At 71.9% G+C, this 49,095-nt stretch carries 46 protein-coding genes; 18 read left to right on the top strand and 28 right to left on the bottom strand.

Features of this window, described 5'->3' with window-relative positions; genetic code table 11:
• Window positions 1–150: 150 nt before the first annotated feature.
• Together ABZ714_RS08075 and hemL are read right to left on the bottom strand one after the other, a co-directional pair.
• Complete coding sequence (locus ABZ714_RS08075) at window positions 151–855, bottom strand: histidine phosphatase family protein (protein ID WP_358824440.1); 705 nt, start codon at window positions 853–855, stop codon at window positions 151–153.
• Window positions 856–914: 59 nt separating this feature from the next.
• Window positions 915–2,231: a glutamate-1-semialdehyde 2,1-aminomutase gene (hemL, locus tag ABZ714_RS08070; protein WP_358824312.1), complete on the bottom strand. Its 1,317-nt coding sequence runs from the start codon at window positions 2,229–2,231 to the stop codon at window positions 915–917.
• A 284-nt stretch (window positions 2,232–2,515) separates the two neighbouring features.
• Here hemL and ABZ714_RS08065 point away from each other — a divergent pair, with 284 nt between their 5' ends.
• Together ABZ714_RS08065 and ABZ714_RS08060 are read left to right on the top strand one after the other, a co-directional pair.
• Window positions 2,516–3,136, top strand: a complete 621-nt coding sequence (locus tag ABZ714_RS08065; RefSeq protein ID WP_358824439.1) for a hypothetical protein — start codon at window positions 2,516–2,518, stop codon at window positions 3,134–3,136.
• A gap of 317 nt (window positions 3,137–3,453) precedes the next feature.
• The gene (locus tag ABZ714_RS08060; protein ID WP_358824311.1) at window positions 3,454–5,403 is read left to right on the top strand and encodes a protein kinase; all 1,950 of its coding nucleotides are present in this window, start codon (window positions 3,454–3,456) and stop codon (window positions 5,401–5,403) included.
• 559 nt (window positions 5,404–5,962) lie between these two features.
• On the opposite strand, the gene ABZ714_RS08055 is transcribed toward ABZ714_RS08060, so the two are convergent.
• The gene (locus ABZ714_RS08055; protein ID WP_358824310.1) at window positions 5,963–7,012 is read right to left on the bottom strand and encodes a helix-turn-helix domain-containing protein; all 1,050 of its coding nucleotides are present in this window, start codon (window positions 7,010–7,012) and stop codon (window positions 5,963–5,965) included.
• Window positions 7,013–7,173: 161 nt separating this feature from the next.
• Here ABZ714_RS08055 and ABZ714_RS08050 point away from each other — a divergent pair, with 161 nt between their 5' ends.
• From ABZ714_RS08050 to ABZ714_RS08030, 5 genes are all read left to right on the top strand, one after another.
• Window positions 7,174–8,091, top strand: a complete 918-nt coding sequence (locus ABZ714_RS08050; RefSeq protein ID WP_358824309.1) for an NAD(P)-binding domain-containing protein — start codon at window positions 7,174–7,176, stop codon at window positions 8,089–8,091.
• Between the two features lie 79 nt (window positions 8,092–8,170).
• On the top strand, window positions 8,171–8,743 hold the full coding sequence (locus ABZ714_RS08045) for a GNAT family N-acetyltransferase (RefSeq protein WP_358824308.1): 573 nt from the start codon (window positions 8,171–8,173) through the stop codon (window positions 8,741–8,743).
• Between the two features lie 91 nt (window positions 8,744–8,834).
• Window positions 8,835–9,581, top strand: coding sequence for a Mut7-C RNAse domain-containing protein (locus tag ABZ714_RS08040; protein ID WP_358824307.1), 747 nt, complete (start codon window positions 8,835–8,837; stop codon window positions 9,579–9,581).
• Between the two features lie 111 nt (window positions 9,582–9,692).
• Window positions 9,693–10,031, top strand: a complete 339-nt coding sequence (locus ABZ714_RS08035; RefSeq protein WP_358824306.1) for a YnfA family protein — start codon at window positions 9,693–9,695, stop codon at window positions 10,029–10,031.
• An 85-nt stretch (window positions 10,032–10,116) separates the two neighbouring features.
• Entirely contained in the window at window positions 10,117–10,914 is a 798-nt protein-coding gene (locus ABZ714_RS08030) for an SDR family oxidoreductase (RefSeq protein ID WP_358824305.1), read from the top strand.
• 23 nt (window positions 10,915–10,937) lie between these two features.
• On the opposite strand, the gene ABZ714_RS08025 is transcribed toward ABZ714_RS08030, so the two are convergent.
• Window positions 10,938–11,144 carry a hypothetical protein gene (locus tag ABZ714_RS08025; RefSeq protein ID WP_358824304.1) on the bottom strand — a complete coding sequence of 69 codons (207 nt, stop codon included), beginning with the start codon at window positions 11,142–11,144 and terminating at the stop codon, window positions 10,938–10,940.
• Window positions 11,145–11,255: 111 nt separating this feature from the next.
• Complete coding sequence (locus tag ABZ714_RS08020; protein WP_358824303.1) at window positions 11,256–12,461, bottom strand: RtcB family protein; 1,206 nt, start codon at window positions 12,459–12,461, stop codon at window positions 11,256–11,258.
• A gap of 278 nt (window positions 12,462–12,739) precedes the next feature.
• On the opposite strand from ABZ714_RS08020, the gene ABZ714_RS08015 reads away from it, so the two are divergent.
• The 3 genes from ABZ714_RS08015 (at window position 12,740) to ABZ714_RS08005 (ending at window position 16,465) form a co-directional block, all read left to right on the top strand.
• Window positions 12,740–13,684, top strand: a complete 945-nt coding sequence (locus ABZ714_RS08015) for a DUF3558 domain-containing protein (RefSeq protein WP_358824302.1) — start codon at window positions 12,740–12,742, stop codon at window positions 13,682–13,684.
• Window positions 13,685–13,830: 146 nt separating this feature from the next.
• Window positions 13,831–14,673 (top strand): DUF3558 domain-containing protein, encoded by an 843-nt coding sequence (locus tag ABZ714_RS08010; RefSeq protein ID WP_358824301.1) that lies wholly within the window; start codon window positions 13,831–13,833, stop codon window positions 14,671–14,673.
• Between the two features lie 208 nt (window positions 14,674–14,881).
• Window positions 14,882–16,465 carry a DUF2637 domain-containing protein gene (locus ABZ714_RS08005; RefSeq protein WP_358824438.1) on the top strand — a complete coding sequence of 528 codons (1,584 nt, stop codon included), beginning with the start codon at window positions 14,882–14,884 and terminating at the stop codon, window positions 16,463–16,465.
• A gap of 218 nt (window positions 16,466–16,683) precedes the next feature.
• On the opposite strand, the gene ABZ714_RS08000 is transcribed toward ABZ714_RS08005, so the two are convergent.
• From ABZ714_RS08000 to lysS, 3 genes are all read right to left on the bottom strand, one after another.
• A complete protein-coding gene (locus tag ABZ714_RS08000; RefSeq protein ID WP_358824300.1) occupies window positions 16,684–16,890 on the bottom strand; it encodes a hypothetical protein in 207 nt (68 codons plus the stop codon).
• A gap of 120 nt (window positions 16,891–17,010) precedes the next feature.
• On the bottom strand, window positions 17,011–17,277 hold the full coding sequence (locus tag ABZ714_RS07995) for a DUF2087 domain-containing protein (protein ID WP_358824299.1): 267 nt from the start codon (window positions 17,275–17,277) through the stop codon (window positions 17,011–17,013).
• Window positions 17,278–17,415: 138 nt separating this feature from the next.
• Window positions 17,416–19,155, bottom strand: a complete 1,740-nt coding sequence (lysS, locus tag ABZ714_RS07990) for a lysine--tRNA ligase (RefSeq protein ID WP_358824298.1) — start codon at window positions 19,153–19,155, stop codon at window positions 17,416–17,418.
• A 441-nt stretch (window positions 19,156–19,596) separates the two neighbouring features.
• On the opposite strand from lysS, the gene argS reads away from it, so the two are divergent.
• A complete protein-coding gene (gene argS / locus ABZ714_RS07985) occupies window positions 19,597–21,372 on the top strand; it encodes an arginine--tRNA ligase (RefSeq protein WP_358824297.1) in 1,776 nt (591 codons plus the stop codon).
• A 73-nt stretch (window positions 21,373–21,445) separates the two neighbouring features.
• Here argS and ABZ714_RS07980 read toward each other — a convergent pair whose 3' ends face one another.
• On the bottom strand, window positions 21,446–21,721 hold the full coding sequence (locus ABZ714_RS07980) for a DUF1876 domain-containing protein (protein WP_358824296.1): 276 nt from the start codon (window positions 21,719–21,721) through the stop codon (window positions 21,446–21,448).
• An 81-nt stretch (window positions 21,722–21,802) separates the two neighbouring features.
• Window positions 21,803–24,676 (bottom strand): TIR domain-containing protein, encoded by a 2,874-nt coding sequence (locus ABZ714_RS07975; RefSeq protein ID WP_358824295.1) that lies wholly within the window; start codon window positions 24,674–24,676, stop codon window positions 21,803–21,805.
• 92 nt (window positions 24,677–24,768) lie between these two features.
• Between ABZ714_RS07975 and ABZ714_RS07970 the strand changes: the two genes are divergently transcribed.
• The 3 genes from ABZ714_RS07970 to ABZ714_RS07960 all read left to right on the top strand — a co-directional run bounded on the left by ABZ714_RS07970 (window position 24,769) and on the right by ABZ714_RS07960 (window position 27,583).
• On the top strand, window positions 24,769–25,368 hold the full coding sequence (locus ABZ714_RS07970) for a hypothetical protein (RefSeq protein WP_358824294.1): 600 nt from the start codon (window positions 24,769–24,771) through the stop codon (window positions 25,366–25,368).
• 188 nt (window positions 25,369–25,556) lie between these two features.
• Window positions 25,557–26,441, top strand: a complete 885-nt coding sequence (locus ABZ714_RS07965) for an NAD(P)-binding domain-containing protein (RefSeq protein WP_358824293.1) — start codon at window positions 25,557–25,559, stop codon at window positions 26,439–26,441.
• A 188-nt stretch (window positions 26,442–26,629) separates the two neighbouring features.
• Window positions 26,630–27,583, top strand: a complete 954-nt coding sequence (locus ABZ714_RS07960; RefSeq protein ID WP_358824292.1) for a chitinase — start codon at window positions 26,630–26,632, stop codon at window positions 27,581–27,583.
• Window positions 27,584–27,872: 289 nt separating this feature from the next.
• On the opposite strand, the gene ABZ714_RS07955 is transcribed toward ABZ714_RS07960, so the two are convergent.
• From ABZ714_RS07955 to ABZ714_RS07930, 6 genes are all read right to left on the bottom strand, one after another.
• Window positions 27,873–28,613 carry a hypothetical protein gene (locus tag ABZ714_RS07955; RefSeq protein ID WP_358824291.1) on the bottom strand — a complete coding sequence of 247 codons (741 nt, stop codon included), beginning with the start codon at window positions 28,611–28,613 and terminating at the stop codon, window positions 27,873–27,875.
• A 93-nt stretch (window positions 28,614–28,706) separates the two neighbouring features.
• Complete coding sequence (locus ABZ714_RS07950; RefSeq protein WP_358824437.1) at window positions 28,707–28,916, bottom strand: hypothetical protein; 210 nt, start codon at window positions 28,914–28,916, stop codon at window positions 28,707–28,709.
• A 41-nt stretch (window positions 28,917–28,957) separates the two neighbouring features.
• Entirely contained in the window at window positions 28,958–29,257 is a 300-nt protein-coding gene (locus ABZ714_RS07945) for a WXG100 family type VII secretion target (RefSeq protein ID WP_358824448.1), read from the bottom strand.
• Window positions 29,258–29,406: 149 nt separating this feature from the next.
• Window positions 29,407–30,306 carry an NAD(P)H-binding protein gene (locus tag ABZ714_RS07940; RefSeq protein WP_358824290.1) on the bottom strand — a complete coding sequence of 300 codons (900 nt, stop codon included), beginning with the start codon at window positions 30,304–30,306 and terminating at the stop codon, window positions 29,407–29,409.
• Between the two features lie 219 nt (window positions 30,307–30,525).
• On the bottom strand, window positions 30,526–31,515 hold the full coding sequence (gene hemB, locus ABZ714_RS07935) for a porphobilinogen synthase (protein WP_358824289.1): 990 nt from the start codon (window positions 31,513–31,515) through the stop codon (window positions 30,526–30,528).
• Window positions 31,516–31,625: 110 nt separating this feature from the next.
• On the bottom strand, window positions 31,626–32,171 hold the full coding sequence (locus ABZ714_RS07930) for a DinB family protein (protein ID WP_358824288.1): 546 nt from the start codon (window positions 32,169–32,171) through the stop codon (window positions 31,626–31,628).
• A gap of 161 nt (window positions 32,172–32,332) precedes the next feature.
• On the opposite strand from ABZ714_RS07930, the gene ABZ714_RS07925 reads away from it, so the two are divergent.
• Complete coding sequence (locus ABZ714_RS07925) at window positions 32,333–32,566, top strand: hypothetical protein (protein WP_358824287.1); 234 nt, start codon at window positions 32,333–32,335, stop codon at window positions 32,564–32,566.
• A gap of 90 nt (window positions 32,567–32,656) precedes the next feature.
• Here ABZ714_RS07925 and ABZ714_RS07920 read toward each other — a convergent pair whose 3' ends face one another.
• The 5 genes from ABZ714_RS07920 to ABZ714_RS07900 form a co-directional block, all read right to left on the bottom strand.
• Window positions 32,657–34,321 (bottom strand): bifunctional uroporphyrinogen-III C-methyltransferase/uroporphyrinogen-III synthase, encoded by a 1,665-nt coding sequence (locus tag ABZ714_RS07920; protein ID WP_358824286.1) that lies wholly within the window; start codon window positions 34,319–34,321, stop codon window positions 32,657–32,659.
• Window positions 34,318–35,277 (bottom strand): hydroxymethylbilane synthase, encoded by a 960-nt coding sequence (hemC, locus tag ABZ714_RS07915; protein WP_358824285.1) that lies wholly within the window; start codon window positions 35,275–35,277, stop codon window positions 34,318–34,320. The genes ABZ714_RS07920 and hemC overlap by 4 nt, the downstream gene beginning before the upstream one ends.
• Entirely contained in the window at window positions 35,274–36,941 is a 1,668-nt protein-coding gene (locus ABZ714_RS07910) for a glutamyl-tRNA reductase (protein WP_358824284.1), read from the bottom strand. The genes hemC and ABZ714_RS07910 overlap by 4 nt, the downstream gene beginning before the upstream one ends.
• Complete coding sequence (locus ABZ714_RS07905; RefSeq protein WP_358824283.1) at window positions 36,938–37,732, bottom strand: redox-sensing transcriptional repressor Rex; 795 nt, start codon at window positions 37,730–37,732, stop codon at window positions 36,938–36,940. The genes ABZ714_RS07910 and ABZ714_RS07905 overlap by 4 nt, the downstream gene beginning before the upstream one ends.
• 611 nt (window positions 37,733–38,343) lie before the next feature.
• A complete protein-coding gene (locus tag ABZ714_RS07900; protein WP_358824282.1) occupies window positions 38,344–38,622 on the bottom strand; it encodes a glutaredoxin family protein in 279 nt (92 codons plus the stop codon).
• A 130-nt stretch (window positions 38,623–38,752) separates the two neighbouring features.
• On the opposite strand from ABZ714_RS07900, the gene ABZ714_RS07895 reads away from it, so the two are divergent.
• From ABZ714_RS07895 to ABZ714_RS07885, 3 genes are all read left to right on the top strand, one after another.
• Entirely contained in the window at window positions 38,753–39,718 is a 966-nt protein-coding gene (locus tag ABZ714_RS07895; RefSeq protein WP_358824281.1) for an HAD-IB family hydrolase, read from the top strand.
• A gap of 317 nt (window positions 39,719–40,035) precedes the next feature.
• Window positions 40,036–40,965, top strand: a complete 930-nt coding sequence (locus tag ABZ714_RS07890; RefSeq protein WP_358824280.1) for an ECF subfamily RNA polymerase sigma factor, BldN family — start codon at window positions 40,036–40,038, stop codon at window positions 40,963–40,965.
• Between the two features lie 400 nt (window positions 40,966–41,365).
• A complete protein-coding gene (locus ABZ714_RS07885; RefSeq protein WP_358824279.1) occupies window positions 41,366–42,658 on the top strand; it encodes a DUF5667 domain-containing protein in 1,293 nt (430 codons plus the stop codon).
• A 70-nt stretch (window positions 42,659–42,728) separates the two neighbouring features.
• On the opposite strand, the gene ABZ714_RS07880 is transcribed toward ABZ714_RS07885, so the two are convergent.
• The 7 genes from ABZ714_RS07880 to ABZ714_RS07850 all read right to left on the bottom strand — a co-directional run bounded on the left by ABZ714_RS07880 (window position 42,729) and on the right by ABZ714_RS07850 (window position 48,770).
• The gene (locus ABZ714_RS07880; protein WP_358824278.1) at window positions 42,729–43,901 is read right to left on the bottom strand and encodes a lysophospholipid acyltransferase family protein; all 1,173 of its coding nucleotides are present in this window, start codon (window positions 43,899–43,901) and stop codon (window positions 42,729–42,731) included.
• Window positions 43,902–43,935: 34 nt separating this feature from the next.
• Complete coding sequence (locus ABZ714_RS07875) at window positions 43,936–45,030, bottom strand: NAD-dependent epimerase/dehydratase family protein (RefSeq protein WP_358824277.1); 1,095 nt, start codon at window positions 45,028–45,030, stop codon at window positions 43,936–43,938.
• A gap of 244 nt (window positions 45,031–45,274) precedes the next feature.
• Window positions 45,275–45,373 (bottom strand): AURKAIP1/COX24 domain-containing protein, encoded by a 99-nt coding sequence (locus ABZ714_RS07870; protein ID WP_003948845.1) that lies wholly within the window; start codon window positions 45,371–45,373, stop codon window positions 45,275–45,277.
• 143 nt (window positions 45,374–45,516) lie between these two features.
• On the bottom strand, window positions 45,517–45,729 hold the full coding sequence (locus ABZ714_RS07865; protein ID WP_014046653.1) for a helix-turn-helix domain-containing protein: 213 nt from the start codon (window positions 45,727–45,729) through the stop codon (window positions 45,517–45,519).
• Window positions 45,730–45,857: 128 nt separating this feature from the next.
• Window positions 45,858–46,679, bottom strand: a complete 822-nt coding sequence (locus tag ABZ714_RS07860; protein ID WP_358824276.1) for a phosphatase — start codon at window positions 46,677–46,679, stop codon at window positions 45,858–45,860.
• Between the two features lie 213 nt (window positions 46,680–46,892).
• The gene (locus ABZ714_RS07855; protein ID WP_358824275.1) at window positions 46,893–48,068 is read right to left on the bottom strand and encodes an acetoin utilization protein AcuC; all 1,176 of its coding nucleotides are present in this window, start codon (window positions 48,066–48,068) and stop codon (window positions 46,893–46,895) included.
• 51 nt (window positions 48,069–48,119) lie between these two features.
• A complete protein-coding gene (locus tag ABZ714_RS07850) occupies window positions 48,120–48,770 on the bottom strand; it encodes an HAD family hydrolase (RefSeq protein WP_358824274.1) in 651 nt (216 codons plus the stop codon).
• Window positions 48,771–49,095: the final 325 nt, after the last annotated feature.

Genomic DNA, 49,095 nt, shown 5'->3' with positions numbered 1-49,095 from the left:
GGTACGGCGGTACGGCGGTACGGCGGCGGTACGGCGGTACGCGCCCCGGCCTCCCGTACGGGCCCGGGGCGCGTACCGCCCGGCCATCGGCACCAAGCCGCACCCGCCCACACGCCCACCCGCGCGTCGGCGCGTCGGCGCCCGCGGCGGCTACGCGCCGAACGCCTTCGACTTCCCCTTCACCGGCTTGGCCCCGGCCCGCAGATGCTCCGGGACCAGATCGAGCGCCGGTTCCGTGTAGGCGACCGAGACGATCCGGTCGCCCTCGTAGGTGAACGAGGTCAGCGACGCGAGGGTGCACTGGCGGCGGCGCGGGTCGTGCCAGAGCCGCCGGTGCTCCACATAGCTGCGGAGGATCCAGATCGGCAGCTGATGGCTGACGCAGACCGCCTCGTGGCCCCGGGCCGCGTCCCGGGCGGTGTCCAGGGCGCCCATCATGCGGATGACCTGGTCGACATAGGGCTCGCCCCAGGACGGCCGGAAGGGGTTCGTCAGATGACGCCAGTTGCCGGGCTTGCGCAGGGCGCCGTCGCCGACGCCGAAGGTCTTGCCCTCGAAGACGTTCCCGGCCTCGATCAGCCGGTCGTCGATGGCCACGGCCAGACCGTGGCTCGCGGCGACCGGCGCGGCGGTCTCCCGGGCGCGCTCCAGCGGGGAGGAGACGACACAGGTGATGTCGCGCCCGGCGAGGGAGTCGGCGACCTTGTCGGCCATTTGGCGGCCCAGCTCGGAGAGGTGGTAGCCGGGACGGCGGCCGTAGAGGATGCCGTCGGGGTTGTGGACCTCGCCGTGCCGCAGCACGTGGACGACGGTCCGCTCCGTACCGCCGCGTCCCGCGCCCCCGCCCCGCTCCATTCCAGGGTCCGGCACGCTCGTCTCCCGGTCCCGGGCGCCCGTGCCGTCGTCGTGCGCGCTCATGCCGTCGCCTCTGCGGCGGCGCGGGCGGCGGCGGGCAGCGCGGCGGCGATCCGCTCGACGGCCCGCTCGTCGTGGGCGGTGGAGACGAACCAGGACTCGAAGGCGGACGGCGGGAGGTAGACCCCGGCCGCGAGCATCGCGTGGAAGAAGGCATTGAAGCGGAAGGCTTCCTGCCGCTTGGCGTCCTCGTAGTTCCGCACCTCGTCCGGGGTGAAGAAGACGGAGAACATATTGCTCGCGGTCTGGAGCCGGTGGGCCACGCCCTCCTTGGTGAGGGCGTCGGCGACCAGGCCCCGGATCTCGGCGGAGACCGCGTCGACCTTCTCGTACGCGGCGTCGTCCAGCAGCCGGAGCTGGGCCAGCCCGGCGGCGGTGGCGACGGGGTTACCGGAAAGGGTGCCCGCCTGGTAGACGGGCCCGGCGGGGGCGAGGTGGCCCATCACATCGGCCCGTCCGCCGAACGCGGCGGCCGGGAAGCCACCGCCCATGACCTTGCCGAAGGTCATCAGATCGGGGGTGACGCCCTCGACCCCGTACCAGCCCGCCCGGCTGGTCCGGAAGCCGGTCATGACCTCGTCCGAGACGAACAGCGCGCCGTGCTCGCGGCAGAGGTCCTTCAGTCCCTGGTTGAAGCCGGGCAGCGGCGGGACGACGCCCATGTTGCCCGGGGACGCCTCGGTGATCACACAGGCGATCTCGCCGGGGTGGGCGGCGAAGGCGGCCCGGACGGCTTCGAGGTCGTTGTACGGCAGCACCACCGTCTCCCCGGCCTGGGCGCCGGTGACCCCCGGGGTGTCCGGCAGCCCGAAGGTGGCCACCCCGGACCCGGCTGCGGCCAGCAGCGCGTCGACGTGCCCGTGGTAGCAGCCCGCGAACTTGATCACCTTGGCCCGGCCGGTGAAGCCCCGGGCCAGCCGGATCGCGGACATGGTCGCCTCGGTCCCGGAGGAGACCAGCCGGACCTGCTCGACGGGGGCGATCCGGGCCACGATCTCCTCGGCGAGCGCGACCTCGCCCTCCCCCGGCGTGCCGAAGGACGTACCCCGGGCCACGGCGGCCTGGACGGCCGCCAGCACCTCGGGGTGCGAGTGGCCGAGAATCATCGGTCCCCAGGAGCAGACCAGGTCGACGTACTCCCGGCCGTCGGCGTCGGTCAGATACGGGCCGGACCCGGACACCATGAACCGGGGCGTACCGCCCACGGCCCGGAAGGCGCGCACCGGGGAGTTGACACCGCCGGGCGTGACGGCGGAGGCGCGGTCGAACAGCGCCTGGGAGACTGGGGCTTCGTATGGATACGACACTTTGGCCACTCTGTCCTGATCTGCGATTCGAGGGTGGGGGCGGCCGGGGGCCCGTCGGACGGTTGATCTCGGCCACGGATGAGCGCGGAGGGTGTACTCCTCGTATTACGAAACGGCGTCAGCCGCCCCGCATCTGCGAAACTGGGGCCACACAGGGAAGACTCATGGAATCCATGGTGTCAGAGGCCCCTGCCGTTCCTCGCGGACAGGTGTTTCACCGTTCGCCCGCGGGGGAGGCAACTGTCACGATGATCGGGTTGCACGGCGGGGCCGGCGAGTGGTCGGGTGGAGATATGTATCGCGGTGGCGGACTGGGCGAGGGGACCGGCGACCTGGGTCCCGAGCCCGCCGGACGGGGCAGGCACCGACGCGGTGGCGCGGGCGACGCGCGGCACCCCGACCCGGCCGCGCATGCCGATACGAACGCACGTGCGAACGCCTTCGACGCGGGCGCCATGTCAGGCAGGAGCGCCCGCGTGGGGGTCACGTACAAGTACTTCGGTGCCCCCGACGGCGCGACGGCGGCCCGCGTCCCGATCTCGATGCGCCCCGAGGAGCTGGGCGGGGACGAACTGGGCATGGGCGGCCTCTTCACCAAGATCAAGCCCGAGACGATAGCCGCGATGGTGCTCACGGGTATAGAAGGCATGCCCCTCCACAAGGTCCCCCCGCTGGAGCTGGTCGTCCTCCACCCCGACTACGCCGTCGTCAAGCTGCCGATGACCGTCGTCGACCCGCTGCGGGGCGTCGGCGAGGAGTCCGTGGGCGCGGCGGCCTTCATCTGGTCCACGGTCCCGGACCGGGGCGGCCCGCGCGACGCGTTCAACGTCTATCAACTGCTGCACGAGTGGCAGGACTTCAGCCACCGGCTGCACGAGGCGGGACACCAGCCGTACTGTCTGGTCTGGCCCTGACCCCTCCCCGGCCCCCCTGTCCCACTTCCGCCGTCTTCGGCTCGTACGGCCCCCCTTCGGCCTGTGCGCCCCTCTTCCGATCATATGACCCCTTTGACTTCTTCGACCTTCTGATCCGGTGATGACCCGTGGCGGGCGGCGCGTACGGCGCTCGTTCGGGTGAGTGGTGGCGCGTACGGAAACCGGCGGCGCGTACCGGGCCGACGGCGCGCGGAACCGGCGCGTACGGAACCGGCGGCGTACGGCATCGAACCCGCGCCCCCCGGCCCTCCCCCGGATCCCTCCGGCCCGGCCGTACCGTGCAGTACCGTGCACGCGTGAACCACGACGGTGCACAGCCACTGATCGCCGACCGGTATCTGCTGGTCGCCCGCCTCGGCAGCGGCGGCATGGGAACCGTATGGCGCGCGACCGACCGGGTACTGAAACGCACGGTGGCCGTCAAGGAAGTGCCCCTCCACATGGCGGGGGAACGGCTCGACACCCGGCTGCGAAGAGTCACGCGCGAGGCGCGCGCGATCGCCCAGATCTCCCACCCCCATGTCATCGACATCTACGACCTCGTCCACCACGACGACCGGTTGTGGCTGGTGATGGAGTTGGTCGACGGGCCGTCGCTGGCGGAACACTCCCTCGACACGGGCCCCTTGCCGCCGTCCCGGGTCGCCTCGATCGGCCTCCAGCTCGTCGCCGGGCTCGACGCCGGACACGCCGCCGGGGTGCTGCACCGGGACGTCAAACCCGCCAATGTGCTGCTCCGCGCCGACGGCGGGGTCGTCCTCTGCGATTTCGGCATCGCGGAGCTGGCCGACACCGAGCCGCTCACCGCGTCGGGCGCGCTGATGGGCACCCTGCCGTTTCTCGCGCCGGAGCGGCTGACCGGCGGGCAGGCGGGGCCGCCGAGCGATCTGTTCGCCCTCGGCTGCACGCTCTGCGCGCTCTTCACCGGCCATTCGCCGTTCGCCAGGCCCGAGGCCGCGGCCGTACTGCACGCGGTGGCGCACGAGCGGCCCCATATCCCGGAACGGGCGGGTCCGCTGAAGCCGCTGCTGGCGGCCCTGCTGGAGAAGGACCCGGCCGACCGGCCGACGGCCCCGGAAACGACCGACGCGCTGAGGGCGTTGGCCGGGGCGCTTCCCACCGCCGTCTCGAAGCTGCCGGACCGGACCGGGCCGCCCGATCCGCCGGGCCGCCCCTCGGACCCGGACCCGGCCGCCCGCCGGGGCCCGGTCGCGGCAGCGGTACGGGCGGTCGCGCGGGCGCGGGCAGCGGCAGGCGGGCCGCGCCGGGAGCGGTCGGGCCAAGAACGGTTGGGCCGGGAACGGTCGGGCCGGGAACGGTTGGGCCGGGCCGCCCTCCCGCTCACGGTGATCGCCGTACTGGCCGTACTCGGCGTCACGGGCACGGTCGCGGGCTTCCTGCTGGGCCAAAACGGCAGCAGCCCCTCGGCGGCCGGGCCGCCGGGGTCCGGCACGCACCAGCCTCCACCACCGCCCCCACCGGGCGGAGGTCCGCCGCCCCCACCACCGCCCCGGGACGGCGGCTCGGCCCCGGTCCAGGCCGTGATGCCGGTCCCGGCCGGTACCGGTCCGCACGATCCGACCAGCCACTGGCTGTTCTCCGGCAACCAGTACCTCCGGGTCCGGACCGACGCCTCCGGCCCGGTCGCGTGGGAGCCGCTGACCGGGGTGTCGTCGTCCCTCGCGAGTTGGGAGAACACCCTCGGAAAACTGCCGGGCTTCCGGAACGGCATCGACGCCTCGTTCCGCGTCCCCGGCTCCCGCGACCAGCACTGGGTCTTCTCGGACCGGCAGTACATCCGGATCCGGATCTCCGACGACGGGCGGTACTCGGACCAACTGGTCACGGGCCCGAAGCCGATCACGGACTGGGCCGGCGCCTTCGGGAACGAGCCGGGCTTCCTCGACGGAATCGACGCGGTGATGCCCACCCCGGACGAGCCCGCCGAGTTCTGGGTCTTCGCGGGCGACCGCTATCTCCGGACCGAACTGACCGGCGACGGCCCCCGCGGAAAGGTCCTCAAGGGCCCGACCCCGCTGGCCGACTGGACCGAGACGATCGGCGCGTTCGACGCGTTCCGCTCCGGTATCGACGCCGCGTTGAGCGTTCCCGGCCGCAAGGGCGAGTACTGGGTCTTCTCGGACCGGGAGGTCCTGCGGCTGTCGCTGACCGACGGCACCTACACGGACAAGCTCCTCCAGAAGCCGTCACCGCTGCCCGACTGGACCGGCGGATCGGCGGACTGACCGCGCATACGGGGTTCCACGCCGGGAAACGGAATCCGGATGTACGGGGCTGGGCCGCTCCGGTCACGAGTGCCGGGCGGTCAGCCACTGGTCGAAGGTCGTCGTCCCGCGCAGAGGCGCGTCGTTCGAGGTCAGGACGCCGGTACTGAGGGCGCGGGAGGTCCGGCCGAACAGCGGCAGCGGGGCGATCGCGGTCCGGCGGCGGGTCAGGGCGCGCCATCGGGCGGCCAGGAAGCGGAGGTCGTCGGTGCGCGGGCCCGCGATCCCGGTCCGGGCCCGGTACGGGCCGTGGGCGACCGCGTCCGCGACGGCCAGGGTCTTTCTTTCGGATCAGGCCGGGATGGTGAGCGGGGTCTGGTGCCGTGGATCGCAGGGCGGAGGATCGAGCCACCTCGGCGGGGGCACCGCCCGCGCACTTCTCCCCCGGATGAATCCGGGGGCTTCTCGCTATGCCGGTTTGGCATTGCGACGGACCAGCCCGGCCCATGGGACACCCCGGCGGGCGTACGGCACGAGCCGGGGCGCCCGTTCGCGCGTCACACCGGCCACGCGGGTGCCGTCAGCCGCCCGCCGGTACCGGGGCGAACGCGGGGCGGGTCGCCCGGGGAAACGCCCGCCGGTAGTCCCCCGGGGTCACCCCGACATGGCGCAGGAAGTGATGGCGGAGATTGTTCGCCGTCCCCAGTCCGCTGAGTTCGCCGACCTTCTCCACCGGCAGATCGGTGGATTCCAGCAGGACCCGGGCCCGGCCCAGCCGCTGGGCCAGCAGCCACTGGAGGGGAGTGCTGCCGGTGGCCGCCTGGAGCCGCCGGTAGAAGGTCCGTTGGCTCATCGACGCCCGGCGCGCCATCTCGGCGACGGTCAGCGGGCGGTCCAGATTCTCCCGCACCCAGTCGAGGACCGGGGCGAGACCCTCGTCGTCCTCCGGCGGCAGGGGAAGGTCGATGAACTGGGCCTGGCCGCCGGGGCGGTGGGCCGGGACCACCATCCGGCGGGCGAGCTGGTTGGCGATCCGGGCGCCCAGGTCGCGGCGGACGAGATGGAGGCAGAGGTCCAGTCCGGCCGCGAGCCCGGCGCTGGTCAGGACGTCGCCGTCGTCCACGTAGAGCACCGAGTCGTCGACCTCCACCCGGGGGTGGAGCTCGGCCAGCCGGGCGGTGTGCATCCAGTGGCAGGTCGCCCGGCGGCCGTCCAGCAGTCCGGCGGCGGCGAGCGCGAAGGCGCCGTTGCAGAGGGAGACCACCCGCGCCCCGGCCTCGTGCGCCGCGCGCAGGGCCTCGATCAGGGCCGGGGAGACGGGCTGGTCGCCGTCGACACAGGCGTCGGGGACGGAGGGGACGATGACCGTCTCGGCGCCGGTCAGTCCGTCGAGCCCGTAGGCGGTACGGATCTGGAAACCGGCGTCGGCGCCCGCCTCCCCGAGGGCCGGGGCGGCTGGACCGGACGCGGCGGACTCACCGGTTCCGCAGAGTCTCAGCTCGTACCAGGGGTCGGCGAGATCGGGCTGCGGCTTACCGAAGACGGTGCACGGGATGCTCAGTTCGTAAAGATCCCAGGACGGTACGCCGAAGACCTCGGGGACCACGACGGCGACGGAACCAGCGCTCATGCGTTCGAGGCTATGCGAGTTCCGGCGGCGGCTGGCAGGAATTTGGCGACGGCCGTCACCCCGGTCACTGTCGGCGGGCGCGACGGCCCGCGAAAGTGGGACACGGCTGCTCGACGGGCTGCGAAACCGCAGCTCATAGGCCGTATGAAAGGGGAATCGAGATGTCCGCCAGTAGTGGGGAGAACCCGGACGCGCGACCCGCCGTGACCGTACTCGGCCTCGGCCAGATGGGGTCGGCGATCGCCGGGGCCCTGCTCGCGGCGGGCCATCCGACGACGGTGTGGAACCGCACCCCGGAGAAGGCCGCGCCGCTCGTCGAGCGGGGCGCCGTGCTCGCCGGTTCGGTCGAGGAGGCGGTGGCCGCCGGCGAGCTGGTGATCGCGGTCGTCCTGGACCATCCGGCGCTCTTCGAGGCGCTCGGCCCGGCGGGCGGCCCGGCGCTCGACGCGCTGAAGGGGCGCGCGCTGGTCAATCTGACGACGGCGACGCCCGAGCAGGCGAACGAGGCCGTGGCATGGGCGGGGCAGCACGGGGTCGACTACCTGGGCGGGGCGATCATGACGACGCCGCCCGGGGTGGGGACCCCGGAAGTGATGTTCCTGTACAGCGGCGACCGGGCGGTGTTCGACGCCCACGAGCCCGTACTGAAGGCGCTCGGCGACCCGCTGTACCTCGGTACGGAGCCCGGACTCGCCGCCCTCTACGACATCAGCCTGCTCGGGCTGATGTGGTCCACCATGACCGGCTGGCTGCACGGCGCGGCGACCGTCGGCGCCGAGGGCACCCCGGCCGTGGACTTCACCGAGGTCGCGATCCGCTGGCTGGGCACGGTCAACAACTTCGTCCGGCGGTACGCGGGCCAGGTGGACGCGGGCGCCTATCCGGGCGACGACGCCACCGTCGACGTACAACTCGCGGTGGTGGACCACTGGCTGCACGCGTCGGCGGCCCGGGGCGTGGACGACCGGCTGCCGAAGCTGCTGCGGACGGTGATGGCGGAGACCGCGGCGGCCGGGCACGGGCAGGACAGTTACGGCAGCGTGATCGAGGTCCTGCGGAAGGGTGACCGGGAGGGGTGACGGCCCCGGCCGGCCCGACGGACCCGGCCGGCCCGACGGATCGGGGGCGGATGTCAGACCCTCGTTCTAGCCTGCCTTCATGGAGACGGAACAGGGGACCGGGGAGATCAGGGGTACGGAGACCGGGGACGGGACCGGGATCCGGCTCGTGCCGTGGTCGGAGGGTGATCTCGATCTGCTCCGGGCGGCCAACGCGCCGGAGCTGATGACCGAGCTGGGCGGCCCGGAGACCGAGGAGAAGGTGCTGGACCGGCACCGGCGCTATGTGGCGGTGAGCGCCGGGCCCGCCGAGCGGAGCCGGATGTACGCGATCGTGATCGCCGGGACCGGTGAGCGGGTCGGGTCCGTCGGCTACTGGGAGCAGACATCGGTCTCGGACGAGCTGGAGGCGTACGAGGCGGGGTGGGGGGTCCTCACGGCGTTCCAGGGCCGGGGGATCGCGGCGGCGGCGATCCGGGAGGTGATAGCGGCGGCCCGGGAGGCGGGTCGGCACCGCTATCTGTACGCGTACCCCAAGGTGACGAACGGCGCGTCGAACGCGGTCTGCCGGAAGACGGGGTTCGAGCTGCGGTGCGAGGTCGGGATCGAGTATCCGCCGGGGAATCCGATCCGGTCGAACGAGTGGCGGTTCGATCTGCGCGGCGGGGAGTAGGGGCGCGCAGCGGGAGTTCGCCCGGGGGCGTCCGTGGGGCGGGGGCGGAACTCGCGTGCCCCGGCCCCGCCCCTGGTGACATCCTGGCGGCGTGAACGGACCCTGTATCCATCTCAGCGTCGCCCCCGAGCTGCGGCTCTTCGTCCCGTCGGCGTACCGCGACGGCCGTGCGGAGCTGGTGACCGACGGCACCTCCACCCTCGGACATGTCGTCGAATCGCTGGGCGTACCGCTGACGGAGGCCGGACGGCTGGTGGTCGACGGCCGTACGGTCCCCGTCTCGCACATCCCGGCGGAGGGCGAGCGGGTCGACGTCCTGGGCCATGAGCGCCCGCAGCCGGTACCCGGCGCGCCCCTGAGGTTTCTGCTCGATGTCCATCTGGGGACGCTCGCCCGGCGACTGCGGCTGCTGGGCGTGGACGCGGCGTACGAGAGCGAGGACATCGGGGATCCGGCGCTGGCGGCGCTCTCCGCGAAGGAACGCCGGGTGCTGCTCTCCCGGGACCGGGGGCTGCTGCGGCGGCGCGAGCTGTGGGCGGGGGCGTTCGTCTACAGCGACCGGCCCGACGACCAGGTCCGGGACGTCCTCGGCCGGTTCGCGCCCGAGCTGGCCCCCTGGACCCGCTGTACGGCCTGCAACGGCCCGCTGGTGGACGCCGACAAGGACTCGGTCGGTGATCAGCTGGAGCACGGGACACGGCAGACGTACGACGTCTTCGCGCGGTGCTCGGTCTGCTCCCGGGTCTACTGGCGCGGCGCGCACCACGCCCGGCTGGTCGGGATCGTGGACGCGGCGGTCGCGGAGTTCGGCCCCGGCGCCCCCGGCGCCCGGCTCTGACCTGCCCCTGAGCCCCGGCCCCGACCGGCCGCGGACCGGCCGCGGACCGGCCCGCAGCCCTGCGCCCGGCCCCTGCGCGTCCTGTCCGGTACCGCGTGGCACGCTGTGGCCATGCTCGTAGCCCGTTCCGTCCTGCTGTTCGCCGTCGCCGCCCTCTTCGAGATCGGGGGCGCCTGGCTGGTCTGGCAGGGGGTGCGCGAGCACCGGGGCTGGATCTGGATCGGCGCGGGGGTGGTCGCCCTCGGGCTGTACGGCTTCTTCGCCACGCTCCAGCCGGACGCCGAGTTCGGCCGGATCCTCGCCGCGTACGGCGGGATCTTCGTCGCGGGCTCCATCGCCTGGGGCATGGTCGCCGACGGCTACCGCCCGGACCGCTGGGACGTGACGGGCGCGCTGATCTGTCTCGCGGGCATGGCAGTGATCATGTACGCGCCCCGGGGCAGCGCCTGACGCCCGGCTCCCCGGAGCCCGCCCCGGACCCAGCCCGCCCGCGCGGACCGCGCAAACCGTATCCGACTGCCCGAGGAGCCCCGCCGTGCCGACCCCCGATCCCGTCTCCCCCGCCGCCGACTTCCCCGCCGCCGTGCCCGTCGCCGTGGTCACCGGCGCCAGCGGGGGAATCGGGGCCGCGACCGCGCGCCGGCTGGCCGCCGAGGGCTTCCACACCGTGCTGACCGCGCGCCGCGCGGACCGGATCGCGGAGCTGGCCGCCGAACTGACCGCCGCCGGGCACCGGGCGACGGCCCACCCCCTCGACATCACCGACCGCGCGGCCGTGGACGCCTTCGCGGCCGGTCTCGACCGCTGCGACGTCCTCGTCAACAACGCGGGCGGCGCGCTCGGCGCGGACCCGGTCGCCACCGGTGACCCGGCCGACTGGCGATGGATGTACGAGGTCAATGTGCTCGGCACGCTCCATGTCACCCAGGCGCTGCTGCCCGCCCTCACGGCGAGCGGCGACGGCACGGTGGTCGTGGTGACCTCCACCGCGGGCCACGGCACCTACGAGGGCGGCGCGGGCTATGTCGCCGCCAAGCACGCGGAGCACGTACTCGCCGAAACGCTCCGGCTGGAGATCGTCGGCACCCCGGTCCGGGTGATCGAGATCGCCCCCGGCATGGTCCGCACGGACGAGTTCGCCACCACCCGCTTCCGGGGCGACACGGAGAAGGCGGCCCGGGTCTACGCGGGCGTCGCGGCCCCGCTGACCGCCGACGACGTCGCCGACACCGTGACCTGGGCGGTCACCCGCCCCTCCCACGTCAATATCGACCTCCTGGTGGTCCGCCCCCGCGCCCAGGCGTCCAACACCAAGATCCACCGCGAACCCTGACCGCCGGGCCGCCCGGGCGACGGTCAGCGGTTGGGATCGAGTACGGGAACCCCCGGGGACCCGTACTCCTCGGGCGCCGCGGTGGCCACCAACCCGTCCGTCCCCCACTCGGGCAGATGACGGGCCGCGTGAGCCGCGGCGGCCACCCCGAGCGGCACGCCCTCATCATGCATACGGGCGACCGCGAGCACGGCCGGACAGTCCAGATCGACCATGTGCACGGCTTCCAAGCCTCCGATGCGCTCCGCGATCCCGCGATGCTCCAAGTCGGCCCGGAGGACCGGCAGAACCGGTACGGACAGCCGAGTCTCCGGCTCGCGGTACGCCCGGTGGCGTCCGGCTCAGCCCTTCACACAGACGACCTGCTTCAGCTTCGCCACCACCTCGACCAGGTCCGTCTGGGCCTGGATGACCTGCTCGATCGGCTTGTAGGCGCCGGGGATCTCGTCGACCACTCCGCTGTCCTTGCGGCATTCGACGCCCCGGGTCTGCTCCTCCAGATCCTGGGTGGAGAAGCGCTTCTTCGCCGCGTTACGGCTCATCCGGCGGCCCGCGCCGTGGGAGGCCGAGTTGAAGGACTTCTCGTTGCCGAGACCGCGGACGATGTACGAGCCGGTGCCCATGGAGCCGGGGATGATGCCGTAGTCGCCGGAGCCCGCGCGGATCGCGCCCTTACGGGTGACCAGCAGATCCATCCCGTCGTACCGCTCCTCCGCGACATAGTTGTGGTGGCAGGAGATGACCTCGCCGAAGGTGACCCGCGCCTTGCGGAACTGGCCCCGGAGGACCTCCTGGAGCAGGCCCATCATGACCGCGCGGTTGTACTTGGCGTACTCCTGCGCCCAGAACAGATCGTTCCGGTACGCCGACATCTCCGGGGTCTCGGCGAGGAAGACGGCGAGATCGCGGTCGACCAGGCCCTGGTTGTGCTCCAGGTCACGGGCGATCCCGATGTGATGGTCGGCGAGTTCCTTGCCGATGTTGCGGGAGCCGGAGTGCAGCATCAGCCAGACCGCGCCGTCCTCGTCCAGGCAGACCTCGACGAAGTGGTTGCCCGAGCCGAGCGTGCCCATCTGCTGGAGCGCCCGCTCACGGCGGAACTTCACCTCGTCGGCGACCAGGTCGAACCGGTCCCAGAAGTCGTCCCAGCCCGCCGGGGAGACGGTGTTCCCGAAGCCGTACACCCGGCCGGTGTCGACCGGCTCGCCGTGCATCCCGCGGCCGACCGGGATCGCCGCCTCGATCCGGGAGCGGAGCCCGGAGAGATCGCCGGGCAGGTCGTTCGCGGTCAGCGACGACTTCACCGCGGTCATCCCGCAGCCGATGTCGACCCCGACCGCCGCCGGGCAGACCGCGTCCTTCATCGCGATCACCGAGCCCACCGTGGCACCCTTGCCGAAGTGGACGTCGGGCATCACCGCGAGCCCCTTGATCCAGGGCAGCGTGGCCACATTGCGCAGCTGCGCCATGGCGACGTCCTCGACACCCGCCGGATCCGCCCACATGCGGATGGGAACCTTCTCCCCCTGAATCTCCGTGTACGACATATGTCTCCCCCTTTTCCCCGTCCCCCGGAATATCCTCAAGACCAGTCAAACGCGAAACCGGCGCCCCCGCCCGTGCGGGAACGCGGCGGCAAGCGGCGGAACCCGGTGGATGACGGAAGAAGTCGGTGAAAGTCCGGCGGATCGGCACCAAGGCCGTGTGCCCGGCGGGCTTCGTGTGCGATAGACATTGTGTCCACCGGCCGCCACGGGGCGGCAACAGCTTTTCCCGGCAAACCACCGGGGACGAAGCCAGATCAGTTCGAAAGGGGTCCGGGACCGTGCGACGCAGGACGTATGCCTCCGGCATCTCCGGCAGACTCGGCCGCACGGTCGCGGCCGCCGCGGGGCTCGCCGCCCTCGCCACCGCCTGCACGGGGGGTGAGGGGACCACCACGGGCGCCGTCAGCTCCAAGGCGGGCGGCGGCTCCGTCGTACCCGCCGCGCCCGGGAAGTACCGCACCCTCCTCGAACCGTGCGGCTCCCTCGGCGACTCCACCCTCAAGGACCTGCTGCCGGGGCTGGTCGAGCTCTCGGACGAGGCGCTGGCCAAGGCGCTCCGGGGCAAGCCCCTGGGCACGTACGACACCGACCGCCGGGTCGGCTGCTCCTGGAACGCGAAGACCCCGGACTCCTCGCGGGCCGTCAGCCTCGACTTCGAGCGGGTCGTCTCGTACGACGCGGCGGTCAGCGACGACGCCCAGGCACAGAAGGTCTTCGAGGGGAAGCAGACGGCGGCCGGGGTACCGCTGAAGGTGCCGGGCGAGAACGGCGAAACCGCAACAAACGGCACGAACGGCACGAACGGCGAGACCGGCGGTACCAACGCGACGAGCGGAACGAATCAGGCGGCGGGCACACCGGCCAGCACCGGTACCGGCCCGCAGACCGCGAGTCCGCCGGCGTCCTCCTCCGGCCCGTCGGCCGGTTCCGGCTCCGAGGACGGCGGGGAAGGCGACGGGACCGGCGAGGAGGAGCCGCTCGACCCCCGGGTCCTCGACGACCTCGGCGACGCCGCGTTCCTGAACGACGTGACCAGCCCGCGCGGTACCGGCGCCAACGCCCAGCGCCGCACCGTGAGCGTGGTGTTCCGCACATCCAATGTCATCGTCACGGTCGTGTACGTGGAGCAGTCCGGCGTCGCCGCCGAGCCGCCGGACGGCAAGGAACTGCAGGACAAGGCCCAGAGCGTGGCCCGTGACCTGGTGCGGAAGTTCAGCGAGTGACGCCCGGCGCGCCCCGGTCCGCCGGGGCCGCCGGTCTTCCACAGGCCGCCCACCGCACGGCTCGATCCGCGTACGGTGGCGTGGCAGGACCCGGGTCCGACCGCCGGAGCCGGGGCGCGACCGTACGACCGACGACTGAAGGAACCATGCACCGATCAGCCCCGCGACTGTCCCGCATACTCGCCTGCGCGGCCCTCCCGCTGATGCTCGCCGTCGCCGGCTGCTCGTCGGACTCCGGCGGCGGTGACGAGGACAAGAAGAAGGAGAAGGCCGGGAGTTCCGCTTCGGCCTCCGCCGAGGGCGGCGGGGGTTCCGAGGGCAGCGGCGCCGACCCGGGGAAGCCGGCGGAGGACACCGTCGCCCCCGCGACCTACGCCAAGCTGCCGAGCGCCTGCTCCGCGATCGGCTCGTCCTCGGTGGGCGACCTGGTGCCCGGCGCGTCGCCCAAGGGCGGCACGGCCGGGAAGTCGTCCGACGCCCAGGCCCGCGCCAACTGCCACTGGAAGGGCAGCGACGACAACGGCCTGAAGGGCACGCAGTACCGCTGGCTGGACGTCTCCCTGCTGCGGTACGACTCCGAGGAGGCGCTGAAGGCCAGCGGCGAGCAGCGCGCCCGGGAGAACTACGGCAAGGAAGTCACCAAGGCCAAGGCCGTGGAGGGCGCGAAGAACGTGAAGACGGCCGCGGCCACCGGTATCGGTGACGAGGCGACGTCCGTGACGTACACCCTGCGCAAGGTCGACGCCGACTTCGCCTATACGACGATCGTCTCCCGGATCGACAATGTCGTGGTGACCCTGACGTACAACGGCGCGGGCATGGCGGGCGCCGATTCCCCCTCGGTCGAGGAGGTCACCAAGGACGCGGTGAAGGCCGCGAAGGAGGCCGTGGCCTCGGTCGGCAAGGCCAATGAGAAGGGCGCCGCGACCAAGCCGTCGGGCGGCGGATCGCCGGACGCGAGCAAGAAGCCCGCGACGGCCGGGAGCTGACACCCCGCAAGCTACCGCGCGGTCACCCCGCGCCCCGGAGCCCGTGCCTCCCCCCGAGGGGCGCGGGCTCCGCGTTCATGTGCCACGCTGTGCCCCTGACCGGACGGGAACACTTGTCCAGACCTCGATCCGGCCAAAGGTTCCGAAGGTTCCGACCGGATTCCCGGTCGGGGGTCGGGTTCGGGGAAGGAGATCGCGGGTGGCCGCGATGCAGCTGACACGCACGCACCGGATACTCGTCGGCATTGTGGTGGCGGGTGCGGTGGTCATCGCCGGCATCGGCTTCGCCGGCTCCTACGCCGCGGTGCGCGACCTGGCCGAACGCAAGGGGTTCGGCGACTTCGCCATGGTCTTCCCGATCGGTATCGACGCGGGCATCTGTGTCCTGCTCGCCCTCGATCTGCTGCTGACCTGGATGCGCATCCCGTTCCCGATGCTGCGGCAGACGGCATGGCTGCTGACGATCGCCACCATCGCCTTCAACGGTGCAGCGTCCTGGCCGGATCCGCTCGGTGTCGGGATGCATGCCGTGATCCCGGTGCTGTTCGTGGTAACGGTCGAGGCGGCCCGGCACGCGATCGGCCGGATCGCCGACATCACCGCCGACAAGCACATGGAGGGTGTCCGGCTGACCCGCTGGCTGCTCTCCCCGGTGCCGACGTTCAAGCTGTGGCGGCGGATGAAGCTCTGGGAGCTGAGATCGTACGAGCAGGTCATCAAGTTGGAGCAGGAGCGGCTGATCTACCAGGCCCGGCTCCAGGCCCGGTACGGGCGCGGCTGGCGGCGCAAGGCCCCGGTGGAGTCGCTGATGCCGCTGCGGCTGGCGAAGTACGGCGTACCGCTGGCGGAGACCGCGCCCGCCGGTCTGGCGGCGGCCGGGGTGGATCCGGTGCTGCTGCCGCCCGCGCCGGTCACCCCCGGGGCGCCCGGGACTCCGGTGGCGGCCGTGGCCTCCGTGGCGGCCGGGACACCGCAGCCCGAGCTTCCGGCCCCGGCCCCGGCCCCGGCGCAGCAGGTTGTGACGCTGGACAAGAAGCCGGAACAGGAACAGGAATCGGCACCGGAGGCGAAGCCGGAGCCCGCCGCCGAGAACACCGCCGCCGGTGAGCCGCACGAGCACCCGGCGGACGGCCCGGCCGAGGCGGCAGATCCGCAGGCGGCGGAACACACCGACGAGGCCGACGAGGCCGCGTACCGGGAGTACCAGGAGTACGAGCGGCAGCGGTACGAGGAGTACCAGCGGTTCCAGGAGTACCAGCGGTACGCCGAGGCCGAGGAGGACCCCAAGAACAATCCGTGGTTCCGCCAGAGCCCCGGGAACGAGCGGTACGAGGGCGGCTACGACCCCGCGTACCAGGATCCTTACCAGGAACAGATCCAGGTACAGGGCCAGATCCAGGAGCTGAACCGGCCGCGGGGCGGCCCCGCGGGCGCCGGACCCCAGCCGGAGGCCGGGCAGCCGATCCTGATCCCGGCGGGCCCCGGCGGACGGACCCGGATCCTCGGCGACCCCGAGGAGCGCGACGAGCCGGAGCAGCCGTACGGCCCCGGCGACGACCCGGCGGACGACGCCGCGTCCCCCGATGTCCAGGAGTTCTACGAGCAGGCGTACCCGGTCTTCGTGACCTACGCCCACGAGCACGCGGCCTATCCGACGGCGGATGTCCTGGCGATACACCTGGCCGATGTCCACGGCATCACGCATCCGCGGAGCGCGGCCCTGCTGCGGCAGGCGATGCCCGCGTTCCGCCAGCGCATGGAGGCCGATCTGGAGGCCGAGCACATCGCCTGACACCCGGCGCCCGGCCGGGCGGCGGGTTGGCCGAGGCGGCGGGTTCGCGGCCTGAGGGCTGTCCCGTCATCCGCGGCGGATCAGCGCACGGCGTCAGACGCGGTGCGTCGCACGGCGGAGAGACCTCCTCGTACTGGGCGTATTCGGACGATTCGACAACGCGGCGAAGTGCCGTAGCTGTCGTCGTGCGCCCGCCGGGGATTACGGGACAGCCCTTATTAGCGCTTGCGCCGCTTCTTCCCCGACTCCCCCACGCCCGCGAGGGCGGCGCCCACCAGCAGCAGGACGACATAGGCGGGCAGCGACAGCTCCTGGTACCGGTGGATCAGGCCCCACGGCTCCTCGCCCCAGAGATGCCCGCCCGCACCCAGGGCCCCTTGGACCCCGATGATCCATCCGGCGATCGCCAGCGCTTCGTTCTTCATGCCTCCACGATCCCGCCCGCCCGGCGGCGGCACATCGTGCGCACGACGGAACGGCGAGTAGTCCGAAGGATGCACTCCCGGGGCCACGGATACCGTCCGGCGAGCCCGTCCGGGGCCGGGCTACGCGGTCCTGCGGTAGGCGGCGCCGTCCCGGGTCCGGGTGAGCTGACCGCCGATGACCGGATAGCGCCGCAGCGCCGCGTGGTCGTCGTGCACCCGGCCGAGCCGCGCGTTGACTTCCTTCTCGGGTACTCCTCGCCCACCGCGAAAGGGTGTGGCGAGATGTTCGAGGAGCCGGGTGCGGCGCCCCGCCTTCCGGGGCACGGCGACCAGCCGCCCGCCCGAGAACAGCTCCTCCACACCCCGTTGTTCCCGTGTGTCGTCCATCCGGGCGCTCTCCCGCTGCGCCCCGCCCGGCGGCAAAGGATTTACGCCCCCGGCCCCGGCGCCGCCCCCCGGACCCGGACACGCCGATGCCGGGGGCGGTGTGCCCCCGGCATCGGCTGTCCGCAGAGTCCCGCGCGGCTACGCCGCGAGCAGCGTACGGACGCGGTCCGCACCCACCGCGAGCAGCAGCGTCGGCAGCCGCGGCCCGGTCTCCCGGGTCACCAGCAGCCGGTAGAGCAGGGCGAAGAACGCCCGCTGCGCCACCTTCAGCTCCGGCGTCGGCTTGGCCTCCGGGTCGAGACCGGCCATCACCTTCGGCACGCCGTAGACCAGGGCCGTCAGACCCTCCAGGGACCAGTGCGTGTCCAGCCCGTCCAGCAGCAGGGCCAGGGAGCGGCGCGCCTCGTCGTCCAGCGACGCCAGCAGCTCGGTGTCGGGCTCGGCCCGGACCACGGTCCTGGCGTCCGCCGGGACCTGGGTCGTGATCCAGTTCTCGGCGCGGTCCAGCCGGGGCCGGACCTCGTCCAGCGACCCGACCGGGTTCGCCGGGTCCAGCTCGCTCAGGATCCGCCGGGTCTGCTCGTCGTGGCCGCCGGTGATGTCCACGACGGACGCGAGGGTCCGGTACGGCATCGGCCGGGGCGTGGTCGGCAGCTCGCCCTCGGCGGTCCGGACCGCCCGGCCGTAGGCGGCGGCGTCGGCGGGCAGCACCGAGCCGTCGGCGACCTTCGCGGCCAGCTTGTCCCACTCGTCGTAGAGCCGCTGGATCTCCTGGTCGAAGGCGATCTTGAACGACTGGTTGGGGCGGCGGCGCGCGTACAGCCAGCGCAGCAGCGGCGCCTCCATGATCTTCAGCGCGTCGGCGGGCGTCGGCACACCGCCCTTGGACGACGACATCTTGGCCATGCCGCTGATGCCGACGAAGGCGTACATCGGGCCGATCGGCCGCTCCCAGCCGAACAGCGGGCAGATGAACTCGCCGACCTGGAAGGACGATCCCGGGGAGCTGTGGTCGACCCCGGACGGCTCGAAGACCACGCCCTCGTACGCCCAGCGCATCGGCCAGTCGACCTTCCACACCAGCTTGCCCCGGTCGAACTCGGCGAGCCGGACCGTCTCGGTGTGGCCGCAGGCGGCGCAGTCGTACGTCAGCTCGGTGCTGTCGTCGTCGTAGGCGGTGACGACCGTCAGATCGCGGTCGCAGGAGCCGCAGTACGGCTTGTACGGGAAGTAGCCCGCCGAGCTCGTGCCGTCGTCCTCGGACGCGGCGCCGGAGCCCTCCGCGGCCTCCAGCTCGGCCTCGTCCACCGGCTTCTGCGACTTCTGCGGGGGCTTCTTGCCCGCGCCCTTCTTGGTCCGGTACCGGCCCAGGATCTCGTCGATGTCGGCCCGGTGCCGCATGGCCAGCAGGATCTGCTCGCGGTAGACGCCCGAGGTGTACATCTCGGTCTGGCTGATGCCCTCGTAGACCACACCCAGCTCGTCCAGGGACGTGATCAGCGCCGCCTTGAAGTGCTCGGCCCAGTTCGGGTACGCGGAGCCCTTCGGGGCGGGTACCGAGGTCAGCGGGCGGCCGATGTGCTCGGCCCAGGACTCGTCCACGCCCTCGACGCCGAACGGCACCTTGCGGAACCGGTCGTAGTCGTCCCAGGAGATCAGATGCCGGACCTCGTACCCCCGGCGGCGGATCTCGTCCGCGACCAGGTGCGGGGTCATGACCTCGCGGAGATTGCCCAGGTGGATCGGGCCCGAGGGGGAGATCCCGGACGCGACGACGACTCGTTTGCCCGGGGCACGCCGCTCCGACTCCGCGATGACCTCGTCTGCGAAACGGGAGACCCAATCGGTCTCGGTAGTGCTCTGAGCCACGGTCGGCACGTCCTTACGTCCTTCTTCCAGGTGCTTCCAGAATCGGCTTCCACGCCGGAGTCGCATCGGCGCCGCGCCCGGCGGACGCGACGGCGTCCGCGCGGCGCTCCGCGCCGGATCCTCCTATTCTCCCAGACGGAACCCACCGCCCCGACGTTCCGTCGGTAACGCACCCGGTTCGCGCCATGTGTACGCGTGCGCGCCGGGCCCGACCGGAGGCCGCCCCGCCCGCCCCGGCCCGGTCGGCGTTATCGGGGCGAAGTCGATCGGCGCCGCGTGGGACACTGGCAGCCGGGCGGCTCGGGGCTTCCCGGAACGATTTCCCGGAACGCCCACCGCCCGGACGACACCCGGAATATCCGGAACATCCGGTCATCTGGATATCCGGAGCCGCCGGACATCCAGAACCTCCCGAACCTCCAGATCCTCCCGAATCAGAAACGGAAGCCCATGACCTCGGTCCCTTCCCTCGCGTCGAATGTGCAGCAGCGCCTGGCGACGGCCCTCTCGGCAGCCCTGCCGGAGGCCGGTTCCGCCGACCCGCTGCTCCGACGCAGCGACCGGGCCGATTTCCAGGCGAACGGCATCCTCGCCCTCGCCAAACGGCTCAAGGGCAATCCGAGGGAGCTGGCCGGCCAGGTCGTGGCCGCCCTCGACACGGAGAGCGACGGACTGCTGCGCGAGGTCGAGGTCTCCGGCCCCGGCTTCCTGAACATCACGGTCTCGGACGCGGCGATCGTCGACACGCTCGCCGCCCGGGCCGCCGACGACCGGCTCGGTGTGCCGTACGCGACGGACCCCGGCACCACCGTGATCGACTGGGCGCAGCCGAACGTGGCCAAGGAGATGCACGTCGGCCATCTGCGGTCGGCCGTGATCGGCGCCGCGATGGTCAAGATCATGGAGTTCGCCGGCGAGAAGGTGATCAGCCGCCACCACATCGGCGACTGGGGCACCCAGTTCGGCATGCTCATCCAGTACCTGGAGGAGCACCCGCACGAGCTGGACCACGGACGGGACGGCGAGTCCTCCGGCGAGGAGGCCATGTCCAACCTGGACCGGCTCTACAAGGCGGCCCGGGCGGTCTTCGACTCCGACGAGGAGTTCAAGACCCGGGCCCGGGACCGGGTGGTCGCCCTCCAGGCCGGTGACCCGGCGACCCTCGCGCTCTGGCAGCGGTTCGTCGACGAGTCGAAGATCTACTTCCACTCGGTCTTCGACAAGCTGGACATGGAGATCGCGGACGAGGACATCGTCGGCGAGTCGGGCTACAACGACATGCTGGCGGAGACCTGCCGGCTGCTGGAGGAGTCCGGGGTCGCGGTCCGCTCCGAGGGCGCGCTCTGTGTCTTCTTCGACGACATCAAGGGCCCGGACGGCGAGCCGACCCCGCTGATCGTGCGGAAGTCCAACGGCGGCTACGGCTATGCGGCCACCGACCTCTCGGCGATCCGGAACCGGGTCGGCGAGCTGGACGCCCGCACCCTGCTGTACGTGGTGGACGTCCGGCAGTCGATGCACTTCAAGATGGTGTTCGAGACCGCGCGCCGGGCGGGCTGGCTGAACGACGAGGTCAAGGCCGTCCAGCTGGCCTTCGGTACGGTCCTCGGCGCCGACGGCAAGCCGTTCAAGACCCGTGAGGGCAAGACGGTCAAGCTGGTCGACCTGCTGGACGAGGCCGTCGACCGGGCCACCGCCGTGGTCGGCGAGAAGGCCGGGAAGGTCGGCCTGTCGCCGGAGGAGATCGCCGAGAACGGCCGGTACGTCGGCATCGGCGCGATCAAGTACGCCGACCTGTCGACCTCCGCCGTCCGGGACTACAAGTTCGACCTGGACCAGATGGTCTCCCTCAACGGCGACACCTCGGTCTACCTCCAGTACGCGTACGCCCGGATCCGCTCCATCCTCCGCAAGGCGGGCGACGCCCGGCCGGTCCCCCACCCGGAGCTGACCCTCCACCCGGCCGAGCGGGCCCTCGCGCTCCATGTCGACCAGTTCGGCGAGGTCGTCGCGGAGGTCGCGGAGACGTACGAGCCGCACAAGCTGGCCGCGTACCTCTACCAGCTGGCGTCGCACCTGACCACGTTCTACGACAAGTGCCAGGTCCTGAGCGCCGACAACCCGCCGGAGCTGGTCGAGAACCGGCTCTTCCTGGTCGACCTCACGGGCCGCACGCTCAGCCTCGGCATGGGCCTCCTGGGCATCCGGACGCCCGAACGGCTCTGACATCGCCGGACCGGCCCGGGGGCGTCACCGTTGCACGCGGTGACGCCCCCGCCGCGTTTCCCACGAGAGCAGGTCAGGTCAGGGGGTGCGAATTCCGCCCCGACGCCTCGTCGATCTCGTGGTGCGCCTTCTGCAGCAGCTGCGACGCGATGTCCATCAGCGCCCGCGCACCCGCGATCTCCTCACCGACCCGTAGCTGCTCCGCGTCCGAGGGATGCCGCTGCGCGTTCCCGTGCCCCCGGATCTCGGTCCCGTCCGACAGCCGGACCATCGCGGCGGCCCTGGTCCGGTCGCCGTCCTCGCGGAACTCCATCTCGACATGCCAGCCGACAAGTGTCTGTGTATGCATGACGGACCACCTCCACCCTTGTCCACCTCCCAGGGTGCGCCGAACGGGGAACCCCCGCCAGCCGGTACCGGCCCCGAGGCCTCAGGACGGACAGGGGCGGCCCACGTCGAGCGAGCCCAGATACCGGTCGTACTCGTCCTTCGGCAACGGGCCGAGAGCCAGTTCGCAGAGGTGCCGCCGCCAGTCGCCGGGCTCCACACCGTGCCGGGTGAGGGAGCCGCCCACCCCCAGGGCGAGGAAGCCGCCGTCGACGGCCGGGGCGATCTGCACGGCGGTCCGGTCCTCCCACTCCTCCACCTGCCGCGCGGCTCCCCCTCCCGATGTGTTCGACATCAGTGGCCAGGTCCCGAGCACATCGCCGCTGCCCGTGTCCCAGAACCGCACCCCGACGTCACCACGGGCGCTGAACGCCCGTACGGCGAGACGGGTGTCACGGCTGAAGACCAGCGGTCCGTGTCCGGACTGCGACATGACGGCACCCCGGGTGGTCCGGCCCGAGCCGACGTCGACGAAGAAGATCCGACCGTCCCTTCCCGAGACCGCCGCCTTCTCACCGCCGTGGCTGATCGAGGCGGCGGAGGAACCGTCGGGCATCCGCGCCGTACGGATCTTCTTCAGCCGCCCGTCGCCCGCCACCCGCCAGACGAAGAGTTCGTCCGAAACACTGTCGAGGGCTGCCACGTGCCTGCGGTCCCCGCTCACCGTCAACTCGAAGTAGGCGGAATCCCGGCTCACCATCTGCCGGATCTCCCCGGACCGGGAGTCGACGACCAGCATGCCCTCGTCCCACACCCCCACCAGATGGATATCGTCCTCCAGGAAGAAAAGCTGTCCCCCGCCACGCGAGTCGACGTCGCCCGGTATCGCGCTCGAACCGACCCGCCGCCCCGTCCTGGGGTCCCAGAACGACAGTTCCCCTCCGCGGACCAACGCGGCCCGGCTTCCGTCGGTGGTGACGGCGATCGCGTCGGCGGCGGGGGAGAGTTCGCCGTTGGCGCTCTTCGCCGCGGGAGGAATCCGTCCCAGCCGTTTCAGCCCGGTGTTGCCCCTGCCGACCATCCAGAGATCGACCGGCTTACCCGGTCGCGAGCGGAATCCGAATCGTCCGTCGTCCGACAGGGAACCGCGGATCAGCCCGCCCTCGTTCGCCAGTGCCGTCCCGGCGCCCTGCCGGCCCGCGGCGAAGAGGGAGACCGCCCCGTCATCGGACCCGGCCGCGACCCATCGCCCGTCGCCGGAGATCGCGAGGTCCTGGACCGGGAAGCTGAAGCGCCCCAGTATCCGGCCGCGGCCCAGTCCGCGGTCGTACAGGGCGACCTCCCCGTCCTGAGCCCCCGCGAGAAGCGCTGTCCCCGGGCCCGGAGGAGCGATCCGGTCGGGAGCCTCCGCCGCCCGGGAGCTGGTCGGCCTGCCCCGGCCGAGGTCCCAGACCTGGATCCCGCCGTCCTCAAGCCACACCATCGCCTGCCCCGCACCGGGCTCGATCACCACCTGTTCGGCGTCCGACGGGAATCCGGCCAGCTTCCGCCCGGCCTCCCAGGAGCCAAGAGCCGGGTCGTAGACACGCATCGAACCCGCCGCGGCGTCGAGGGCGAGCAACCGTGCGCTGTCCTTCATGAAGGCGAGTCGCACATGCACCGACTCCGAGCCCGTCAGTTCCTCGTGTACGAGCTGTCCCTCGGCCACGTTCCAGAGACTGATCTGGAGTTCCTCCGTACCCGACGTCGCCTGGGCGGTGGCGAGCCATCTGCCGTCCGTGGAGAAGGCCAGCGCCCGTAGTCCCTTCTGGGCGTTGGCGAGTTCGTCCGGAACACCCATGGTCATGGCCCGGAGCAACCGGGCACCCCGCACGTCCCATACCTCGACCCGGTGCCGGTACCCCTCCACGACGAGCCTGCTGCCGTCGGCACTCAGCTGGAACTCCCCTCCGACCATCTCGTCATGGCCCGATGGGAGGGGTTTGAGATGCCGCCCGGCCCGGATGTCGTAGAGGTGCACCTTCCCCGAACCGAAGGAGGCGTAGTAGGCGAGCATCCCGCCGTCTCTGCTGATCGCCACCCTCGTCGGGGGTCGGGAGCGCGAGCCGACGAAGGCGGCGAACTCGTCGGAACCGGACTTCAGATGCCGCTCTACGCTGCCGTTGCCAGCGACGGCCGCCGCCATCGCCTGAAGGGAGTCGGCGGTCGGTTTGGCCTCCTCCGCGTAGAGCGCGAACTGCGCCGCCTTCCGCGGATCGGTGTCCAGCGTCTCCAGCGCCCGGGCCGCCAGCGCCTGTGACGCCGAGGTCCGGGCCCGGTCCAGCGCCTCGTTCCGCTGCTGCCAGGCGACGACTCCCGCGACGACCGCCGTGACGGTCAGCATCGCCAGCCCGGTGATCGCGCCGCGCCGTAATCGCGTCGCCAGACGCTGCTGGCGGATGTCCTCGCCGTCCAGCTCGTCCTTGCTCCGGCCGTGCAGGGGGGCCGCCAGAGTGCCGACCGCGTCCCGGAATTCGGCCTGGCGGAGGGAGTACTTGGCGCCTTCCCGGATACGGCTGAGATCCACCCACAGCGGCTCCGCCGTGAAGCGCCCGCGCAGCACCGGCGGCAGAGCGTCCGTCAGCTCCCAGTCGAAGTCCCCGGCCTCCTGGTCCCAGGCCACCCGGCCGGAACTGACCGCGATCAGAAAGCGGTCGAGGGGGCGGTTGTCCAGCCAGAACTCGATCTCCTTGCGAACCCACCGCGACTGCGCCGCCTCGGGCGAGGCCAGATAGATGAAGTACCTCGTCTGTTCCAGCTCGCGCAGGATGGACGACCACAGGTCGTGGTTGGCGGACAAACTGGTCGTGTCCCGGAAGACTCTGATGACCTGCCGCCTGGTCCACGGGCGGGCCAGCCGGTGCAACCCCCGCTGCAACGCCTGGGCCAGCTCGATGTCCCGTTTGTGGCTGTACGAAATGAAAGCGTCCCTCTTCACCCATCCCCCCGGTATGGACAGAGCTTGTGCGTGCGACACACGCCAACTCATAGAGTGACATGCCAGGTTCGACCCGAGGAAAGGTTGTGGATATGCGGCAGAGGCAGCGGCGGAGCGGGGGCCGGAGCAGCGCCTTCACCCCACGTCAGATCAGTGTGAAGCTGGCGATACCTCTGGTGGGGGAGATCTCCGGAGTGTGGGAGCCCGGCGACGCCGAGCAGGACGCCGCGTGGGAGTTGTACGTCGAACTGGCCACGCGCATCTCCGTGGTCGAACTCGGCGAGGACGAAGGTCTGCTGCGGGAGGCGCTCTCGTCCCTGTACACGGTCTTCGGTACGACGCGGGAGATCCTGCGGCGTTACGGCCCCGCGGTCGCGCCCAGGGTCCCGGCGGGGCAGGTGACCTTCGGAGCGCTGGCGGTCACGGTGCTCAACCACTGTGTCCGGCCCCTGCTCAGCAAGTGGCATCCGCTGCTCACGGCGCACGAGAGCCTGCGCCCGGAGCATGTCGACCCGGTGTCGCACGAACGGCGCTGGGCGCGCTCGGCCGAGCTACGGGAGGAGATCGAGCGGGTGCGCGGGGTGATGCTGGCCCTGGCCGACGCCCTGAACGAGGTGGCGGGAGTCGGCGACCTCATCGCCGTACGGCTTCCGGCGCAGCCCTCCGACGCGGCCGAGCCCTCCGCGCCGTAAACCGGTGTCGGGAGACGCCCCTTGGGCCGTCTTCCGGCCGTCGGCCGACCGGGCCGGCCATGGCCTTCACACACCTTTTGGTGAGTACCCCACAAATTAGTCGGTACTTGTGAAGGCATTTCCGGGCTCCGAGAATGGATAACGCCACTTCGGCACCTCTTCCACTTCATTTCTCCAGGAGCACCCCCATGTCTGCCGACCCTGCCGCGAAGCCCGCCGTCTCCGTTCTCGGCCTCGGAATGATGGGCTCGGCCCTCGCCTCGGCCTTCCTGAAGGCCGGGCACCCGGTCACCGTCTGGAACCGTACGGCCGCGAAGACCGGTCCGCTGGCCGCCCAGGGCGCGATCCCCGCGCCGACACCGGCGGACGCGGTGGCCGCGAGTGAGCTGCTGGTCCTCTGCCTGATGGTGAACGACCAGGTCCGGGAGGTGCTGGAGCCGGTGGCCGACGGCCTCGCCGGGCGTACGGTCGTCAATCTCACCAACGGGACCCCGGCGCAGGGCAGGGCGCTGGCCGAGTGGGCGGAGGAGCACGGCGCCCGGTATCTCGACGGCGGGATCATGGCGGTCCCGCAGATGATCGCCGGGCCGGACGCCTTCGTCTACTACAGCGGCGACCGGGACGCCTTCGAGAAGTACGAGGAGACCTTCCGGGCCCTCGGCGGAGCGCGGTTCGCCGGTACGGACGCCGGGCTCGCCGCCCTCAACGACTTCGCCCTGCTGATCGGGATGTACGGCCAGAGCATGGGCATCTGGCATGCCTTCGCCCTGGTCCGCTCGGCGGGAATCCCGGCGAAGGAGTTCGCCGAGCCGCTCCGGCTGTGGCTGGAGGCCATGGCCCACTCGGTCACGGACTTCGCCGAGGCGCTGGACTCCGGCGACCATCTCACCGACGTCTCCAGCCTCGCCGTCAACGAGGCCGCCCTGCCCAATCTGCTGGGCACCCTGACCGAGCAGGGCATCACCGGGGAATTCTTCGCCCCGATGGAGGCGCTGATCCGCCGGGCGGTGGCCGACGGCCACGGCGCGGACGGCCTCTCCCGCCTCGCCGAGATACTGACGCCGCGCACCTGACGAGGCCCGCCCAGTCCCCAACAGGGCTTTCTCCAGGGCCCTTTCATATTGGTCTATACCTTGACGCGAGCGGGCCGGGCCGTTCAGTGTGGGTCACGAACCCCCACACCACGGCCGCCCCCGGAGACCCCCCACGAGCCCCCACGCTCACCTCCACGAGCGGCCGTTGAAGCACGGAGGAGGAACACGTGCTCGTTCAGCGCACCCAGCGCCGGCTCAAGGCGCTCGTCGTGGCCGTCGCCGCGACCGCCGGACTCGCGGCCATCGGTCTCGTCCCCACCAACGCGTCCGCCGCGCCCGCCGCGCCCTCGGTCACCTCCGCCACCACGGCGGACGACTGCGCCAACGCGCCCGACTGGCGCCAGGGCACGTATTACCCGGTCGGCGCCATCGTCAAGTACCGCGACGGCAAGTACTACATCGCGGAGCACGCCAACCCGGGCTACGACCCCACCGTCAGCACCTGGTTCTGGAACCCCCACACCTGCGGCGGCGGCGAGGGCCCCGGCCCCGGCAACCCGGGTGACTTCGTGGTCTCCGAGGCCCAGTTCAACCAGATGTTCCCGAACCGGAACCCCTTCTACACCTACACCGGCCTGAAGGCCGCGCTCGCCGCCTACCCCGGCTTCGCCAACACCGGCGGCGAGACGATCAAGAAGCAGGAGGCCGCGGCCTTCCTCGCCAACATCAGCCACGAGACCGGCGGGCTGGTCCACATCGTCGAGTCGAACCAGGCGAACTACCCGCACTACTGCGACCGCAACCAGCCCTACGGCTGCCCGGCCGGCCAGGCCGCCTACTACGGCCGCGGCCCGATCCAGCTCAGCTGGAACTTCAACTACAAGGCCGCCGGTGACGCCCTCGGCATCGACCTGCTGAACAACCCGTCGCTGGTCCAGAACGACGCGGCCGTCGCCTGGAAGACGGCGCTCTGGTACTGGAACACCCAGTCCGGCCCGGGCACGATGACCGGCCACAACGCGATGGTCAACCAGGCCGGCTTCGGCCAGACGATCTGGTCCATCAACGGCTCACTGGAGTGCAACGGCGGCAACCCGGCCCAGGTCCAGAGCCGGGTGAACAACTACACCCGCTTCACCCAGCTCCTGGGCGTCCCCACCGGCGCCAACCTGTACTGCTGACCTGAGAAACGCCCGGCCGGGGGAGGCGCGATCCGCGCCTCCCCCGCGCCATTCCCCCACCGCGGCCCCTCAGGCAGCCGCCGGGCCGAGCCGTGCGGCCACCAGGGCGAGCCACCCGGAGACCGCGTACGGAGCCGGGGCACCGGCCTCCATCCCCGACTCGGCGACGCCGAACGCGTACTCCCCCTCCCCCGGCCTCAGGGCCAGCGGCTCGCGGAGTCGGCGAATGCGGAAGCGGCTGGGATATCCACCCTGCCCGACCCGCCCGACTCGTCCCGTAACCGCTGGGTCAACTCCGCGTCGGCAGCCCCATATGCTTGTCGATGCTGTGCCCGCCGTACAGCTCTGCCTCCGTCGCGAGGCCGATACTGTACTTGTAGGGCCCCGGGCTCTCCGGCCGCTGCCAGCCGTGTTCCTTCTTGAAGTCGTTGAGGGTGCGCGCGCCGTACGCCTCCGTCCTCGCCGCCTCGGCCCGGAACGTCGGCGCGCCGAGTATCGCCTCGTCCAGCTCGATCTCCAGCGCCTTCAGCCGCCCCGCGGCGTCGCTGAACGCCTGGTGGTACTTCTCGACCGCCGCGTCCGCCGCCGCCCTGTCGGTACTGAAGCCGTCCGCCGCCGCCTTCGCGGCCTTCGCCGCGGCCTCCCAGGCCGAGGCCATGTTCCTGAACTCGTCGTCCCTGGCCCCGGGGGTGATCTCATGCATCTTTCCCAGCCGGAGGCCGTGTTCGATGGCGGGCCGGATCACATCGGCGAGGAAGTCGGGGATCTCGCCGAGGGCGCCGGAGATGGCCCGGGAGTCGGCGTCCTCACCGGTGCCGGACCACTTGATGTCGTTGACCGGGCCGTACCCGGGCGGGTTCTGGATGACGGCCGGCAACGGCTGCCCGCCCGGGCCGCACATATTGCGCGCCCGGTATTCGGCCTGGGTGTACTTGTCCAGTACGCCGACGGGCGCCGTGGCGCCCTTGTCGTCGTCGAATTGTCCGTCGCGCACCACGAACGCCGTGTAGTAGAGATGCCGCGGCTCCACATCGAAACCGCCCCCGGCCGATTTGGGGGAGCGCGTCCGGGCGGCTTCCCTCTCCTCTCGGCGGCTCCTCGTCCGTGGGCCGGGGCTCGGCCATCAGGCACCGCCCCAGCCGCTTGAGACCGCGCGATGCGCGGCGGCGTAACCTTCGTGGCCGTTGGTCACGACCTCGTGCAGCCACTTCTGGGCCGCTTCCAGCTCCCGCGCGGAGCGGTCCCACTTGTCGAGTTCGCAGAGGAACGCGTCACGGGCCTCGCCCTGCCAGGAGGCGACGACCGGTACGAGGCGCGTAGAGAGCTCGTCCAGCTTCCCGTTGAGCCGCCTGAGGATGTCGTCGAGTTCGGTGGTCAGATGTTCCAGCGTCTCGCCAAGGTGTCGAGTTCCACCGCGGTGAACCCGTCCCGGCTCATCCGTACGGCCTGTTCGAGGCGCCCCATGACTTCGCGGATCCGGACGGCGTCCTCGGCGACCGAGGGGTGGAGTCGGCGGTACCGGGTGGCGGCGGTTCCCCGCCCGCCCCCCTCGATCGCGTCCACGACGAGGTCCATGCGGCAGACCTGCCGGGTCAGGTGGTCCTGCATGGCGTCGAGGCCATCGGCCTGCTTCGTGAGGTCCCCGTCCTCGGCCGCCAGGTTCTTCCGGTCCATCACGCCCCCCGTTCCGCGCCGCTCCGAACAGCTCGTCCACCACCTCTTCCGATTCGGCCTGGCCATAGTCAATTCCCGTACGCCCATGGCCTGTTGGCCAAACAGATCGTGTCCGGCGGCGACCCGGCAAAAGCGCCGCGCCCAGCCCCTCACCCCCGGAACGACGCCGCGTTCTCCCGCACCCACTCCTCGAACGTCCGCCCCGGCCGGCCTGTGACGATCTCCGCGGAGTCCGGGGAGTAGAGGTCGCCCCAGTCGGTGGTCTCCTCGTCCTCCTGGTCCGTCCCCGCACCGTCGTAGTCGGCGTAGCCGAGCAGGAAGTCGGCGCTCGCGGCGGCGAATCCGCCCTGGGCGAGATAGCGCTCCCGCAGCTCCGCCGGGGGGACGATCAGGACCTTGACCTCCTCGCCCAGCACCCGGGCGATGATCGCGACCTGTTCCCGTACGGTCAGCGGCGCGGGACCGTCGAAGGTGTACGCCTTCCCCGTGTGCCCGTCCTCCGTCAGGGCGGCGACGATCGCGTCGGCGACGTCCGCCGGGTGGACGGGTGACATGGGGGTGTCGGCGTCGATGTCGCGGACGACCCGCTCCTCGCGGATCGACGGACCCCACAGCTCCAGCTTGTTCCCGGCGAACTCGCCGGGGCGGATGAAGGTCCATTCCAGGCCCGATGCGGCCACGGCCTGCTCCACCGGGAGATGGAAGGTGGTGTCGTAGCCGGAGGTGACCGCCGCCGACGAGAGCACCACGATCCGCCGTACGCCCGCCGCCTTCGCCCGGGCCACCACGTCCGCCGCCCCGTCGGCGTGCGGGAAGAGCACCATCCGGCCGACGCCCTTCAGTGCCTCGGTCAGGCTCTCCGGGTCCTCCAGGTCGCCGGTGACCACCTCGGCGCCGTCGAAGAGGCCGGCCGCCCTGGCGGGGTCTCGGGTCAGGGCCCGGACCCGGGCTCCCCGGGCGGTCAGTTCGCGGACCACCCGCCGTCCGATGGTCCCCGTCGCACCGGTCACCAGGTACGTCGCAGTCGTCGCCGTGTCCGTCGCGTTCATCGTGTCCCCTCCGCCGTTCCGGTCGCGCACGGGCACACATTCGTACACCGTACGCAGTATTCATTCGGAGAGTACACCGTACGCACTTATTACGCGGTGACCCCCGGCGGCACCGGGGCGCAACGCACCGGCCGGACCACCGGGGGCCACCGGAAACCACGAGAAGAACGCGAAAGAACGCGAAAGAACGCGGAAGACAGCAGAAGGTCGCGAAAGACCTCAGAGTTTGTGCGCGACCTCCGTCGCCCAGTAGGTGAGGATCATCTTCGCCCCGGCCCTGCGGATACCGGTCAGCGTCTCCATGATCGCCTTGTCCCGGTCCAGCCAGCCCTTCTCGGCCGCCGCCTCGACCATCGCGTACTCACCGCTGATCTGGTACGCCGCCACCGGCACGTCCACCGCGTCCGCGATCTTCGCCAGTACGTCGAGATAGGGCCCGGCGGGCTTGACCATCACCATGTCCGCGCCCTCCTCCAGATCGAGGGCGAGCTCGCGCAGCGACTCGCGGACGTTCGCCGGGTCCTGCTGGTACGTCTTGCGGTCGCCGCGCAGCGACGAGCCGATCGCCTCCCGGAACGGGCCGTAGAACGCCGACGAGTACTTGGCGGTGTACGCCAGGATCGCCACGTCCTCCTTGCCGATGGTGTCCAGCGCGTCGCGGATCACCCCGACCTGACCGTCCATCATCCCGCTCGGGCCCACCACATGGACGCCCGCGTCGGCCTGGACCTGGGCCATCTCCGCGTACCGCTCCAGGGTGGCGTCGTTGTCCACCCGGCCGTCGGCGTCCAGCACCCCGCAGTGCCCGTGGTCCGTGTACTCGTCGAGACAGAGGTCCGACATGATCACCAGATCGTCGCCGACCTCGGCCCGGACGTCCCGGATCGCGACCTGGAGGATCCCGTCCGGATCGGTCCCGGCCGTCCCCGCCGCGTCCTTCTTGGCGTCGTCCGGCACCCCGAACAGCATGATCCCGGAGACCCCGGCGGCCCGCGCCTCCACGGCGGCCTTCCGCAGCGTGTCCCGGGTGTGCTGGACGACCCCCGGCATCGCCTTGATCGGCACCGGCTCGGTGATGCCCTCCCGGACGAAGGCCGGAAGGATCAGATCCGAGGGGTGCAGCCGGGTCTCCGCGACCATCCCGCGCAGCGCCGGGGTGGTCCGCAGCCGCCGCGGCCGGGACCCGGGGAAGGAACCGTACGTAGTCATGGTCCCCACGCTACGCCCCCGCCGGGAGCCCCCATGACGCCAGTCCCGGGACGCCGCCGCCCCGGACTCCGGCGCCCGCCCCGCAGCCCGCCCCGCCGTCGGCCCGGCCGTCAGCTCAGCGCCTTCCGCAGATGCGCGGTGATCCCGATCTCGGAGACGTTCTTCGCCAGTTCGAAGTTCACCCAGGCGGCGACCTCGGCGAGGGTGAGCGTCGCGCCCCCGAACAACGGATGCCCGTCGGTCCGCCCCGTACCGTCGAGATCCGCGTCGGAGAGCGCCGAAAGCTCCGTACGCCACTCGTCCCGCAGCCCCCGCAGCCATCCGGCCGACGCCTCGGCGCTCCCCGGCCAGACGATCTCCTCGCGGGCCGGCACCTCCCCGCCGAAGCAGTGCCGGAGGGTGATCGTCCACCAGTAGCCGATATGCCAGGAGAGCCAGCCGATGGTCAGCGTCGGGACCGGATCGGGTTCGGTCTCGGCGAAGTCGGCGACCCACCGCCCGGCGCCGTCGGGCCGTACGCTCCACGCCCCCGCCACGGGCTCCCAGAGGCAGTCCTCGTCGCCGATCCGCTCCGCGTGGTGCTCGAACAGGGCCCAGATCATGTCGAGCTGACCGGTGAGCAGGGCGGAGCGCGGCGAGGCGGCGGGGGTCGTCATGGCCGGAGGCTCGCACCCGGTCCTTGCCCGCGGCAACGGATTTGATTGAACGGGACCGGGGGGCGTGCTTACATGGCGGGGTGCCCCGGCCCCGCTGACGTAGGGTCAGTTCCGCGTCCGGGTACGGCTCGCGTCCCCATCCGTACGACACGGAGGCGATCATGGCCGTCTTCCACGAAGGAACGACCTTTCAGGGATCCGCCGACTATCCGATCGGCATGGATCCGGGCTGGGTGACCGTCAGCTTCTCGGTACGGAACGAGATGATGCCGCCCTCCACCCCGCAGATCACCCCGCTGGAGATCGCGAACGCCCTGAACACCCTGGTCCAGTCGAAGGGCTATCCGAGGATCGTCTTCAGCGCTCCCCCCGTCGCGGCGCCGCTCAACCCCTGACCCGTGACGCGCGCGTGCCCGGTGGGGAATCCCCCACCGGGCACGTCGTACGTGTCATGGAGACGTACGTGTCATGGCGACCGGACCGCGTCAGGTCGTCGTACGCCGCCGCCGTCCGCCCGGCCGCCGCTCGCTCGGCCGGGTCACATGCTCGCCCGCCTCGACGGCCGCCGCCCGGCGCCCCCGGCCGAACTCGGCCAGGGCCTCCGCCAGCCGCAGCACCGAAGGCTCGGGCGACAGTACGTCGACCCGGAGCCCGTGCTCCTCCGCCGTCTTCGCGGTGGCCGGACCGATACAGGCGATCACGGTCACGTTGTGCGGCTTCCCGGCGATCCCGACCAGGTTGCGGACCGTGGACGACGAGGTGAAGAGCACCGCGTCGAAGCCGCCGCCCTTGATCGCCTCCCGGGTCTCGGCCGGCGGCGGCGAGGCGCGCACGGTCCGGTAGGCCGTGACGTCGTCCACCTCCCAGCCCAGTTCGATCAGCCCGGCGACCAGCGTCTCCGTGGCGATGTCCGCCCGCGGCAGGAACACCCGGTCGATCGGGTCGAAGACCGGGTCGTACGGCGGCCAGTCCTCCAGCAGACCCGCGGCCGACTGCTCGCCGCTGGGCACCAGATCGGGCTTCACACCGAAGTCGACCAGCGCCTTCGCGGTCTGCTCGCCGACCGCCGCGACCTTGATCCCGGCGAAGGCGCGGGCGTCGAGACCGTACTCCTCGAACTTCTCCCGGACCGCCTTGACCGCGTTCACCGAGGTGAAGGCGATCCACTCGTAACGCCCGGTGACCAGGCCCTTGACCGCCCGCTCCATCTGCTGCGGGGTGCGCGGCGGCTCCACCGCGATCGTCGGCACCTCGTGCGGCACCGCGCCGTAGGAACGGAGCTGGTCGGAGAGGGACGCCGCCTGCTCCTTGGTCCGCGGTACGAGCACCTTCCAGCCGAACAGCGGCTTGGACTCGAACCAGGCGAGCTGGTCGCGCTGCGCCGGGGCGCTGCGCTCGCCGACGACCGCTATCACCGGCCGGTGGCCGTCCGGCGACGGCAGGATCTTGCCCTGCTTGAAGACCTGGGCGATGGTGCCCAGCGTCGCCGTCCAGGTCCGCTGCCTGGTCGTGGTCCCGGCGACGGTCACCGTCAGCGGGGTGTCGGGCTTGCGGCCCGCCGCGACCAGTTCGCCCGCCGCCGAGGCGACCGCGTCCAGCGTCGTGGAGACCACGACCGTGCCGTCGCTGGCGCCGACCTCGGTCCAGCAGCGGTCGCTCGCGGTCCGGGCGTCGACGAACCGGACGTCGGTGCCCTGCGCGTCCCGCAGCGGCACCCCGGCGTACGCGGGCACCCCCACGGCCGTCGCGATGCCGGGCACGACCTCGAACGGAATGCCCTCCGCCGCGCAGGCCAGCATCTCCTGACCGGCGTCGGCGTCCAGCCCCGGATCGCCGCTCACCGCACGCACGACCCGCCTGCCGGACCGCGCGGCCTCCATGACAAGATTGACCGCATCCCTGAGTACGGGGATTCCGGCGGCTGTTGACGCATCGTCGACGACCGTCAGCTCAGGCGTGCTGACGCCCGCCCGCGCATGGCCGCGAACCACGTCGAGCACTTCCGGCTCGGCGATCAGGACCTCGGCTCCCGCGAGTGCCTCGACAGCCCGCAAGGTCAGCAGCCCGGGATCACCGGGTCCGGCGCCGAGGAAAGTGACGTGCCCGTTAGCCGAGTCGTACGCCGTGGACGGGTTGGTGGTGGGGCTCAAGACGCTCGCTCCCCCATAAGACCGGCCGCACCCTTGGCGAGCATCTCGGACGCGAGTTCGCGACCGAGCGCGATGGCGTCGCCGTGCGACGTGGGTACGGGACCGGTGGTGGACAGCTGCACCAGCGTCGCGCCGTCGATCGTGCCGACGACGCCCCGCAGGCGCATTTCGTTGACATCCTGGCCGTCGCCCAACAGGTCGGCGAGCGCGCCCACGGGTGCGCTGCAGCCGGCCTCCAGGGCGGCGAGCAGGGATCGCTCGGCCGTCACGGCGACCCGGGTGTCCGGGTCGTCGAGCTCGGCCAGCTGGGCGATCAGCGCCGCGTCGTCCGCGGCGCACTCGATCGCCAGTGCCCCCTGGCCGGGGGCGGGCAGCACGAAGTCGACCGAGAGGAAATCGGTCACCTCGGCGCTTCTGCCCATACGGTTCAGCCCGGCCGCGGCGAGTACCACCGCGTCCAGCTCACCGCTGCGCACATATCCGATCCGGGTGTCTACGTTCCCCCGGATCGGTACGGTCTCTATGCGGGTGTGGTGCGCCCGCGCGTACGCGTTCAACTGGGCGGCCCGGCGCGGCGAGCCGGTACCGATCCTGGCGCCCTCGGGCAGCCGGTCGAAGGTCAGCCCGTCCCGGGCCACCAGTACGTCCCGCGGGTCCTCCCGCTTCGGGATCGCCGCCAGCGCCAGCTCGGCGGGCTGCGCCGTCGGAAGGTCCTTGAGCGAGTGAACCGCGAAGTCCACCTCGCCCGCGGCCAGCGCCTCACGGAGCGCGGCGACGAAGACGCCGGTACCGCCGATCTGCGCCAGGTGCTCGCGGGAGACATCGCCGTACGTCGTGATCTCGACCAGCTCGACGGAGCGGCCGGTGACCGCTTCCACCGCCCGCGCCACCTGCCCGGACTGGGCCATGGCGAGCTTGCTCCGCCTGGTCCCGAGCCGCAGTGCCCTCTCGGTCATGATCGTCCTCGGTTCTCGGCGTCGGTGTCGCGGTCGTTCACATCGGCCCGGCTGACGGACGCCACGGTCTCCGGGTCGAGGTCGAAAAGGGTGCGCAGCGCGTCCGCGTACCCGGCGCCGCCGGGCTCGCTGGCCAGCTGCTTCACCCGGACCGTCGGCGCGTGCAACAGCTTGTCGACCACGCGGTGGACGGTCTGGCGGATCTCTCCGCGCTGCTTGTCGTCGAGGCCGATCAGCCGGCCGTCGAGCCGGGCCATCTCCCCGGCGACGACATCGGCGGCCATGGTCCGCAGGGCGACCACCGTGGGGGTGATCCGGGCCGCGCGCTGGGCCGCGCCGAACGCCGCGACCTCGGCCGCCACCAGGGCGCGTACCTGGTCGACGTCGGCGGCCATGGGCGCGTCGGCGGACGCCTCGGCGAGCGTTTCGATGTCGACCAGCCGGGCGCCGGGGACCCGGTGCACGGCATGGTCGATGTCACGGGGCATGGCCAGGTCGAGCAGGGCCATGCGGACGGTGCCCCGGGCGGTCTCGGCGGTCCGTACGGGCTGCCGTACGGCCGGTACGGAACTGCCCGCGTTCTCCACCCAGACGCCGTGCTGAACCGGGTCACCGGCGGTGCCGGTATGCGTGTCGTCCAGGCCGACCGGGCAGCCGCCGTCGGCCGGTTCGCGTTCGGCGGGGGCGGCGGTACGGCCGCCCCGGTCGCGGACCCGGCCGTCGCGGCCCGCGGTCTCGGCGAGCCGGGCGACCAGGCTGCCGTCGGGGGCGCGCTTGCCGCCCTCGGCGACGGCGGCACCCGCCAGTACGGCGGAGGCGCCCTCGGGCACGGCGAGCGCGTCGGCGACGGCGTCGGCGGTGAGGACGAGCCCGGTCGCGCCGGTACAGGAGACCACCGCGGATGCACGTGTCAGTTCGTCGGTCACCGCCGACATCGGCACGGCCCGTACGGCGGTTGTGCCCGTACCGGCCTCGGCCAGCGACGCCGCCAGCCGCTCGGCCCGGTCGAGCGTGCGGTTGGCGATGACGAGTTCGCGTACGCCGAGCCGGGCGAGGGTGGTCGCCGCCAGCGACGACATCGAACCGGCGCCGATCACCAGGGCCCGCTTGTCGGCGGCCCACTCGGTCACGTCCGCGCCGTCGGCGAGCTGCTCCAGACCAAAGCTGACCAGGGACTGTCCGGCCCGGTCGATCCCGGTCTCGCTGTGGGCGCGCTTGCCGACCCGCAGCGCCTGCTGGAACAGGTCGTTGATCAGCCGTCCGGCGGTGTGCTGCTCCTGGCCGCGGGCGAGGGCGTCCTTGATCTGGCCGAGGATCTGCCCCTCGCCGACCACCATGGAGTCCAGTCCGCAGGCCACCGAGAAGAGATGGTGGACGGCCCGGTCCTCGTAGTGGACGTAGAGATAGGGGGTCAGCTCTTCCAGCCCGACCCCGCTGTGCCGGGCGAGCAGGGTGGACAGCTCGGCGACGCCCGCGTGGAACTTGTCCACGTCCGCGTAGAGCTCGATCCGGTTGCAGGTCGCCAGTACGGCCGCCTCGGCGGCGGGCTCGGCGGTCAGTACGTCCTGCGCCAGCTTGATCTGCGCGTCCGCGGAGAGCGACGCGCGCTCCAGCACGCTCACCGGCGCGCTGCGGTGGCTCAGTCCGACGACCAGAAGGCTCATGCCGGCATCACGGCGGGCATGTCCCCGTCAGGTCCCTTGCGTCCGGCGGCGGAGCCGTCCCGGACGGTCGCGGGGGCGCTGCCGGAAGCGGCGGCACCCTCCGTCACGGCGGCGGGCACATCGCCGCTGTCACCCGCCTTCCGCTGCTCGTGGAAGGCGAGGATCTGGAGCTCGATCGACAGGTCGACCTTGCGCACGTCGACACCGTCCGGGACGGTCAGCACGGTCGGCGCGAAGTTCAGGATGGAGGTCACCCCGGCGGCCACCAGCCGGTCGCAGACCTGCTGCGCGGCACCGGCGGGCGTGGCGATCACACCGATCGACACCCCGTTCTCCGTGATGATCTTCTCCAGCTCGTCGGTGTGCTGGACGGCGATCCCGGCGACCGGCTTCCCGGCCATCGCCGGATCCGCGTCGATCAGCGCCGCGACCCGGAAGCCGCGGGAGGCGAATCCGCCGTAGTTGGCGAGCGCCGCGCCGAGGTTACCGATACCGACGATGACCACGGGCCAGTCCTGGGTCAGCCCCAGCTCGCGGGAGATCTGGTAGACGAGGTACTCCACGTCGTACCCGACGCCGCGGGTGCCGTAGGAGCCGAGGTACGAGAAGTCCTTCCGCAGCTTCGCGGAGTTGACCCCGGCCGCCGCGGCCAGTTCCTCGGAGGAGACCGTGGGCACGGACCGCTCGGAGAGCGCGGTCAGCGCCCGCAGGTACAGCGGAAGCCGGGCGACGGTGGCCTCGGGGATTCCTCGGCTACGGGTCGCCGGTCGGTGATTTCGGCCAGTTGCCACGGTGCTCCTGCGGGATGAGCGAAGCTCTAGGCGGCCGTGTGTCCCAAGACCGCCCCGTCGACAGCAGGCTATGTCTTTGTGAACGCGTGCACAAAGATTGTGTCCGTTTTGTCCAGTCAAAGTGATCGGGGTCACGCGCCTGGATCCCGTAAACATGGAACCCCGCACCACCTCGCGCCGTTCCACCTCCGAAGGGGCCACCACGCCCCACACTCCTCCCACGCCCCCCGAGCCCCCTCCACTCTGCCTCTCCCCCCTCCTCCCCGGATACCCCCCTGCACCCGCGAGCCCTCACAGGCGCGGCACCGGAAAGAGCATCCAGGGGCCCCTTCATCGCAAGGCCGGCCAGGAGGACATCCCCCTCCCCGAGGACGGGCCCGGGGAACCGCACGACCAGCCACGGGCGGTCCGCACTCGAAACCCCTCCGCCGGAGGCACTGCCTCCCCCCGGAGAGACACCCCCTTCCGGAGGGCGACCAGAAGGGCAACCAGGGGCGCGGGGAACCGCGCGACCAGCCGGCCACGGCCCGCGGACCGCTGACGACATCAGGCCGCCGGGCGCGGCACGGCACGGCACGGCACGGCAACAGGAACCCCAGCGGAGCGCCCCGTCACCCCTCCAGAGCGCGCCGCAGGCGCCCCGCGTCCACTTTCCAGAACGTGTGCCGCTCCCCGTCCACCAGTACCACCGGAATCTGCTCCCAGTACTCCCGGTGCAACGCCTCGTCGACGGTGATGTCCTTCTCCTCCCATGACGCCCCGGTCTCGGCGCATACCGCTTCGACGACCGTCCGCGCGTCGTCGCAGAGGTGACATCCGGGCTTGCCGATCAGCGTGACCACCCGGTCACGCGCCGCCTTCTTCTTGTTGCGCCGCAGCAGAGGACTCATGGCCCCATTCTCCGCCGGACCCCGGCGACGGAACCGCCGCCCCACCCCGTAACGGGAACGCGCCGAAGAGTTCACCCCGCCGCATACCGGCGGGTAGGGATCCCCGGAACGGACTGGCTATGCTCGCGGTATGGCCGCACGTGGATGGCTCACCCCCCGACGGCGCTCCGCGACCGCGCGCAGCGTGCTCGCAGGCGAGGCCGCGGCCGAGGCCGCGCGCAAGGCGACCCGTGACCTGGACGAACCCCATCCGGAGACCGATCTCGCCACGCCCGAAACGCCCGGACGGCCCGATGAGCCCGACGAGGACTTCCCGGTCCCCGGCGACATCCGCGCCGCCGCGTTCTTCGATCTCGACAACACCGTGATGCAGGGCGCCGCCCTCTTCCACTTCGGCCGCGGCCTCTACAAGCGGAAGTTCTTCCAGCGCCGGGAGCTGGCCCGGTTCGCCTGGCAGCAGACCTGGTTCCGGCTGGCGGGGGTCGAGGACCCCGAGCACATGCAGGACGTACGGGAGTCGGCGCTCTCGATCGTCCAGGGCCACCGCGTCTCCGAGCTGATGAGCATCGGCGAGGAGATCTACGACGAGTACATGGCCGACCGCATCTGGCCGGGCACCCGCGCCCTCGCCCAGGCCCATCTCGACGCGGGCCAGAAGGTGTGGCTGGTGACGGCCGCCCCGGTGGAGACCGCCACGATCATCGCCCGCCGGCTCGGTCTCACCGGCGCGCTCGGCACGGTCGCCGAGTCCGTCGACGGCGTCTATACCGGCAAGCTCGTCGGCGAACCGCTGCACGGCCCGGCGAAGGCGGAGGCCGTCCGGGCCCTGGCCGCCGCCGAGGGGCTGGACCTCGCGCGCTGCGCCGCGTACAGCGATTCGCACAACGACATTCCGATGCTCTCGCTCGTAGGACATCCATACGCGATCAATCCGGACACCAAGCTGCGCAAACACGCACGTGAACGCGACTGGCGGCTGCGCGACTACCGGACCGGCCGGAAGGCCGCGAAGGTCGGCATCCCGGCCGCCGCCGGAGTGGGCGCGCTCGCGGGCGGTACGGCCGCGGCCGTCGCCCTGCACCGCCGCCGCCGCTGACCGGCACCCGCCCCGTTCCGGCACCGCCCCGGCTCCGCGGACCCCGCCGGGCCGAACACGGTTACGACGGCTCCTCCCCGCGCAGCACCCCACCCGACCGAAAACGAACGTTTCCGATCAACAAGTGGTCAGTTTCAGGACCACTTTGTGTCGTCGAGGGGTAACAGAAGCGACGGAAACGATGATTTGAGCAACTGGGTGTAGCACTGCCTGTACGAAGCGTTATTCTCCTCAGACGCATACGAGACCCGCCCATCGCCACGACGGGTGAACGGTCCCGCACTGCACGTGATGGAAGCTCTGCCTCTGGGAGTCCCGTGTACCCACACGTCGGGGTTGACGCCTCGGGCCTGGCTACGCTCCGCGCGACGGTTCTTGAACATCTGCGCGGGCTCGTCCCCACCGCGTACGCCGTCCCCGCCCTCGCCGCCCTGCCCCGCCTCACCACCGCCGGCGGCCCCGCCGCCCCCTGCTACGCCCTCGCCGACGGCTACAACGAGGGCCCGGCGCGCAGCGCCGTCGTCGAGGGGAGGCGGTCCGGCGGGGGCCGTGCGGTCGCCAGACGCAACAGCCGGACCGGCAGCGGCGCGTCCACCGCGCCGACCACCCCGGCCGCCGCGTCCGCCTCCTCCTCTACGTCCGCCGCATCGTCTGCGTCTTCTGCGTCTTCTGCGGTGCGCCGCCCCAGCGCCGACAGCGACAGCGCCCGCATGATGGAGCTGGTCGAACGCGCCCAGGCCGGTGAGGCCGACGCCTTCGGCCGGCTGTACGACCAGTACAGCGACACCGTGTACCGCTATATCTACTACCGGGTCGGCGGCAAGGCGACCGCCGAGGACCTCACCAGTGAGACGTTCCTGCGCGCCCTGCGCCGGATCTCCACCTTCACCTGGCAGGGCCGTGACTTCGGCGCCTGGCTGGTGACGATCGCCCGCAATCTGGTCGCCGACCACTTCAAGTCCTCCCGGTTCCGGCTGGAGGTCACCACCGGCGAGATGCTCGACGCCAACGAGGTCGAGCGCAGCCCGGAGGACTCGGTCCTGGAATCGCTCTCCAACGCGGCCCTGCTGGAGGCCGTCCGCAAGCTCAACCCGCAGCAGCAGGAGTGCGTCACGCTACGGTTCCTGCAAGGTCTCTCGGTCGCCGAGACCGCGCGGGTGATGGGCAAGAACGAGGGGGCGATCAAGACCCTCCAGTACCGTGCCGTACGGACCCTCGCCCGGCTGCTGCCGGAGGACGCCCGCTGAACCCCGGGGCCCCACCCCCGCCGCACGGCCGCGCACCGCCCGTACGACCCGTACCGCCCGTCCCGCCGGCTCCGAGAGCCCGGAGCGTACGAACCCGTACCACCGGCACCACCCCGCACCAGCAGCTCCACCCGCTCCACCCCGCCGAAAAGCCCGGTTCCACCCACCCCCCGCCGTCCCCCGACCCCGACATACCCCTCGGTGACGCCACGATGACGCACTGGTCCGATCATCTTTCGCGCGTAACCCAAGTGCCGCGCCGCTCGTTGTGCGAGATGCAGGCTCCCTGTGGTCACGCCCTGCCCGCAGCCACTCACTCGATCGTGGTAATGCGCGTAGATCGTGCAACCCTCCAGACACCCAGGGGAGTCGATCGTCATGACGAGAGGAGGTGCCGCCAGTGATCGCGAACGTTTCGGCGCACCGGCGGGCGAACGCCTTCGCCCAGGCCCTGGAAGATCAGGCGGCCTCGCAGCGACCCGAAGAGGGCGCGGACCCGACCGCGGACGCCCCGGGCCGCCCCGGCGAACCGGGCGTATCGGCCGCCGCCGCGGCTCCCGCGGCGCAACGGCCCGAGCAGGCACGGATGCTGGCCCTGGCGACCGGCCTCGGCGAGCTGCCGAGACCCGAGCTGGACCCCGAGGTCAAGGTGGTTCAGCGGGCTCAACTGGTGGCCGCGATGGAGGCCATGTTCCTGGAAGGGACCGCGGGCGCCGCGGGCCCGGCCGACCCGGAGTCCGCGGGCCCTACGGTGCCCGAGCAGCGGAAGCCCGGCCGGCATCGGGCCTCCCCGTTCCGGCGGCTGCGGCCCCGCTCCCGCTGGTCCAAGGGCCTGGCGGCCGGCGGCCTGACGGTCGGCGTGGCCGCGGGCGCCTTCGGCGGGGTGGCGGCGGCGAGTTCCGACGCCCTCCCCGGTGATTCGCTGTACGGGCTGAAGCGCGGCATGGAGGACATCCGGCTCGGCATGACCGACGGCGACACCGACCGCGGCGAGCTCTACCTCGACCAGGCGTCCACCCGGCTGAACGAGGCCAGGCGGCTGATGGAGCGGGCCCGCTCCGGCTCGATGGACCACGAGTCCATCGGCGAGGTCCGCCGCGCGCTCAACGGCATGCGCCACGACGTCGGCGAGGGCCACCGCCTGCTGCACGCGGCGTACGAGCGGGACGGGTCCCTCGGCCCGATCCGGAAGCTGGACTCCTTCTCCCGCTCCCACCGGGACACCTGGAACGGACTGCGCGAGCGGCTCCCGGTCCAGCTCACCGATGTCGGCGCCGAGGTGGACAACGTCTTCGACGCCATGGAGCAGGAGGTCCTGCCGCTCCAGTCGCTGCTGCCCTCTCCCCCGGAGCAGGGCAGCGGCTCCGAGCGCCCCGGCACCGTCGCGCCCCGGCAGTCGGGGGCCGACCGGCCCGCCGACGGCGGTCGTACGACCCCGGCCGCGTCCGACGCCCCGGCGGACCCCCGCTCCGGCGGCGAACCCCGCCCCTCGGACACCGGCTCCGGCAGCAGCACCCCGAAGCAGGACCAGGGGCTGCTGGGCGGTGCGGGCGATCTGCTCGACCCGGCGCCGCAGACCTCGCCGACTCCGGCGGAGGGCCCGGCTTCGGCGCCGAAGCCCGATATCACCATCCCGCCGCTGCTGCCCGGCCTCCTCCCCGGCCTCGGACTGAGCGCGGAAGAAGACCGCTGACGGCGGTCGGCAAAGGCACAGGGGGTGGATCCGTTCCCGGGTCCACCCCCTGTGTCGTGTCCTGCCCTCGTCAGAAGAAGACGGACCGCCGCTGCACCAGCAGCTTGTAGAGCGTGTGCTGGATCTGCTCCCGGACCTGATCGGTCAGATTGAACATCAGCATCGGGTCCTCCGCCGCCTCCGGCGGATAGCCGTCGGTCGGGATCGGCTCCCCGAACTGGATCGTCCACTTCGTCGGCAGCGGTACCGCGCCCAACGGTCCGAGCAGCGGAAACGTCGGAGTGACCGGGAAGTACGGCAGCCCCAGCAGCCGGGCCAGCGTCTTGGCGTTCCCGACCATCGGATAGATCTCCTCGGCGCCCACGATCGAGCAGGGCACGATCGGCGCCCCCGCCCGCAGCGCCGTCGAGACGAAGCCGCCCCGCCCGAACCGCTGGAGCTTGTACCGCTCGCCGAACGGCTTCCCGAGCCCCTTGAACCCCTCCGGCATCACCCCGACGACCTCGCCCCGGTTCAGCAGCGTCTCCGCGTCCTCCGCGCAGGCCAGGGTGTGCCCGGCCTTGCGGGCGAGTTCGTTGACGACCGGCAGCATGAAGACGAGATCGGCGGCGAGCAGCCGCAGATGCCGCCCCGCCGGATGGTGGTCGTGCACGGCGACCTGCATCATCAGCCCGTCGAGCGGCAGCGTCCCGGAGTGGTTGGCGACGACCAGCGCGCCGCCCTCGGCGGGGATGTTCTCGATCCCCTTCACCTCGACCCGGAAGTAGGAGTCGTAGAGCGGCCGGAGCAGCGACATCAGTACCTGGTCGGTGAGTTCCCGGTCGTAGCCGAACTCGTCGACCTCGTAATCCCCGGTCACCCGGCGCCGCAGAAACGCGAGACCGCTCGCCAGCCGCCGCTCCCAGCCACCGCCCTCCCCGGCCCGGTCGCCGTCCTCCGGCCACTCGGTCTTCCCGGGCCCGTCGGCCGGTTCCGGCCCCCGCGCGGAGGCGTCCCCGGCACCGGACACTCCGGACGTCTGCCCCGGTACGGGCACCGCCCGGACCTTGGCACCGTCCCGGGCCGCCGGTACGTCCCCCGGCTCGGGTACGGCGTCCCCGGCCGCCGCGGGCTCGGCCCGGCGACGCGCGGCGGCACCGCCCGGCCCACCGCTCCCGGCGCCGGGCGCGCGCCGCCGCCCGGCCCGCGGCGCACTGCCGCGCGCCCGGTCGTCGTCGAAGGGAATGACCTTCGCGTCCGCCATCGTCGGTACGCTCCTTATCCGGATCCGGTGCCCGTCACCCGGCGTCGCTACGAGTCGGAACGGCCCGCCCGCCGTCCGAAGGGGTGGCGTCGGCCGCGGAGTCCGCGCCCAGCGCCCGTGCCACCCGGTCCACCGCCCGTGCCGCCCGCTCGGGCGGCAGCGGTCCGGCCCCGCGCGCCCGCGCGAAGTCGGCGAAGGTCTCGGGGGTGCTGTACCGGGGGGTGAAGCCCAGCGTCTCCCGCATCTGCCGGGTACTGACCACCCGCCCGTGCGTCAGCAGCCGGATCTGTTCGGGCGAGAAGTCCGTGACCCCCACGGTACGCAACGCGGAGCCGACCCAGGTGACGGCGGGCAGCGGTACCGGCAGCGTCGGCCGCCCCAGCCGCCGCGCGCACTGCGACAGCAGCAGCACCCCGTCCCCGGCGATATTGAAGGTCCCGCTGTTGAGGGTGGCCCGGGCGGGCTCGTGGAGCGCCAGCCGCAGCACGCCGATCACATCGTCCTCGTGGACGAACTGGAGCCGGGGGTCGTAGCCGAAGACCGTCGGCAGCACCGGCAGGGCGAAGAACTCGGCCAGCGGGGAGTCCGCCGTCGGCCCGAGGATATTGGCGAACCGCAGCACGCAGACCGCCACATCGGGGCGGCGCCGGGCGAAGCCGCGGACATACCCCTCGACCTCGACGGCGTCCTTCGCGAAGCCGCCGCTGGGCAGCGACTTGGGCGGGGTGGTCTCGGTGAAGACCGCCGGGTCGCGGGGCGCGGAGCCGTAGACGCTCGTACTGGACTTCACCACGAGCCGCCGGACCGTGGGCGACTTCTGGCAGGCGCCGAGGAGCTGCATGGTGCCGATGACATTGGTCTCCTTGACGGAGGCCCGGCCGCCCGCGCCCAGCGGGGTGCCGGTGACATCGAGATGGACCACCGTGTCCACCCCGTACTCGGCCAGGATCCGGCCTATCACCGGCTGCCGGATATCGGCCCGGACGAATTCGGTGCCGCCCAGGTCGTGCCCGGACTCCACCGCGTCCACCCCGATCACCCGGTCGACGCCGGGGTCCTCGCCGACGCGCCGTACGAGACGGGCGCCGAGCTGCCGGGCGACACCGGTGACGAGCACGACCTTCCCCAAGACCAGCGCCTTCCCTCGGCCCCGACCGCCGGCACCCGGCGGTCTCGAACATGCTGTGAACGGATTCAAACGCCACGGTAGCGGCTCGGCGTTACCAGGTGATGTCCCGGCGGCCCGCTTTTCCCCCGAGATGGGGGCCTCGGGACTCCGGCGGCTTTCCGGCCGGGAATGCGCCGTGGCCCCTCCACCCGGGGGTGGAGGGGCCACGGTCGTACGTACGACACGTACAGCTGTCGTTGTCGCCTTACTTCTTGTTACGACGCTGAACGCGGGTGCGCTTGAGCAGCTTGCGGTGCTTCTTCTTGGCCATCCGCTTGCGCCGCTTCTTGATAACAGAGCCCACGACTACCCTCGCTCACTTCTTCTCACTCGGTGCGGGGCGTCTGGGCCCACACGACCTACGTCGGCCTAGCCTACCCGCCCGAGCTCGGAGCTTGTAATCCGAGGGTCGCCGCGCTTCCGGCCCGGCCCACCCGCGTCCGGAACTCAAGCGGATTCCACCCCCACGAAGGACTCGCGGAGATACTCGTGCACCGCTTGCTCCGGAACCCGGAAGGACCTCCCCACCCGGATCGCCGGCAGATGCCCGCTGTGCACCAAGCGGTACACAGTCATCTTCGACACCCGCATCACCGAGGCGACTTCCGCCACGGTAAGGAACTTGACCTCGTTGAGAGGCCTCTCGCTGCCAGCAGCCATGACCCACCTGTACCTTCCGCACACGACGCTCACCGGCTTCCCCTCCGGTGACTCTTCGTCGCTGTGCGCTCACTCCCCAGACTAGGGGCGCGTGGTACGAGTGGGGAAGAGGAGCAGCCATCGGCCGCCTACTGTGACAGACAGGCGCGTTTGAGTACATAGCGCATGAGCGGCCGGTACCGATCGGGCGGAGCCGAGTCCTCCAGCGGTACGGCCACGGCGATCCGGCCCTCCGCCTCGCCGACGAATACGGCGGGATCGTCGGCATCGGCCGGGCCGATGGCCGAAAAACCCAGCTGACCAGCCCCGCAGACCCATCCGTGGTCCCCCACCACCAGCTCGGGCAGGGGCCGTCCGGCCGCCGCCAGACCCTCCAGGGCGAGCCGTAACGGCAGCGGTGAATGGGTGTGTGCGCCGGTGCCGTCCGACGCGCCCCGTGCGCCGCCTCCCCGCACCAGCGCGACCCCCTGTACGTACGCCAGCGTGCCCGTACGTACGCCGAACCGGGTCGTTATGTCGACACTTCGGCCCTGCGCGGGTGTGAGAACGAGACAGCCCGCCGCCGACAAAGCGTCTGCGAGTCCGCCGTAAAACCCCAGCAGCCGGTGCGGATGCCCGGTACCCAGCAGTACGGGCCCCCGCCGGTCCGCCACCTCCGCCAGCCGCTCCGCGAAGGCGTCCAGGGCGTCCAGGGTCCGTCCGGGATCGATGACTTCGGGCCCCGACACCCGGCCGGGATCCAGCGGGACCCCGCACCGGTCGGCCATCAGCGCCATCACGTCCCGCTCGTCCCAGCGCCGTTCGGGATCGAGTCCGAGGGTGGCCCGGGGGTCGCGGGCCGCGAACATCCGGTAGCGGCGCAGCGACCGCTCCCGGGTGGTGGACACCTCCCCGGCGAGCCCGGCCGCCACCAGATGCGCCCGCAGCGCCGTACGATCCGCCCGACTCACCGCCACAGGGCCGATGCTGCCGCAGCAGGGACCACCGGCGGGCGGATTCCCCCGGCCGTACCGCGTTCGGCCCAACAGGGCCCGTACAACTGCCGTGTCGGCCCGTACGGCCGCCGACCGTACGGACCCGGCGGTGGTTTTACGCGCCGAGCCCGCTCGCGGCCGCTCTCGGGTTCGAACGCATCCGACAGGGCCGCCCGGCTCCGGCTCCGGTTACGCGAGCAGCCCCCGCAGCGGGTAGACCGACCGCCGGGTCGCGAGCACCGCCTGGTCGAGCCGGTCGGCGGGGTCGTACCCCTCGCCCCAATCCCGCCACCGGGGCGACCGCCCGTCCGTCATCCGGCGCGGCCCCGGCTGCCGGGTCAGCGCGTACACCTGGTCACGCCACTCCGCGGGCACCTCGGCGGCCGGGTCGACGGGCGCGTGCGCGGCGATCCCCACGAGGTGGGTCCACGAACGGGGTACGACGTCGACGACGGCGTACCCGCCACCGCCGAGCGCCAGCCACCGCCCGTCCTCCGTGTACTCGTGCGCCAGCCGGTGGCAGGACTCCTGCACCAGCCGCTGGGCGTCCAGCGACACCGCCAGATGCGCCAGCGGATCCTCGAAGTGGGTGTCCGCCCCGTGCTGCGTCACCAGTACTTGCGGCCGGAAGTCCGCCAGCAGCTCCGGCACCACCGAGTGGAACGCCCGCAGCCACCCCTCGTCGCCCGTCCCCGGCGGCAGCGCCACATTGACCGCACCGCCCTCCGCGACGCCCCCGGCCCCGGTCTCCTCCGGCCAGCCGGTCCCCGGGAACAACGTCCGGGGATGCTCGTGCAGGGAGATCGTCAGCACCCGGGGATCGCCCCAGAAGGCCGTCTGCACACCGTCACCGTGGTGGACGTCGACATCGACGTACGCGACCCGCTCGGCCCCCAGCTCCAGCAGCCGGGCGATCGCCAGCGACGCGTCGTTGTAGATGCAGAACCCGGCCGCCGAGCCCGGCATCGCGTGGTGCAGGCCGCCCGCGAAGTTCACCGCGTGCGCGGTGTCCCCGCGCCACAGGGCCTCCGCCGCCGCCACGGACTGCCCGGCGATCAGCGCCGACGCCTCGTGCATCCCGGCGAAGGCGGGATCGTCCACCGTCCCGAGGCCGTACGCCTGGTCGGCGGCGCGCGGATCGGCCGAAGCGGCCCGTACGGCGGCCACGTAGTCCTCCCGGTGCACGAGCCGCAGCGTCGAGTCCCCGGCGGGCTTCGCGGCGACGACGTCCACGGCCCGGTCGAGCCCGAAGGCCCGGACGAGCCCCATGGTCAGCGCCAGCCGCACCGGGTCCATCGGGTGCTCGTCCCCGAAGTCGTACGCCGTCAGCGCCTCGTCCCACATCAGCATTCCCCGGCCGCTCATGACCGCCACCGTATCCGGCCCGCCGGCCGCCACCGAGCGGCCGGGGACGTTTCACGCCCGGCCGATCAGCCCCGGCAGCTCCTTCATCGAACCGAAGTACCCGCAGGCGCCGACGAGTGCGTCGGCCGGGGTCATCGCGGTGAACCCGTAGACATCCATCCCGGCCGCCACCGCGGCCCGTACGCCGAGCGCACTGTCCTCCACCACCACGCACCGCCCGGGCGCGACACCCATCCGCTCGGCCGCGTGCAGAAAGAGGTCCGGCGCGGGCTTCCCCCGGCCCACGTCCTGCGCGCTGAAGACGATCTCGTCCCGGAACCACCGGTCGAGACCGGTCAGCCGGTGCCCGAACCGGATCCGCTGATGGCTCCCGGACGACGCCAGGCAGTACGGTACCCCCGCCTCGACCAGGCCCTCCAGGACCTCCGTCACCCCCTCGACGGGCTTCAGCTCGCGCTCGAAGGCGGCGAACGTCCGGGCGTGCAGCGTCTCGTCGAAGTCCTCGGGCAGCAGTTGCCCCGACCGCTCCTTCACCAGGTCGTGGACCCGGTGCACGGCGGCACCCATGTAGTCCCGCAACGAGTCCTCGTACGACGTCGGATGCCCCAGCTCGGTCAGATACGAGGCGAGTACGGTGTTGGCCACCGGCTCGCTGTCGACGAGAACGCCGTCATTGTCGAAGATCACCAAGTCGTAGCTCATGCCCCCCACCCTAGGAAACCGGCCGGGGCCGTTACGCCTGCTAGGGCCACCGATCCGGATCGGCCCCTTCGGTGATCCAGCAAAAGGTGTTATCGCTTCGAGGGTCAGTTCCGGGTCCCGGCAGCCGGGGATCAGCAGGCATTCGTGCCCGGCGGGATGCCCGGGTCGGTGTCCATGGGCCGGAGTAAAGCACCGAGGACCGACAACGCCGGGGAAATGCAGAAAGGGCTCTGGCCCCGAGACATTACTGTCTCCAGGGGCCAGAGCCCTCACTGACTAAAGATTGTTCGGCGGCGTCCTACTCTCCCACAGGGTCCCCCCTGCA

Source organism: Streptomyces sp. NPDC006798, from assembly GCF_040635975.1.
GTDB lineage: Bacteria > Actinomycetota > Actinomycetes > Streptomycetales > Streptomycetaceae > Streptomyces.
Note: the sequence above shows the minus strand (reverse complement) of the source record. Positions and strands in the feature narration are given on the sequence as shown.

Bases quoted from the DNA above. Each gene is read 5' to 3' on its own strand.
- ABZ714_RS08005 (WP_358824438.1), top strand. From the start codon at position 14,882: ATGCAGCTGACACGCACGCACCGGATACTCGTCGGCATTGTGGTGGCG.
- hemC (WP_358824285.1), bottom strand. From the start codon at position 35,277: ATGACCGAGAGGGCACTGCGGCTCGGGACCAGGCGGAGCAAGCTCGCC.
- ABZ714_RS08000 (WP_358824300.1), bottom strand. From the start codon at position 16,890: ATGAAGAACGAAGCGCTGGCGATCGCCGGATGGATCATCGGGGTCCAA.
- ABZ714_RS07865 (WP_014046653.1), bottom strand. From the start codon at position 45,729: ATGGCTGCTGGCAGCGAGAGGCCTCTCAACGAGGTCAAGTTCCTTACC.
- ABZ714_RS07900 (WP_358824282.1), bottom strand. From the start codon at position 38,622: ATGAGTCCTCTGCTGCGGCGCAACAAGAAGAAGGCGGCGCGTGACCGG.
- ABZ714_RS08035 (WP_358824306.1), top strand. From the start codon at position 9,693: ATGCTCGTAGCCCGTTCCGTCCTGCTGTTCGCCGTCGCCGCCCTCTTC.
- ABZ714_RS07895 (WP_358824281.1), top strand. From the start codon at position 38,753: ATGGCCGCACGTGGATGGCTCACCCCCCGACGGCGCTCCGCGACCGCG.
- ABZ714_RS07930 (WP_358824288.1), bottom strand. From the start codon at position 32,171: ATGACGACCCCCGCCGCCTCGCCGCGCTCCGCCCTGCTCACCGGTCAG.
- ABZ714_RS08020 (WP_358824303.1), bottom strand. From the start codon at position 12,461: ATGTCGTACACGGAGATTCAGGGGGAGAAGGTTCCCATCCGCATGTGG.
- ABZ714_RS07940 (WP_358824290.1), bottom strand. From the start codon at position 30,306: ATGAACGCGACGGACACGGCGACGACTGCGACGTACCTGGTGACCGGT.
- ABZ714_RS08045 (WP_358824308.1), top strand. From the start codon at position 8,171: ATGGAGACGGAACAGGGGACCGGGGAGATCAGGGGTACGGAGACCGGG.
- ABZ714_RS07945 (WP_358824448.1), bottom strand. From the start codon at position 29,257: ATGGACCGGAAGAACCTGGCGGCCGAGGACGGGGACCTCACGAAGCAG.
- ABZ714_RS07995 (WP_358824299.1), bottom strand. From the start codon at position 17,277: ATGGACGACACACGGGAACAACGGGGTGTGGAGGAGCTGTTCTCGGGC.
- ABZ714_RS07965 (WP_358824293.1), top strand. From the start codon at position 25,557: ATGTCTGCCGACCCTGCCGCGAAGCCCGCCGTCTCCGTTCTCGGCCTC.
- ABZ714_RS08075 (WP_358824440.1), bottom strand. From the start codon at position 855: ATGGAGCGGGGCGGGGGCGCGGGACGCGGCGGTACGGAGCGGACCGTC.
- ABZ714_RS08050 (WP_358824309.1), top strand. From the start codon at position 7,174: ATGTCCGCCAGTAGTGGGGAGAACCCGGACGCGCGACCCGCCGTGACC.
- ABZ714_RS07850 (WP_358824274.1), bottom strand. From the start codon at position 48,770: ATGAGCTACGACTTGGTGATCTTCGACAATGACGGCGTTCTCGTCGAC.
- ABZ714_RS07980 (WP_358824296.1), bottom strand. From the start codon at position 21,721: ATGCATACACAGACACTTGTCGGCTGGCATGTCGAGATGGAGTTCCGC.
- ABZ714_RS07880 (WP_358824278.1), bottom strand. From the start codon at position 43,901: ATGGCGGACGCGAAGGTCATTCCCTTCGACGACGACCGGGCGCGCGGC.
- ABZ714_RS07925 (WP_358824287.1), top strand. From the start codon at position 32,333: ATGGCCGTCTTCCACGAAGGAACGACCTTTCAGGGATCCGCCGACTAT.
- ABZ714_RS08055 (WP_358824310.1), bottom strand. From the start codon at position 7,012: ATGAGCGCTGGTTCCGTCGCCGTCGTGGTCCCCGAGGTCTTCGGCGTA.
- ABZ714_RS08010 (WP_358824301.1), top strand. From the start codon at position 13,831: ATGCACCGATCAGCCCCGCGACTGTCCCGCATACTCGCCTGCGCGGCC.
- ABZ714_RS07910 (WP_358824284.1), bottom strand. From the start codon at position 36,941: ATGAGCCTTCTGGTCGTCGGACTGAGCCACCGCAGCGCGCCGGTGAGC.
- argS (WP_358824297.1), top strand. From the start codon at position 19,597: ATGACCTCGGTCCCTTCCCTCGCGTCGAATGTGCAGCAGCGCCTGGCG.
- hemB (WP_358824289.1), bottom strand. From the start codon at position 31,515: ATGACTACGTACGGTTCCTTCCCCGGGTCCCGGCCGCGGCGGCTGCGG.
- ABZ714_RS07855 (WP_358824275.1), bottom strand. From the start codon at position 48,068: ATGAGCGGCCGGGGAATGCTGATGTGGGACGAGGCGCTGACGGCGTAC.
- ABZ714_RS08065 (WP_358824439.1), top strand. From the start codon at position 2,516: ATGTATCGCGGTGGCGGACTGGGCGAGGGGACCGGCGACCTGGGTCCC.
- ABZ714_RS07970 (WP_358824294.1), top strand. From the start codon at position 24,769: ATGCGGCAGAGGCAGCGGCGGAGCGGGGGCCGGAGCAGCGCCTTCACC.